The sequence below is a fragment of the Paenibacillus sp. FSL R10-2734 genome, assembly GCF_037963865.1.
Taxonomy (GTDB): domain Bacteria; phylum Bacillota; class Bacilli; order Paenibacillales; family Paenibacillaceae; genus Paenibacillus_AQ.
In genome coordinates, this window is the sequence record NZ_CP150170.1 from 922,743 (window position 1) to 980,413 (window position 57,671).

Sequence of the window (57,671 nt, forward strand, 5' to 3'; positions counted from 1 at the left end):
GCTCAAGCCGCTTTTGCCACCGATGACCGCGGCTTCTGCGAATAGTGGTCTTTTTAAAGCGTCATGAATGGTTAATACAAGCTCCCAATCCATAGTTATTCCCCCTCGCTCTCTGTACTCTGCCCGCTGTTTACGCCTTGTCATTCTCAGCCTATTCTCACACGTAAAAAATACAGTTTTGAAATTAGACAAAGTGTCTAATGCAACGAAAATTCAAAATGACTATAGTTTGATTAATGGATGTCAGTATATATAACCTGAATGGGGAGAAAGTGGAGAGAAAATTTCTATTAATGCTTATTTTACTACAATAATTCAAAGATGTAAGCAAAATAATTAGAAACAAACTGAAATAATGTTATGTTATATAACGTTAATATGAAAAATTACCCATAAGGAGGAACTATTGATGAATCATTCTCCGCTAACAGCATTTACACCAGATATGTTCATGCGTAACTTCGCCGAGGCTGAGCCGCCTTTGACCCATAAGGGTGCCATTGATGAGTCCAATCGCTGTCTATATTGCTATGATGCCCCTTGTATAAAAGCCTGTCCGACCAGCATTAATATTCCCTCCTTTATCAAACGGATCGCTACTGACAATTTGAAAGGCTCGGCACAGACGATCATGGATTCCAATCCTGTGGGTGCCAGCTGTGCCCGTGTCTGTCCTACAGATGAACTGTGCGAGGGAGCCTGTGTGCTAAATGATGCCTCGGCGCCGATCCAAATCGGACTGCTGCAGCGGTATGCCACAGATTGGGCGATGAACAGCGGCGTTCAATTATTTCAAGCTGGTGCCCCTAATGGGAAAAAGGTAGCCGTAATCGGTGGCGGTCCTGCGGGATTGTCAGCGGCAAGGGAGCTTGCCCGTGAAGGCTTTTCTGTTGTGATCTACGAAGCGAAGGAGCTGGCTGGTGGACTGGATACACATGGGATTGTGTCGTTTCGGCTTCCGCAGTCTATATCCCTTTGGGAAGTAGAGCAGGTAGAACAGCTCGGTGTGGAGATACGTACAGGTACGAAAGTCGGAGTAGATGTCTCTGTAGAAGAGCTAAAGCTGAACTATGATGCCATCGTTTTGGCAGCGGGTATGGGCTATGTGCCTCCGATAGGGATTGAAGGCGAAAAACTAGCTGGCGTATATGATGCCATTGCGCTCGTAGAATCCACTAAGACAGGTATTCCTCTGCTAGAGCTGATGGGTCAGCGAGTTGCTGTCATTGGCGCAGGAAATACGGCTATTGATGCGGCTACTTGCTCGGTGCGACTGGGAGCCACCAATGTAAAAATGGTCTACCGCCGGACCCGCGAGGAGATGACGGCTTATGACTTTGAATATGAATTTGCGAAGCAGGAAGGTGTGGAGTTCAGTTGGCTAACCTTACCGAAACGTATCGTGGGTGATGAGCTTGGGAATGTAACCGCGCTGGAATGTGTGCAGATGAAGCTGACAGAGGAGCTGGGCAAAGATGGACGTCCAGTGCCTATACCGATAGAGGGTTCTGAGTTCTTGATTCCTGTAGATGCGGTTGTAGTAGCTATTGGTCAAAAGCGTCGCCTAGATCTAATAGATTCCTTAGGTCTTGCGCATGATCGCGGGGTTGTGAGGGTGGATGAGGCCACTTGCCGGACTTCCGATCCACAAATCTATGCTGCTGGGGATATCATATTTGGTTCAGGTAAAGGTGAGGCCATGGTTGTATCGGCGGCACAGCAGGGAAAAGATGCGGCCCATGCGATTGTAAAACAGTTCTCCGACCAGCAGGAGGTCGTCGTTAGATCTGCAGGTTGAGCGTAGAAATCAAATTGGATTTTACATGACAGGGAGGGAACATCAATGGCAGATTTAAGTATTAATCTCGCAGGAATCAAATCACCGAATCCGTTCTGGCTGGCCTCCGCGCCGCCTACGAATACAGGCTATCAAGTACAGCGGGCCTTTGAAGCAGGTTGGGGTGGTGCGGTGTGGAAGACGCTCGGCGATCCGATCATTAATACCTCATCACGTTTTGCGGCAGTGAATTTCAATGGGCAACGGGTTGCAGGCTTCAACAATATTGAACTGATCACCGACCGTCCACTTGAGGTCAATCTGAAGGAAATCTATGAAACGAAGAAAAGATTCCCGAATCATGCGATTATAGCCTCCCTGATGGTAGAACCTTCGCAGCAAAAATGGCATGAGATTGTTAAGCGGGTAGAGGATGTCGGCGTAGACGGTCTGGAGCTTAACTTTGGTTGTCCGCATGGGATGGCTGAGCGCGGGATGGGCGCTGCTTCGGGGCAACAGCCTGATCTGGTGCAAGCACAGACCACTTGGGTAAAAGAAGTAGCGACGACCCCGGTGATTGTGAAGCTGACGCCCAACATTACGGATATTACCGTCGTTGCCCGTCATGCGGTTAAGGGTGGGGCGGATGCGATTAGTATGATCAACACGATCAACAGTCTTGCAGGGGTAGATATTCATAGCTGGAATACGATTCCGAATGTTGGAGGACAGGGCGCGCATGGCGGTTACTGCGGTCCGGCTGTGAAGCCTATTGCGCTTAGTATGGTAGCGGAATGTGCTCGTGACCGAGGTGTGGGTATTCCTATCTCCGGCATCGGTGGTATTTCTACTTGGCAGGATGTTGTTGAGTTTATGCTAATGGGCGCTACAGGCATTCAAGTATGTACAGCAGTCATGCATCATGGCTTCCGGATTGTGGAGGAAATGATCGATGGTCTGAATAACTATTTGGATGACAAAGGTCTGGCTTCCGTAACTGAGCTCATTGGTAAATCGGTATCCAGATACTCTAACTGGGGTGATCTGGATCTCAACTATAAAGTCGTTGCCCGTATAAATGAGGAGAACTGCATTAACTGTAATAAGTGCCATATCGCCTGCGAAGATGCATCGCATCAATGTATTGATATGTTAACTAACGCAGATGGGAAAGCTATTCTACAGGTGCGCGAGGAAGATTGTGTAGGCTGTAATCTTTGTTCTATTGTTTGTCCAGCAGATGGTGCGATTGATATGGTTCCATTGGACACTGGGGCAGCCCCTCTGACCTGGAATGAACGGCAGAAGGTGATCAGCAGCTTGAATAGCTCCTATTCAGAAGTGGAGGTGGTGTAAGGATGAAGAAGATTATTAAGAATGGAATCATCGTTACCGCAGCAGATACTTATACAGGCGATGTGGCTATTGAAAATGGGGTTATTACGGCGATTGGCTTTCATTTGGAGACCTCGGGTGCGGAGGTTATCGATGCCTCTGGTTGTTATGTTTTTCCTGGGGGCATTGATCCGCATACGCATCTGGATATGCCTTTTGGCGGCACGGTTACAGCGGATGATTTCGAGACGGGGACGATTGCTGCTGCATATGGTGGCACGACCACAGTCATTGATTTTTGCCTAACCACCAAAGGACAACCGCTCCAGCAAGCCGTAGATACATGGCATCATAAATCGCAGGATAAAGCGGTGATTGATTACAGCTTTCATCTTATGGTATCGGAGCTGAACGATAAGGTGCTTGGCGAGCTTCCGGAGATTATTGAGAAGGAAGGCATTACCTCGCTCAAAGTATTTATGGCGTATAAGAATACTTTCCAGGCGGATGACGGTACACTTTTTAAGACGCTGCAAGCTGCGAAAAAAGAAGGTGCGCTCGTGATGGTGCATGCGGAGAATGGGGATGTCATTGAATATCTGGTGGAGCAGGCCTTGGCCGCAGGCAACACCGATCCGATCTTTCATGCACTGACCCGTCCGCCAGAGCTGGAGGGTGAAGCCACGGGACGCGCTGCTTACTTGACGGAACTAACAGATTCACAGCTGTACGTTGTACATGTGACCTGTGCGAAAGCCGCTTGGAAGATTGCTGAAGCGCGTAAAAAAGGACTGCGTGTCTACGGAGAAACTTGTCCGCAGTACTTAGTGCTGGATCAGACGGCGTTGGAAAAGCCCAACTTCGAAGGTGCGAAATACGTATGGTCTCCGCCACTGCGTGAGCAGTGGAATCAGGATGTGCTATGGGATGCGCTTTGGAGCGGCAGCTTGCAGACGATAGGCTCGGATCAATGCTCCTTTGATTTCAAAGGACAAAAGGATCTGGGACTTGGCGATTTCTCCAAAATCCCGAACGGTGGGCCGACCATCGAGGATCGATTTACGATTCTATATTCGGAAGGTGTGCAGAAAGGCCGGATCTCGTTGAACAAATTCGTAGACATTATTGCTACCTCCAGTGCTAAGCTGTTTGGATTGTATCCGCAAAAAGGCACAGTAGCAGTAGGGAGTGACGCTGATCTGGTCATTTTTGATCCTTCTGTGGAGAGAGTTCTCTCCGCTGATACGCACCATATGAACGTCGATTATAATGCGTTTGAGGGCTTTGAAGTGAAAGGTGAGCCTGTTTCTGTCCTTAGTCGAGGCGAGTTTGTGATTCGAGACAAGCAATTTGTTGGCAAGGCTGGCTCGGGAAAATATTTAAAACGTAAGCGTTTTGCAGCAGAGGCGCCTCTTCCATCCAAAGCGGAAATTAGCGGAGGTGTAATCTAATGTCTGCTTTTGCGGAATATGCCAAAGAACAGCAAGAGATCGACGGGCTGCTCTTTAAAGGATATACGATCACCAGTATCCTAGAGGATTTGGATGGTGCTCGGGTCACGTTCGTTAGAGGGGAACCGGCCAAGAGCTCAATGGAGTTATTATTGCTGACAGCGGATGCCCGTAAGTATGTGACGACCGTTGTGATTGCTGGGTTGATGGCGGCAGATGAGCAGACAGGTTGTTACAGTGGAGAGGTTTAAGGTGAGCGAATTGAAAGCTGAGTAGTAAGCTCCTGGGAGATCATGGGCTTGGTGCTCGGCTTTTTATTGTGCCTATGAAAGGGTGCGAGGAGATAACCTCCCTGAAAATAGCCGATTATCGTCTCGGAGTATACTTTTTGGGGAAATCCTCCCCAAAAGGTAGCTGATTATGGTCCCGAAATAGACGTTTTAGGGAAAACCTCCCTAAAAATCACTGAAATGCGCCGATTTTGCTCAAATTCGCTAAATATTAGGGAAGCTTTCCCTAATTTGCAGTTATAGGCACCTGAAGACCAACAATCAGGGAGGATTTCCCTAATCTATCTCTTCTGCTGCTGCTCGCGCTCCATATACTCATGCCGTAATATGGACATGATATGCAGAGATTCGAAGCGTTCCCCTACTTTTATGCAATCACGCAGAGTGCCTTCCAGTGTAAAGCCACAGCTTTCGTAGACATGGCGAGCTCTATGGTTGTGATCCCTAACATCTAACCATAGGCGATGTGTTTCGGTGTGTCGGAAGATCCAGTCGGTCACGAGATGAAGTGATAGCTTGCCATACCCAAGCCCTTTGGAATGGATGACAACTCTTTTAATGCAGACGGTAAGGTGTGTCTTGAAGTCCTGTTACGATGATATAGCCGACTCTTTTTCCTGAGCTTTCTCTAATTGTAAGGTGTAGAATATCTGGATCTTGGATGGCCGCAGTATGCTCCTCTTTGCTCCATTGTCCGATATAGGCACGATTTCCTTCGTTTTGTTCTGTTGCTAATACGAATGCTAAATCCTGAACGGTTGTACGTTGTAGATCCAAGGCTTCTGAATGGATGATCATAACCATGCGCCCCTGTCTCATATGTATTTTCTAAACCATGGTAACTGACGGTTTACTTGCTGTCATTCATGGAGTTCTAGCTTGTTTTCTTTATATTGGAAGAGCTCTAGGAATGATCACAACTTCGTGTATAATTGAGACCAGGTGTTAAGAATTCCAATCGGATGAGGAGATCAGCTGGTTATGTACTTTCTTGATATTATGTCTTGGCTGACAGAGGATAATCTGCGGCATTTGCTTGAACAATATCGTTCGTTTGGGCCCTTTCCGGGCATTGCGTTAACGTTTATGAAATCATTTATACCACCACTACCAACTATTGCGATCGTCGGATTAAACGGGGCTGTATATGGTTTATGGTTAGGTTTTTTGTATTCTTGGATCGGCTTGGTTGCGGGCTGTGTGACCACATTTTGGATTATTCGCAAAGTAGCCTCTCATCGTTATCTACGAAAATGGGCAGAACGGCCAAAGGTAGCCAAAAGCATGACATGGGTGCGGCAAAGTGGGTTCAGCTATGTATTTCTGCTAAGTATATTCCCGGTAGGCCCCTTCGTTGTAGTTAATATGGCTGCTGGTCTTGCCGGAATGAGGTTTCGTTCATACATCCTTGCGCTCACTGTGGGCAAGGCGATTATGGTATTCGCGGTATCATATATTGGAAATGATCTTGAACGATTCATCCGCCAGCCGTGGGAGATCATCTATGTCTTGGTGTTTATTGGACTGTCACTATGGGGAGTCAAAGCCATTGAGGCGCGGTTCGCTAGAACGGTGCAGGATGGAAATAAGGTCGCTTAGTCCTGTGAATGAACTCACTTGAATATCTGAATCTAAACAGATCGAAGGAGGAAATGATGATGAAATATCGTAAGCTTGGTAGTACAGGAATGAATGTATCGGTGATCGGCTTAGGTACTTGGCAGTTCGGTGGAGAGTGGGGCAAGGATTTCACTCAAGCAGAAGTGGATGCCATGCTAGATAAGGCTGGAGAGCTGGGTATTAATTTGATTGATACGGCTGAGTGTTATGGAGATCACTTATCAGAGAAGTTCATCGGGGGCTATCTGGCTCGCCGGAAACGTGAGGACTGGATTGTGGCTACGAAATTTGGACATCATTTTCAGGGGCATCTGCAGCGGGAACAGCTGTGGCGTGCTGAGGATGTACTGAAGCAGCTAGACGATTCACTGCGTGCACTCCAGACAGAGTATATCGACCTCTATCAATTCCACTCTGGAACCGACGAGCAATTCGATAATGATAAGCTGTGGAGTATGCTCGACAGACAGAAGCAGGCAGGGAAAATCCGTCATTTAGGCGTCTCGATCAGTGCATCGGGCTCAGGTGTGCATCAGACCTCTGCAGCAGCAGATGTGCAGGCAGAGGCCATACAAGTGGTATATAATCGGCTGGATCGTAAACCTGAGGAAGAGATTTTTCCGATTTGCATCGAGAATCAATTAGGCGTATTGGCTCGCGTTCCGTTGGCGAGTGGTTATTTGAGCGGCAAGTATAAGCCGGATGCGGTTTTTGGACAGGGTGATGTCCGAGCGAACCATAACGAGGATGTAAGACAGAAACAGCTACGGGCTGTAGCTGAAATTGCTGCCAACGAAGTGCCTTCTGGTCTTGATATGGCGCAGTGGGCTTTGGCCTGGTGCCTTCAGCATTCCGCAGTAACCAGCGTAATTCCGGGCTGTAAGAATGTAGAACAAGTTATCTCCAACGCCAGTGCTGCCGATTTGGACATGGTGAAGGGTAACACGAAATAAGTTGGAAGCTACATTGAAAAAAGCTCTTTGACCTTCGCGTCGGCTGGATCCTTATCGTAGATATGGGTCCAACTGTTCGTGGAGGCGTCGTAAAGATAGTCCTGTTTCCACCACTGGAAATGGATTACGATGTTTCGCACAGCGGATACAATTCTCTCTACTTCCTGATTGGTCATAATAGGGTGTAGAGAGATGCGGATCCAACCCGGTCTAAGCGACTGGTCCCCTACCGTAATAGCCTCAGCGATCTGCGCAGATTGCGCCCACCCTACTCCAAGCAGGTAATGTCCATATGGACCCGCACAAGAGCAACCCCCTCGGGCTTGTATACCGAAGCGATCATTCAGCAGCTGAACAGCTAGGTTGTAATGAATATCGCGCAATGTAAAAGAGACGATGCCATGACGTTCTGTATGATGTCCAGCTAGCAGTGAACATTCAGGTATGCAACGGAGCCCGTTCATTAATTTCTGGCACAGTTCGAGCTCTCTAGTCACCATATAATGACCGCTTCCATTCATTTGGTCTTTTAGCTTCACACATAGTGCCGTCCGAAAAGCTTGCAGAAATCCCGGCGTTCCCCCGTCTTCCCGCATCTCTATTTCATTTGTGTAACGGCGTCCTCCCCAAGGATTGACCCAAGCCACTGTCCCTCCGCCCGGTTCGTCAGGAATACGTCCATTACTTAATGCCTCATCAAAGATTAGAACTCCGTTCGCGCCCGGCCCACCCAGAAATTTATGCGGAGAGAAAAAGATCGCATCCAGCTTCTCCAGTGGTGAGATAGGATGCATATCGATTGGCTCATAGGGAGCGCTGGCAGCGAAATCTACAAAACACAGGCCACCATGACGGTGCATCATCGCGGCAAGCTTCTGGTAGGGGGTCTGAATTCCTGTCACATTCGAGCAAGCTGTAAATGATCCAATCTTCCAGCGGCGATGCTGATACAATCCTAACAGAGCTTCAAGCTGCTGGAGATCTATATTTCCGTTCTTTCCGGGAGGAACGGTTACAACGTCACCAATCCCCTCCTGCCAAGGAAGAATATTTGAATGATGCTCCATATGGCTGGTGAAGATCACGGGACGCTCCTCCATCGAATGGATATTATTTTCCTGGAGCCATTCGGGGAGTCTTAAGCCCATAATACGCTGTAGCTTGTTCACGGCTCCGGTTGTTCCATTTCCGCAGAAGAGCAGGATGTCCTGAGGGCCGGCATTTACATGCTTTTTAATGATTTGTCGTGCTTCATTATAAGCCAGTGTCATAGTTAATCCTGTTGTGTTGGAATCTGTATGCGGATTGCTAACATATGGACCGAAGGCTTCCTGCAGCTTCCGTTCGATCGGTTCATATAAGCGTCCGCTTGCTGTCCAATCGGCATACAGCAGTGGCTGTTTACCATAGGGCGTGGTGATCTGATGCCGAATCCCAATGGTGTGCTCACGAAAGGTCTCAAAATGGTTTTGTAGTGAAGCGGGCGTCTCTGCAGAAGAGGCGTGGATGATGTTTAGCACGGATTTCCCTCCAGCCCGTACACCGTCTGTTCTAAAGTTATGCTGTGTTCTCGGCGTACCAGTAGTTTCTATGGCACCAGTATATGCTTGCTTGGGGAATTGGGTTAAAGCCTAGTTGAATCATTTATATAAATAATTGGACATCGCTTTCTAGTGCATCTTTTAAATAAGCCGCAGCATCGATAATCTCGACCTCTGGCAGCAGCTCTTCTGTTTTAAAGCCCATGATCTCGACAGAGAGCTTGCAGGCATAGAACTTGATGTTTTTTTTGCGAGCCCCTTTTAGAAAATGAATCAGCTTCGGTGCGCCTTGCTCCTCCATCATTTCCTCTAGCATCATTCGGCCCAGTCCGCTGAAGTTCAGATGGGAGAGCGGTAGCTGACCAGGGCCCTTTGGTGTAATGACATCCATCAGCTTCTCATAAATACTCTTATCCTCAAGTGTCATTTTCTCCGGATCACGCACCAGAAATAGGCCCCAGAAAGAGAAGAACATCGTAACCTCGACATCAATATCTCTCGCAGCATTCGCTAGGATCAGTCCTGCCATGGCTTTGTCGTATTCTCCGCTGAACATCAGTAAATTGATTTTTTTACTCACCTACATAGCCCTCCCGTTACTTATTTGGAATGTCATTAGTATGGTGCTGGAGGGGAGAAGTATGCGAAAGGACCTTCTGAATGTAAAAAAAAGCCCCCTTACGGGAGCTCAATCACCTTTATTCTGTTGCCTAGCTTCTACTAATGTACTTCAGAATCTTTAGATTCCGGATCTAAGGTGCTACGGATATCATAGTAACGGGCGGAAAGCCAAATGCTTCCAGTAAATAATACGATGAGTCCAAGAACGATAGAAAATCGCCAGTCGCCTGCCTTGAAGTTCAGTTGAAGTACCGTTAGTACTAGCGAAACCTGGGTCCAGACCAGTGTTCTTTTGCGAAAAGCCGCAATATCTCCAATCATCTTTGGGATATTCCGAATGATCAAATAGGCAATAACTGCGAGGATAAGTGCAAATATAGCAGTTACAGCTAATTCAGAAGAGGATAGGACATGCATTGTCTCAGGCATCCTTTCGGCTTGCAAAAGTATAGGATATAAAAGGTGAATTACTATTTCTTGAAGATACCTAGTGGAGCTCCAGTCGGTAAGAAGGTGCGTCCGAAATGAGCGTTTAGCACAGAAGCGCCACAACCGTATAGAGACACTATACCAATTCCTAGCTCTGCACAGGCAGCAAGCTTGTGGAAGAACTCAGGAGCGATACCGAAGGAATCAAAAGTTAGTCCAAGAAAGAGGAAATCTATCAATACAAAGATGATAAGCAAAACTCTATTAGCCTCAACTGCGCCAATGGTCATAAAGATTGTGAAGATCAAGTAGCCCAGAAATACAAAACCGAGCTGCTTAGGATCTACAGCCTCCGCAAGCGTTGGGCCGAATACGCCGAGCTTGATCAGCCAGCTGCTAGCCATACCGAACCAAAAGAAAGCGTAGGCGCCAAAGGCAGTCATACCAAAGGTGTTATTGTGCTTAGCATCTTGAATTGCGGCGAATAGTTGAGCGAATGCTCCCAGGAAGATAGCCCAAGGAATGACGTAGCTAAGTCCTGTTGTAAGTTCAAGCTTCTGGGAAGAAGCGACCAATGTGACAATAGCCAGTCCGAATAGCCCGATGGCGCTTGGGTCTGCGGTGACGATTTTGACAGATTGGGTGTTAGGGGATTGCGCTGACATAACAGTAAAAGCCTCCATTATTATATATAGTTTTACGCTCTTAAAAACAGCACTCAAGGAGCGCTGTTCATAGGCCTGCCTATCATATCATATCGGTATGTGCTTGCCTATAAAACAACACTCATTTTTTGTCGTGAATTGATGGTCCTATGTCCAATAAGAGGTTATTTAGCTAAGCAAACGAAAATATTATGTCAAGAATAGACATTATATGCAGTGATAATCTTCACAATCTGTTGAAAATTGATGTATAATAGTCAGTGATAATTATTATCAAGTCATAATGAAAAGGCGGTAAGCTTGAAGTGAACAAATGGACATTATTTACGAAGGCGACCCGGTTTTGGAGTTTTTCTGTTATGCTCATCCCGATTGTCTTAGGTACGGTTGGGGCATATGTATGGGAAAGGTCATTCCATCCGGTCTTATTTATTCTAACCTTAATAGGGGCGATTTCGGCGCATCTGTTTTCCAATATGGTCAATGATCTGTGGGATTATCGCAACGGAACAGATACAAAGGCGAAGAATTCCGCTGGTGAAATCAGCACAAACTCCGGGCTGCTGACAGGTGGAATCCTCTCGGAGTCTTTTTATGCAAGGATGACTTGGAGTATGCTGGCGATTGCCATCATATGTGGTGGTGTGCTTAGTATATATAGCGGTTGGAATATCCTCTGGTTTGTACTTGTGGGTGTTTTAATTGCTTATTTCTATGTAGCCCCGCCACTGCGTTATGGATATCGCGGCAAAGGATACAGTGAGTTGGCTATCTTTATAGCTTTTGGGATTATGCCAGTGTTAGGCTCCTTTTTCGTACAAACGGGTCATTTTAGCATGAAGCCAGTAATTCTTTCGTTGCCGGTTGGATTCTTGACTACATTATTGTTGTTTAATCACCATTTCTTACACTGGAAAGCGGATGAGCAGGCAGGTAAACTTACGCTGGTTGTGGTGTGGGGTGAGCAAAAAGCACTTGTATTCTCGCGTGTGCTTCTCTTCACTGGATACGCTTCTGTGGTGGTCTGTGTACTGATGGGCGTACTTCCAGTTTATGCACTATTGGCGCTGGTTACAGCCTTCTGGCCGATTCGTATTTATCGTGGACTGAAGTCGCAAAACGCTTCGCCAGCCTATATCCCGCTCATGGGTGCTTCACAAAAAGCCTCCGTTCGATGCGGAGTAGTGATGGCCACAGCATTATTAATTCAAGGATTATTCTGATACTAATAGTCAACATACAGAAGGAGTGAGCTTTCATGGAAAAGAAGGACAAAGAATTGATGAAGGAAGAACAAAACACTAAAGGCAATCGTATGGTGCTTGGCGATTTTCACTCCATTTTAGAAGAAGGAAAGGTCTGGAAGACGGGTGGATTTACATTGCCAGATGGATCCTTCTGGGCTTATCGTGAACCGGAAGCGGTAGTTATCGTTCGTAATGATACGCTTTATGTACGTGCGAAATTATCTCGCGAGAATCATCAAGTGCAAATTCTAGACAATGCTAAGCATATGTATTACTCTGCGGAGCCAGTGGTCATTCCTGAGGCCGGAGAGATTAGCTTTGAGCTACAAATTCGTTGCCGTACACAAGGCACAGCACCTGGAGATTTGTACGATGGTTATGTATCGCTGAACTTGCTTGATTTTACGACAGGCGCGGCGCTTGACTTTTTTGCGGGAAATGATAAATATGCTAGTGTATATGGTATTTTGCCGTTCCCAGGGGTACAAGTACCAGAGAGTAAAGGAACGAAATATTTCTGCATTTTTAAAGAAGATACGGATTTCAAACCACGTGAATTTAATACCTACCGCATAACTTACCACCGTGGCAATGATGAGGCTGTATTTTATTTGAATGGCAAAGAAGTTCGTCGTGAGAAAAATATACCGATCAAATTCAACAACTTTACAGTGGCGCTCGGAATTATGACGGAGAAGGATCTGAGTCCTGAGGGCAGCGTATCTGTACATGGACAAACTGTTATTGCAGAATGGTCCCCAGTGACGATCACAACGACTGAACAGTAATGCCAAGTAGGCTCAATTGATAAATAAGGGTGTATGGTGTGAATATTAAAAGCTTTCTAAGATTTGTTGAGCTGCCGACGAAAGTAGCCAGTATGATTCCATTTCTAATGGGAACGCTGTATGCCCTGTATCGGTTTGAGGATTTTTATGTGCTGCGGTTTGGATTGATGTTCGTTTCCTTGCTTAGTTTTGATATGGCAACGACGGCGATTAACAACTATTACGATTTCAAAAAAGCTTCCAAAACCCACGGCTATGGCTATGAAACACATAATGCGATTGTGCATTTTAAGCTAAAAGAGAGCACCGTCGTGGCGACGATTGTTATCTTACTAGCTCTGGCTGCAGGGGGCGGGATTGCGCTTGTTACTCAGACGGGGCTGCTGGTCTTTTTACTTGGTGGACTGTCGTTCTTAATAGGTATCCTTTATTCGTTCGGGCCGATCCCGATCTCGCGGATGCCATTAGGTGAGCTGTTTTCGGGTTTATTTATGGGCTTTGTGATTATTTTTATCTCTGCCTATATTCATACGGACGAGCATGTGGTATCGCTGCTGTTTCAGAACGGCTGGGTCAGCCTGAATATCAACATCATGGAAGTGCTGTATCTGTTCTGGTTCTCCGTGCCGGCTATTCTGGGGATTGCAGGGATTATGCTCGCTAATAATATTTGTGATATTGATGAAGATGTGGAGAACCGCAGGTATACGCTTCCGGTGTACATAGGCCGCCGCAATGCGCTCGTGCTGTTTAAATATCTCTACTATGTCTCTTATCTGGATCTTGTAGTGCTGCTGATATTAGGGATTAACCCTATTTTAGTCCTGTTAATTCTACTCACGCTGATTCCGCTTCATCGAAATATCGCATTGTTCACACAAAAGCAGGAGAAGGCGAGCACCTTTATTCTTGCCGTCAAAAATTTCGTGTTGATGAACGCGGCGCGTATTGTTGTGCTGGGTGTGGCTGTGTTATTAAATGCGATAATGTAACTTCTCTTCATTTGAATTAAAAAGCAGTATCTATCGGAGATGAAGCTCCTTTAGGTGCTGCTTTTTTGCGTTCGGATTACTCTTTTCTATTAGTGATGGGTTTCATTCTATGATAAGGTGTCTTAAAGTATAGTAACTAATCCAAGGGAAGAGGTGTAGCCATTATGGTACAGAAGCTTCGCTGGGGAATCATAGGCTGTGCGCAGATTGCGACAGGTTCAGTGATGCCAGCTATCATGAATTCAGATTCGGGAGTGATTACAGCGGTGGCAAGTCGTGGCTTGGAAAAAAGCAGCGCTGTAGCCGCAGAGTTCGGAATAGAGAAAGCATATGGCAGTTATGAAGAGTTACTTGCGGATAAAGAAATTGATGCGGTGTATGTTCCGCTCCCTAATCATCTCCATCGTGAATGGGTGATCCGAGCGGCGGAAGCCGGTAAGCATGTGTTATGTGAGAAACCGATCGCACTGAACAGCCAGGAGGCTGCAGAGATGGTAAAAGCGTGTAACGATGCAGGGGTTCACTTAGCAGAAGCGTATATGTATCGGCATCATCCTCGAATTGCCGAAGTACAAGCGATTATCGCTAGCGGTGAAATCGGAGAATTACGCTCGATTCGAGGCACGTTTACTTACAATGATGCTACGGACACTTCAAATATTCGTTTTAAATCGGCTTGGGGTGGCGGCTCGCTTTATGATGTAGGCTGTTATCCGTTAAGCGCGGCACGATTGTTGTTTGGGACGGAGCCGGATGCTGTGACCGTGCATGCGAAGTTCTCCCCTGAACATGATAATGTAGATATGATGGCTTCAGGCCTGGTAGAATTTCCGAATGATCTAAGCTTGATCTTTGATTGCGGAATGTGGGCATACAACCGCCAGCTGTTAGAGATTCTTGGGACCGATGGGATGATTGAAGTGCCTATGCCTTTTAATGCTAGAGATGAGGATGCGGAATTCTTTGTGCATTCTGGTGACGGGGTAAGACGGGTTGAGGCTACTGGGGCTAATCCGTACATTCGACAGGTGGATGATTTTGCAGCTGCTGTGTTCACTGGCGAGAGATTCATTGCGCCGGAGGACCCCGTGCTGAGTATGCGGCTGATCGAGACTTGTCTTGCTTCGGCTAAACAGCGGCAAAGAATTAGTATGCTGTAAAAGCTGTTTCTAATATAGATCTACGCAAAAAAACCTCCGGCTTTCTGCTATGAGCAGATGCCGAAGGTTTTTTTTGTGTGTTTGGCTTTTACACTGTGCCCAAGAGAATATCATCTTCGTCATCATTGCTATTAAACGCTGCGCGGTCAAATTCACCTTCTGAATCGGCAACTAGCAGAGCGGTTACAGCTGTTCCAGTTGCATTTACAGCGGTACGCCCCATATCGATGAGCGCTTCCACACCCGCAACGATAGCGATTCCTTCAAGCGGTAGACCGAGAGCGGTTAGCACTACAGTGGTGGAGATTACCGCAGGGCCAGGAACCCCGGCTACACCAATGGAAGAGATGATACTTACTAATACGAGTGTGGCGTAGTCGGTCCAGTTCAGATCAATGCCGAATACTTGAGCGGTAAACACAGCCACAATGGCCGGCCAAATCCCGCCGCACGCGTTAAAGTTCACGGTTGCACCTAATGGGGCAATAAAGCTCGCGATCCGTGGGGAGACATGAAGCCGCTTCGTAATCACCTCGAGATTAACAGGAAGTGTTGCGTAGCTGCTTCTGGTTGTGAAGGCGACAGTAATGGTTGGATAAATTTTGCGGAAGAAACGAATTGGATTCACCTTCGCTACTAATAGAACCAGCCCACCGAAGATCAGTACGAAATGTATAATCATTGCGACATAGGAGGTTATTATTACGCTACCTAACTCCTGCAACGTCTCCCAGCCATAACGTGCGGTAATTCCGGCAATCAGCGCGAATACGCCGTAAGGCGTCAGGCGAATAATGAATTTCACGACCTGATGCAGCACCAGTGTCAGTGATTCAATTAGATCTCGTACAGGTTTCACGGCTTCTGGCTTCTTGGAACCGATCTTGATTATAGCTACGGCTAGGAATATTGCGAAAATGAGTAAAGGCACAACCTTACCCGTCGCCGCTTCGTTCACAGGGTTAGATGGAACAAGATCCAGTATTACCTGAGAGAAGGTCGGGATTTCCCGCGCGGCAAAATCTGCGGGTACATCTTGTTGTATGCCTTGACCAGGATTGAAGAGCAGGGCAATCGAAAGGCCAATAATAGAAGCAACACCTGTTGTCCCGAGGAACCAGGCAAAGGTCTTGATTCCTATTTTGCGTAAATATTCTAGGTTGGTTAAGGAAGAGATGCTGTTCAATACAAGAATGAATACTAATGGAATAACGAGCATGCGAATCAGGCTGACATAGATGCTGCCGAATGTACTAATGGCTTTCGTCTCTAAGTCGAAATACTGAAAGAATATACCTGCTATAAGTCCGATCCCGAGTCCGATAAGTACCCGTGCGCCAAACCCAATTCTTTTACGTGCCAGCAGAAACAAAATTCCAAACACAACAATGGAAACGACAAATCCATACCAGTTAGTTTCAATAGCGGACAACAAATTGTTGTCTATGTTCATTAACAACCCCCCTTAAACCTAGTTGTTCAATATGTAAAATCCTGATGATCAATCTATATACAATTTATAGTAAAGTCGATGTGATAATATGTTAAAAATAAATAATTCCGATAAAAACCATGTGAAAAATAAAAAAATGATTGACAAGGGAGTAAAGCATGAATAATATGGGAATCAATCATTAAGCCATTGGAATCGACTGGACAGCCGGAGATTCAACGAATGACGCGTAGTAAGCGTCTCGTTGAGTCTCTTTTTTACCTGCAAAAATACATTTTTTAATGATACGCGGAGGGCTAAAACAAGAATACCTGCAAATCTGCAGGTATCCTTACTTCAGGTGAAGTCTCCGAGCTGTAAGTGAGGATATACCTGTAAATTTGCAGGTTTAGGATTTAATGAAGAGAATATCTGCTCAAAAAACTGTACTCATGCAGGTTTTCTTTAGTCCAGCGAAAGGTACGGATGAATAAGAGGAAATAACATTTTTATAGTGGGATGTGAGCGAGGGCTCATGAAAGTTTTTTATTATAGCCCTTACAGGATCAAATCTAAAGTTAAAATGTAATGCAAATTTTTCCGAAGTACGACCCCTTAGCCAAGTGATGCAATGCTTCAACAGTATGTTCAAATAGGAACACAGAGTCAATGATCGGGCGAAGTCCATTTTGTTCGACTGCACGGTTCATCGTCTCGAACATGTCACGACTACCAACATTGATGGCTTGAAGGCGCGCTTTTCTCAGAATGGCAGGGATGATTTCAAAGCCTTCCACTTGGAAGCCCGACAGACCGCCTACCAGGCTGATTCTTCCACCCACCCGCAGCGCCCGGATAGACTTATTTAATGTAGATGATCCACCGAGATCAACAATATGGTCTGCTCCGCGTCCCCCTGTCAGCTCAAGGACAGCCTTATCCCATTCAGGATTTTTTAAATAATTGACACCAAAATCGGCTCCTAATCCTTTGGCCCGCTTAAGCTTCTCATCGCTGCTTGATGTGATGATTACCTGTGCGCCGTGAAGCTTGGTAAATTGAAGCGCGAATAGAGAAACTCCACCCGTTCCTTGGATCACTACAGTCTCTCCAGCTTTAACCTTACCTTCTTCAACAATAGCATGCCATGCTGTAACGCCTGCGCAAGGAAGTGTTGCCGCCTCTTCATCTGTCAATAGATCGGGCACACGAACCAATCCCTCCTCGGGAAGCACAACATATTCCGCAAGCAGCCCATTCAAGGGACTTCCTAACGAGCTCACCCAATTTTCTTGTGTCGGTTCTCCCGAAATCCAGCTTTGAGTAAAAATACCGCTCACCCGGTCACCAATCTTGAATTTGGACGTATGTTCACCTAAGGCGACAACTTCACCAACACCGTCCGATACCGGAATTAATGGAGAGTTCAAAATCGGGTTATAAAAACCATCAATTACACCAAGATCCCTAGCGTTAAGGGAAACCGCCCGCATTTTTATACGAACTTCACCAGAACTAGGATTAGGAATTGGACGTTCAGCTACCTTCAGTTGATCGAGGCCAAATTCACTTTGAATTTCGTATACTTTCATGAGCAATCTCTCCTTTTTTTGAAGTGCATATACTTACAATAATCCATACACTACACTTAAGTAAGGAGGCACTTTATAGTGTCCAGGGAACCCAAAAGTGCATAGGAGGACTTTATATGAACCATCCATTTTCGACGAATGCCGTAGAGCCTGATATCTCGTTATCAATTTGTGGGTACAGTAAGGTCCTTGATATTATTTCTAATAAATGGACAGCTTTGGTCATCTATGCTATGGAAGATGGAATCATTCGTTACAGTGATATAAGAAGACGAATCGAAGGCATCTCTAAAAAAATGCTAACCCAAACTTTGCGGCAATTGGAACGAGATGGGTTGGTAAAGCGTGAGATTACACCATCTGTTCCACCCATCGTAGAGTATTCTCTAACTCCTTTAGGGGTATCTTTACTTGAGCCGATGAGAGCGTTAAATCAGTGGACGAGTGAAAATTATGTATGGGTTGAAAAGGCCAGAGCTTCATATGATCAAGTGGGTCAAGAGGAATAATTCGCGGGGGGATGACCTTTACGCTCTCAGGGAGAACCAATGGTTCTCCCTTTTGTTATGAAATAGGCATTAGCGTTCATAGCTATAAGATAAGTGAGTTAAATTATGGAGTGGGATTCAGTTGAATGATACAATTATTGTTATTTCACGAAATAGTAATTTTTAACATCTTCAATTAGTCGCTAGAGAGGGGATTAGGATATGGGACTTGCTGATGATCCAGTCATTGCGATTTCTGGTTTATGGATGAACTACACGGACCGAATGGTGTTAAGGGGCATTGACCTTAAGGTATACAGAGGACAAATTATTGGCTATATCGGCCCTAATGGAGCAGGCAAGAGTACAACCGTCAAAATTATGCTCGGTCTGGTAGAAGGTTATAACGGTAAAGTAGAGATTTTTGGTAGGGATATTGCTGATGGAGATGTTTCTTACAAGAAAAGAATAGGTTACGTGCCAGAGGTAGCTGAATTATATGATAGCCTCACCGCTAGAGAGTATCTAACCTTTGTAGGTGAATTGTACGGCATTAAGCGTAGTGATGTGGATTATAAAGCTGGAAAGTTAATGGCCTTGCTAGGTCTTGAGAAAGCATATGATTCGCGGATTTCAACCTTCTCCAAGGGGATGAAACAAAAGGTGCTGCTGATCTCCAGCATGCTTCATGATCCCGATATTCTATTCCTAGATGAACCGCTGAGTGGTCTGGATGCTAATAGCGTAATGGTGGTAAAGGAGATTTTTGCATCTTTGGCGGCACGGGGCAAGACCATTTTCTATTCTTCACACATCATGGATGTGGTTGAGAAGATCAGCAGCCGGATTGTTTTGATAGATGGTGGAGATATCGTAGCGGATGGGAGCTTTGCGGAGCTTAAAGAGAAGGGTAGTGAAGGATCGCTTGAGGATATTTTTAATCAATTAACTGGCTTTGATAAATACCGTGATATTGCGGGGGAATTTGTTGCGATCATGCAAGAGGTATCTTCTCATGACTGATTTCTATGTGCTGAAGCTTCTGGATAAGCTGCGAGGTGGATTTAGCCGTATCGGAGTTGATTATGACGTGATGCGGAGTATTCTGCAGGTCAAGCTGACGATGGACGGCAGAAGAACACCGACAGTGCTTGCTGGCATGCAGAAAAAGGAGGAGAAGGAGCAGAAGAAAGAGGGCTCGCCGCTGCGTGTGCAGTGGATCTATTTACTTTTTGGAGTCATGTTAATTCCTCTTATGATGTTAATGGGTAATTATATGCTGCAAATGAGCCTTGTATTTGGTGTAGTGATGTTTATGATTACGACCACATTGATCTCTGATTTCTCTTCCGTAATGCTGGATCTGCGGGACAAAAACATACTAGCTTCAAAGCCAGTGAACCGCCTTACCTTGAACATGGCGAAGAGCATCCACATTCTCATTTATTTATTAACGGTGACGCTGACACTGACCGGTCCTTCGCTGATTTTTTGCTTGTTCAAACAAGGGATACTGTTTTTTCTGTTATATGCTGCTGAGATTATTCTGATGGACTGCTTTATCCTCGTCATTACGGCGCTGCTTTATTTATTGATTATGAAGTTTTTTGATGGGGAGAAGCTCAAGGATATTATAAATTATGTGCAGATCATTTTGACTATAGGGATTACAGTAGGGTATCAGCTCATTACTAGGCTGTTCGATATTGTTGAACTGAGTACGTCTTTTAAACCGGAATGGTGGCAATATTTGATTTCTCCTATATGGTTTGCGGCTCCATTTGAGATGTTTTTTGGCGGGAAGAGGGATACACATTTCGTGGTGCTTTCAGTGCTAGCTTTAGTAATTCCGCTTCTGCTGATTGGGGCTTATATTAAGCTGATGCCTTTATTCGAAAAGAGCTTACAGAAACTATCAGAGCAAGGGAACGAGGAGAGAGGTAATGCCCGACTGGTGGACTGGATATCGAAAATAACTTGTAAGAACCCAGTAGAAGGAATGTTCTTTCGTTTTAGCTGGTCGATGATGAAGAATGAGCGTGATTTCAAGCTAAAGGTATATCCGGCCATCGGCTATTCCATCGTCTTCCCGTTCATTTTTATATTCGGGATTATCTGGGATGGTAATTTATCGTCCATTAAGGATTCAAACATGTACCTGATGATTTATTTCGGTGCGATGTTACTTCAGACGGTAATTCTAATGCTTCGATACTCTGCGAGTTATAAGGGTTCTTGGATTTATAATCTGATTCCTCTCCCGGACGCCGCACCCATATATCGGGGAATGCTTAAGGCAGCGATAGTTCGTTTACTATTACCTTTATTCGCTGTAGAAGCGATATTATATCTTTGGCTGTTTGGGTTGCGAATTGTGCCGGACTTAGTAGTAGTGCTGGTCGCAATGCTGCTTTATTCGGTCATCTGCTTCCGCTCCTATCCCCGGGTATTACCGTTCTCAGAGCGTTATGAGGCCGCTAAACAGAAGGATTACACGGCAAACTCCTTTGGGTTGTTATTCTTATTGATGGGGATGGCAGGTATACATTATGTTTTCACTTTGTTTACGGGCGGAGTGTATATTTACTTGTTGGTTCTGGTGGGTTTGAATTTATGGATATGGCGAATGACCTTTCCAAAAAACGTATCGCCAACAGGTCATGCTTCAAACTTTCCAGGTTGAGTGATTGTGTCTAATATGGACAATTTTTGCGTAATAAAAAAGGGTATGAATTATCTGATATTCGTGTACTGATTTTTTACTAGAGAAATACGCTGAAACGATTACGGGATTCAAAACCGGTGAAGAGGTTAACTTATGGATAAAATGGGCATCCACTACAATGTTTGGATTGTGTTACTATCATTTGCGCTAGCGGCAACGGCTGCTTATTCCGCACTAAATTTGATTTCGCAAGTTTCTGGTTCTTCCGGCAAAGTTCGACGCTTGTGGCTGATTTCGGGGGCTTGTGTGCTTGGCAGCGGAATTTGGGCGTTACATTATGTAGGAATCATGGCGAGTTGTTTACCCTTTGAGGTCAATTACTATATAGGCAGATCTATATTGTCGCTATTGGTCGGTGTGTTGTTCTGCTATTTGGCATTCCAGATAACGTCTGTGTCACGTTTGGGAGTATGGCGTTTAATAGTAGGCGGAATTCTTTTGGGTAGCGGAATTTCGGCTATGCATTATATCGGGATGTCCTCAATGAGGATAGAGGCGGAAATTCATTATGATGTGTGGATTCAAGGCTTTGCTATAATACTTGTTCTGGTATCGGCTTATATCGGATTATTGATGTTCTATAAGTTCAAAGAATGCGCGGGATTTCACCGATGGAAGCTGTACTCAGCATTGTTTATCGGATTTTCAGTTACCGGAATGCATTATACAAGTGTAAGGGCGAGTCATTTTGAATATAATAGCCTTCTCGAAGTCAGACCCCTTTTGATGGACAATGACGTTGTTCTGTTAATGGGGGTTTCGCTGATAACGTTACTTATGCTCGCAGTTTCTAGTGGCGCTGTATTTCTGGAGCACCATGTGCTTGAAAAGATGGCCTATCAAGATTCATTAACAGAGCTGCCGAACCGGCATGGATTGGAACGCTATTTTAAAAATGAATTTTTCGGAAGTAGATCTGGTGCCGTTTTTTTTATGGATCTGGATCGTTTTAAGTCGATTAATGATACGCTTGGACATGATATAGGTGATATGTTATTGCAGGAGGTTGCTGTAAGATTAATTCGTTCTGTAAAAGATAAAGGGAAAGTCTTTCGTTTAGGTGGTGACGAATTCCTGATTGCACTTCCGGATTGCACGCTAGAGGATGCAAAGTTAGAGGCAGAGCGTATTTTGCAGGAGCTTAAGAAATTCTATCGTATTCAGGACAACGAGCTATATGTTACTGCAAGCGTTGGAATCAGTATGACTCCTTTGCATGGGACTGATCGCTCAGCGCTAATGAAAGCCGCAGATACGGCTCTTTATACATCTAAGGATTCGGGTAAGAACAAATGCAGTGTGTTCGACCAGGAAGCCAATCGCCAGCAGTTGCGACGGATGTCGCTGGAGAAGGATCTTCGCAAAGCATTGGCACGTTCTGAGTTTATGGTTGTGTATCAGCCTAAATGGGATTCATATATGAATGTTATGGTAGGTCTTGAAGCACTGCTACGCTGGAGACACCCAGAGCATGGGATCATTTCGCCAGCTGAATTCATTCCGATTGCAGAGGAGACTGGACTGATCGTTCCGATTACCTATTGGATGCTGCATGAGGTATGCAGCCAGAACAGGTTCTGGCATAAGGAAGAGATAGCTAACGTACCCGTCTCTATTAATATGTCAGCACGGATGTTTGAGGACGGAAGCTTATACGATGTTGTAGCGGAAGCACTCACATGTTCGGAATTAGAGCCACACTTCCTTGAACTGGAGATTACAGAGTCCATTGCGATGCATAACATGAAAGAGACGGTCGCGCAGCTGTCCAGACTTCGGATGCTTGGGGTAAGAGTATCGCTGGATGACTTTGGGACAGGCTTCTCCTCTCTTGGTAATTTGGATGAGATTCCAGTCAATACACTCAAGATTGACCAAGTATTTATTCGTAACAGTAAGATGCATTCTAAGAAAGCTATTATCAGCAATATTATTGCGATTGCGACCCATCTAAATATGGAAGTCGTGGCGGAAGGTGTGGAGACACCAGAGCAGATCGAATTGCTGAAATCACTGGGTTGTAGAGTCATGCAGGGTTATTATTACGGCCGGCCGATGCCCGTTCAAGAACTGGGTGAGTGGTTTATAGCGAATACAGCAGCGTCGTGATCTATATGCATAGAAGAGGGGCTAGCGACCAAGCAGAATTTCTCTGCTTGGTCGCTAGCCCCTTTACGTTTAAGACAAAGACTATTAAGAAGGATTATACTTTGAAACGTTCAATAAGAATTTGTAGCTTCTCAGCTAGCGAGGACAGGAAGCCTGCCGCTGATTCCACTTCTTCCATTGCTGCAAGCTGTTCTTGTGAGGAGGCGGATAATGTTTCCGCACCGCTTGCTGTTTGATTAGCAATATCTACGATACTCTGAAGAGCAGCAACGAGACCATCGGAGATTAACGCTAGTTCGCGGACTGTCCCGGAAATCTGCTGACTTTGCGAAGCCATCCCAGAGACAGACATCTCAATCTCAGAGAAGGATTGGCCTGCCGTTACGATCATTTCCCGGCCTTGGTCCATCTCTTCCGTAGAGCGCTTCATGGTTTCTCCAGCTTGGTCCATCTGGTTCACGATGATGCTTACCAGTTGGCCGATTTGAGCAGCGGAGTGGGCGGATCGCTCGGCAAGCTTGCGTACGGAATGAGCAACTACCGCAAATCCTCTTCCCTCTTCTCCGGCTCTTGCAGCTTCAATTGCAGCATTTAGTGACAGTAGATTGGTTTCTTCTGCGATGCTCGCAATCGTACCCACAATATTTTCGATTTCCTTGGAATAGCCACCCAAGGTTTCAATTATGACAGCTAGATCAGTGATACTGTCACTGACGATACTCATCTGTTGCGTAGTGGAATCCATTGCTTCTCGGCCTGAGCGTGCTTTGTTCGCATTATTGGCAGCATTATTCATAGCATGATCGGCATTGCCTGCAATTTCTGTAATGAAGCGTGACAAGTCTTGTACAGACTTATAACCACCCTCCAGATTCTGTAGCTGTGTATTGGCTCCATCGGCAAGTTCGATCGTAACGTTAACGCTATGCTCGCCCGCTCGATTGGTTTCTTGTGCACTGGCAGAGAGCTCTTCGGATGAAGACGCCACCTGCATGGAGGTTTCATTGACCTCTGTAATGAGCATGCGTAGACTCTGTGTCATGCCATTGAAATTACGGGCTAGTGTACCAATCTCATCTTTGCTATTGAATGTAATAGGATCATGAGTAAGATCACCCTGTGCAACAAGATTTACACCTCTGGACAGCTTTGTTAATGGACTTACCATTCGGCGGATTAATAGATAGGCTGCCACGATAGCGATAACTAGAATGGAAGCACCGATAATAAAAGGCTGAACAATGATGTCCCGGGTCCGTTCTTGAATTAATGGACCGTCGAAATTAATAGCCATTAGAGCGACTATAGGCTTGGTAGGATCATGATCCTGATAGATGGGACCGTAGCCTGTCTTAAGAGAAGTACCTTCGTATGTATAAACCTTGGAGTAGGCGGAATGCTTATACTTAGTGATCATCTGTTTCTCTTCATCAGAGAAATAAAAAGTATCGCCTGCTTTATAACCTCTTGCTTTAAAACTCGAATCTGCGGCAAGTACTTTTCCATCTAGAGATAGAATGAATGCCTCTTTAAAAATAGCCTTATGTGCCACAATCCAACCGATCCGGTCCTCGATAGCCTCCAGTTTACTTTGATCTCCTGCAATCAATGCGGAAATGTCTGATGGGTCAATCAGCCCGGTTGTAATATTGGCACATCCTACCAATTCGATACCTGCTGCTTCGTCTACTTGCTTATACGCAGTCCGGTATCCGAAGAACCCAATGGATGATCCAACAAGTAATAACACGCTGAACATCATCCAAGTTAATTTTGTTGCCAATTTCATTTTTTGCACCAACCTTGACAAATTATGTTTTCGGAGACAATCACTCTCACTGTACGATTATAGCGTATCGTTAAGCTTAGAACCTTACATAGAATATAGTATTTTTGTGTCGGATATTGTAAATTAGTGGAATAATTATGGAAAAAAACGTGATTATGAAATCTTTAGTAGACAAAAGCATTGAATCATAACCAGCTCTAGTGGTACGCTTGAGTTATAAAAAACGGATTGGGAGTTGAAAAAAGAATGCCACATCAAGTAGATCCGTTAATAGAGCGTCTTGGATTATCCATGTGGAGGGTACAGCGTAAGATATTGTCTCAAATGTCTTTGCATAAAGAACTCGGACTTACTGTACCTCAGATGGGTCTGTTAAATATAGTAGCGAAAGAGAAGAAGTCGCGGGTGGTACAGCTGGCGGAGTCTATGGAGGTCAAATCCAGCGCTATTACAGTGATGTTAGATCGTCTGGAAGGGCTAGGTTTTATTAAGCGTGAGACCGATGGAAACGATCGGAGAGCGGTAGTGGTGACTATCACCGAGAAAGGTCAGCAAACACTTGAAGAAGGGCATTCCCGTTCAAAACAACTGCTTGCTGAGCATTTATCCATACTGAAGCCGGAAGAGCTGCGAAATTTCGCGGAGTACTACCGTATGATCGAGAATCAGGAACGGTAAATCTCTAGTTTTTTGCATTTAGATTCAGAAAGAAGGCCACCTTCTCCGGAGAGAAGGTGGCCTTCTTTGAATGGTTTATGGTTCAATTGGTTTGTCTGGCAGTTGCGTAATATAGCTATGGGAAAGCTGAAGAAGTCTCAATGCTCGGTTGTATTCATCTTCAGTAGCAGCCGGTGTTTTTCCATTATAAACAGGATATTGGGTATTATCTTCAAAGCTGTTACCCGGAATAAGTAGTCCTGAGCTGGAAATGAATGAACCAGAAGGTAAATAATATCGCTCTGGCAGCAAATTATAAGTCTGACTGAGTAGATCTTGACCGAAAACTAGGTGGTTGTCTAATGAAATTCCAAGTAGACCGGCAGCAGTTGGCATGATATCCACTTCGCCACCGACTTGCTCTAAGGTCTGTGGTGCTGTGCTGTCTCCTGCATGAATGAGCAGAGGAATGTTTAACATATCTGCATAGGTATATTCATGGCCGTAAATTTCAGTCATTAATTGTTTATCATCATGATCGAGCGAATAAATTGGCAATCCCATATGATCTCCGTAAATCATGATCACGCTGTTGTCCCATACGCCATTAGCTTTAAGCTCTTCTACGAAATGTCCGAAAGCATCATCTGCATAGTTCTGGGAACGGATATAGTCACCAACAAAAGTGCCTTCGTAACGCTCTGGCAGCTTCATGCGGTATTTTTCCTCAGGGATCGTGAATGGATGATGGGCTGACATCGAAATAACCTGAGCGTAGAAAGGCTGACCTTCTTTGTTCATGTCTTTTAGTTTAGCGGCTGTCTTACTATAGAGCGTATCATCAGAAGCGCCGAAGAAGAAGACATCATCTTCACCGAAAAATTTCCGATCATAATAATGATCAAAGCCGAGCGATTCATACAGCTCACCACGGTTCCAGAACTCAACGACATTGGTATGGAATGTTGCGGTCTGATAACCATTTTCTTTAAGCAAACGTGGCAGACTTGGAAGCACCTTATCCACATAAGACATGGTTGCCGCTCCACGTGGAGGGATGTAGGCAGAAGTGTTCACTACGAACTCTGCATCCGACGTATTCCCTTGACCGACCATTTGATAAAAATTAGGGAAGTAGAGACTATCCTTCATTACCTTGTTCAGGTTCGGTGTAATCTCTTGCCCGTCTAGCTTAAGTCCCAGCAAAAAGTTCTGGAAGGATTCCAATTGAATGATAATTAGATTCTTGCCTTTAGCCGTGCCGTGAAGTGGGGAACTAGCTGTAGTATTTATCCCCTTCAGTTCGTTGATGGTATCTTGTGTGATGTCTTTTGATTGCACAAGCTCTGGTTCTTCTTTTGCAAAGATCGTATAGGCTTCATAATTAAGGATACCCATTTCCTGAGCTTTCTTAATTTCGTTCATACTAGCCTTATTAGGCAAAATATTGAACAAGCATAGACCAAGTGAAACTGCGAATAGAACGCTATATTTTATTGTTCCGCCACGACGGTTGATATTTTCTTTCTTGTAGACCCGGCCTTTCTTGTTAAAGAAGAAATAGCCTCCTAGGACAATGATATCTGTAAAGATTAACAAGTAGTATGGATCCATTAGTGAGAATACACTGTTGCTGACGGCTGTGACTTGATTCACCTGCTCCGCTGCATGGTAAGTTACAATGACTCCATAATATTTAAAATACATAATGGCTGCGAAAAAGATGGCTGTCACTAATAAATTTACGGTCATGTAATATCCAAGCTTTCGCTTGGAGGCGAACCGCTCAATAATACAAAAGAGCGCCCAGGCAAAAGGGATTTCTGTCAGTAATGACTTCCAAGGTAGCACATCGTCAAAAATCACGCCCCAGGCCAAGAAGGCTTTTAGAATAAAAAGTATTGTAAAAAACACAAAAGGTTTAACGATCCACTGTTTAATGTTAAAGGATGACACAGCTTCCCCCTCTTTCTACATGATAAAACGCTATTTCCTAGCAATGAAGAAACAGCGTTTAAGACAAAATGATTCCATGGTAATAAAATTTATTATGCAGGGCTGGCTATAGAATGTCAAAAATCGAAAACGTAAGTATAAGCTTTGTGGAGCGCGTAAAGTTAAATACACATAGGTGAAAGATGATGTTTCTGCTGTCATATGGGGTTATACAGCGATTAAAGGACCAAAATAGACATTGGGAACAAAAAGGATATATGGCTAATTAAGGGAGGTGAGAATAGATGAATCATACAGTAGCTCTATCGGTTAGAAATCTCGTTGAGTATGTTTTTCGCAGCGGTAGTATTGAGCCTGGGTTTCATGGAACGGGTTCTATGGTTGAAGGAACAAGAATTCATCAGAAGATCCAAAAGCAATATAAGGAAAGCGACCGCAAGGAGGTATATCTGAAAACAGAGATCTCTTATGGTAGCTTACTCTATATTGTCGATGGGCGCTGTGACGGACTGCTTGTCTCAGAAGATGGAAAGGTTACGGTCGAAGAAATCAAGTCAACCTCCGGATTGCTGGATTTATTGGAAGTAGGACATGAGGTTCATTGGGCTCAAGCAATGATGTACGCATATATGGTATCGCTGGAGCAGGAGCTTACCTCTATTCAGGTTAAGCTTACCTATGTCCACCGGGCTACTGATGAGCAGAAAAGCTTGTACCGAACGTTGTCTTTAGAAGAACTGATTGCATTTGTTAATGATACCGTAGCCAAATATGCTCCATACGCTGAGATGATGGTTCATCATGATACTAAAAAGGAGAAGAGTCTTCGGGAGTTGAGCTTTCCGTTTCCCTCTTATCGAAAGGGACAACGACATTTCGCAGGTGCAGTGTACAAATCCATCGTGGAAAAGGTCAGTCTGTTCGCTCAGGCGCCCACAGGTATTGGAAAAACAATGTCGACGTTGTTTCCTGTCCTTAAAGCTATGGGCGAAGGACAAGCCAAAGGATTGTTCTACTTAACGGCTAAGACGGTTACCCGGATTGCTGCGCAGGAAGCGATCTCGCTGCTACTGACGCAGGGAATTCAGATTCATGTCATCACACTTACCGCTAAAGAGAAGGCATGTTTTCGAGAAGAGGGAATTTGCGGTAAGGATTCCTGTTCCTATGCGGATGGTTATTATGATCGGATTAACGAAGCGGTAATGGATCTGCTTAAGCATGAGACGCTGATGAGCAGAGACACCATAGCACTGTATGCTCATAAGCATAAAGTGTGCCCGTTTGAGTTCTCACTGGATGCAGCTTATGCCTGTGATGCCGTGATCTGTGATTACAATTATATATATGATCCTCGTATCAGTCTGAAACGGCTAACGGAGGAAAGGAAGAGAGAAACGGTCCTTCTGGTAGATGAAGCGCATAATCTGGTAGATCGGGGACGGGAAATGTTCTCCGCCTCTTTGCTGAAAGCCCCTTTTCTGGAAATTCAGCGCCAGTATAAAGAAATGAACCGGAATTTGAGTGTTGCAGCGAAATCGGTGAATGCTTTTTTCATCTCCCTTCGCAAAATTTGCAATGAAGAGGGGCAAGGGCAGTGGGCATCGTTCCCGGAGGAGCTGCCAGCCTTGCTTGAGACGTTTGCCTTGGAAGCAGAACAGGAGCTTATTCATCCAAGCTCAAGCATTGTTTCACTGAATGGAGAAGGAGAGAATGTTCTCCTGGATACATATTTTGCAGTCCAAGGAATGCTCCGGACATTTAAGACCTATGATGAACGTTACATTACCTATGCTGAGGTTCGTAGAGGTGATGTGTATATCAAGCTATTTAATTTGGATCCCTCGTATCTGCTTCGGCAAATGTCTAAGAGCTTTCGAAGCCAGATTCTGTTCTCTGCAACGCTTTCGCCATTATCTTACTATCGGGATATGATTGGTGCGGTGGAGGAAGATTATAGCTTAACGGTCTCCTCTCCTTTTCAGAAGGAGCAGTGGGAGGTAACCGTGCTGCCTATCTCCACACGTTATCATGATCGGGAAGCCTCCCTAATTCCACTGACTAAAGCGCTAAGCCAAATGGTTTCCAAGAAGGGCAATTATCTGGTGTTTTTTCCTTCATACCTTTATTTGCAAAACGTATATCAAGCCTTTACGGACAATTACCCAGAAATACGTACATTGATGCAGGATACGGGCATGAGTGAGCAAGCTAGGGAAAGTTTTTTAGCTTCATTCAGTCCAGACAATAACGAGACATTGTTAGGATTTGCTGTACTGGGTGGGATTTTTTCGGAAGGTGTGGATCTGCCGGGGGATCGTCTCAATGGGGTAATGGTGGTCGGCGTTGGTCTACCGCAGCTTGGTCTTGAGCGTAATCTATTGCGTCAGTATTTTAATGCCAAAGGTAAAAATGGCTTTGATTATGCCTATGTCTACCCAGGAATGTGCAAGGTATTGCAAGCTGGAGGCAGGTTGATTCGTAGTGAGACAGATACGGGCATTATTGTGCTTGCGGATGATCGCTTTTTGCAGAGTCCTTATATGCATTTGCTTCCCGAAGAATGGAGAGATTATCTTATCCACGAATAAGAGGGTATAATCTATGAAAAGGCATTCATTATCAACGGGCAGGGGGAAAATAGAATGACATTAAAAGTGGGTATTGTGGGTACGGGTTGGTTCTCTAAAGTACATGCTGATTTGCTGGCAGGAATGGAGGATGTTCATTTGCAGGCGGTCTGCGGAAGCAGTAAAGCCAAAGGTGAGGATATGGCACGTCCATACGGTGCTGCTGGATATGGTGATATTACGGAGATGCTGGATGCAGAGATGCTTGATGCTGTTTATATTTGTGTACCTCCACAATCTCATGGTGCAATCGAACGTTCATTAATTAAGAGGGATATTCCTTTTTTTATAGAAAAGCCGCTTAGTATGACTACTGAAATTCCTGCGAGCCTGTTGCAAGATATTAAAGAACATAACTTATTAACCTCGGTGGGGTACCATTTACGCTATCAAGAGAACATTAGACGTCTGAAAGAAACTTTGCGTGGTGACAAAGTCGGTATGATTATGGGCCAATGGATGGGCGGCATGCCGGGCGTAGCTTGGTGGCGTGATCAGAAGCAGTCGGGAGGGCAATTCACAGAGCAGACTACGCATATTGTTGATTTGGTGCGCTATCTGGCTGGAGAAGTGAAGGAAGTATATGGCATGTTCGGAAACCGAATTATGCATGAGCAGCATGAAGGTGTAAGCGTCGCAGATGTGGGTACTGTATCCCTAAAGCTTGAGAATGGAATTATTGCTAATATTTCAAATACATGCGTTTTGCCTGATCAGGTGGGTAGTGTAGGTCTTAGCTTCTATAATGATCGGGGATTACTGGACTGGAACCCGGAGCGTCTCTTGGAAGTGCGAAGCGGAAATAGTACCGAATTTGAGAATACAGGGAACCCATATTTAGTAGAAAGTGAGGCCTTCCTACATGCTGTACGGACGGGAGACCGCTCACGTATTCTAAGTGACTATGAGGATGGATATAAGACGCTCAAAGTAACCTGCGCCGCCTACGATTCAGCACAAAGCGGATTGCCTGTTAAGCTCTGAGATTGGATTCATAGAAAAAAGGACATGCTACTTTAGATGTACTAAAGAGATATGTCCTTGGCTCATGCTGAGCTAGTCTAATGGATGAATATCGCGAGTAGAGCTGGTGCCACACCTATAGTCAACAGCGCAGACAGAATCATTGCAATACTGGAGATAGTTCCGGTCAGTGAACTAAGCTCGAAGGCTTTGGATGTTCCTGTACCATGCGCAGCGGTTCCCAGCGATACCCCGCGTGCAATTTCATTCTCAATGCGGAAGATACGGAGAACTGTAGGGCCCATCATTGTACCAAGTATCCCGGTAATTATGACGAAGACAGCCGTAATACTCGGTATGCCGCCGATACTTTCCGAGACGCTCATGGCGATCGGTGTAGTCACCGAACGTGGTATCAGACTGGTTGCAAGATTACCGCTGAGATGTAGCCATTTGGATAGCAGAATGGAAGAGATCACCGCAACTATCGTCCCGGAAAGCACGCCTGCCGCAATTTCGGCGGCGTGCTTTTTGAGCACCTTGAAGTTTTTATGCAAAGGGATGGCAAAGGCCATAGTTGCTGGCTGTAACAAATCCGTCAGCCACTTTCCTCCTGTATTGTAAGAATCATAAGCAATCCCTGTTATAAGCAGGAAGATGATCATGACTACTGGTGTGATGATTAATGGAGAGGTGTAGACTTTTCCAGTAGAAGCATAGATGCGTTTCGCCAGTAAATATACAGCAATTGTGAGGGCAAAGAACAGCAGAGCGTTTAACATGATCCTTTCCGCTCCTTCGCTTTATAAATTCTACTCGTAAGTAATCCGGAACTGGCCATCACAACAAATGTGCCCAGGACGACAACGGCAAGAATGCGTAATCCATCCGCTTCCAGAATACTAGCGTATTTCATTACACCTATTGCAGATGGAATGAAGAACAATAATAGCTCGGCGAGTAGCCAAGAAGCTCCAACCTCTACCCAATTCAGACGAATGACACCAAACTCAAGCAAGAGAAACAATATAATCATTCCGAGTATGCTTCCGGGAATAGGGATATGCAATAATGGGGTCACAGCATTGATAAGTATTGAGAATAACGTAAGTCCAGCTACCTGTAGCAGGCCTATAACGATCTTTTTCATAAGGCTCCGCTCCTTTCATGATAATGAAAGTTTACATCAATTGTTTTCATAGGTAAAATGAATAGATAGAATAAATGACATTCCTTTTGTCTATGGATTGAGGAGTTGGAAAATGGATATCCGACAATTAGAATATTTCGTTCAAGCGGCACGAATGAAAAGCTTTACTAGAGCTGCTGAATCATTATATATAACACAGCCTACGATCAGTAAAATGATCCGGAATATGGAGATTGAGCTGGAGGCAGACTTGTTCTACCGTGAAGGGAAGAGTATCCGACTTACAGATGCGGGGGAAATTCTGTTCACCAAAGCACAAAATATCGTGGAGTCGTTCGCCAGCTTGTCGTCCGAGCTGGATAGCTTACGAAATCTGGAGCAGGGTCTTATTCACATCGGTCTGCCTCCTATGGTAGGCGCGAGTTTTTTTCCTTCGGTGATTGGTCAATTTCATAAACGATATCCGCAGGTTACGATTCGTCTGCATGAGGATGGGGCCAAAAAAGTAGAGGAAGATGTAGAGGCGGGACTGCTGGACATTGGGATGGTCGTGCTGCCCGTAAATACAGCCAAGTTTCATTGCTTCACTTTTGTCGAAGAGAACCTTGAGCTTATTTTACCAATTGGGCATCGATTAGCTGGAGCAGACTTTGTATCCTTAAGTGAGCTAGCGGAGGAGGAGTTCGTTCTGTTCCGCGAAGACTTCACATTACATGATCGGATTATTACGGAATGTGTAAAGGCTGGATTTCAGCCGAAGGTCATTTATGAGAGCTCACAATGGGACTTAATCAGTAAAATGGTAGCCGCGGGAATGGGAATCGCATTATTGCCGGAAACCATTTGCCGCGACATGGATCGCTCACGCTTGGTCGTCGTTCCTTTAACAGATCCGGTAATTCCTTGGGAGATTGCTATGGCATGGCGTAGAGATCGTTATTTATCTTTTGCTGCACGCGAATGGATTTCTTTTGCTAAGAGGCTATTGAGAGGACAGGACCCAAATGAATTACCCGACGATCCGATGAATCATACTGAATAAATAGCGATTTTATTTTTGTGGATAGGCTGCATTTTTTTCTTTTTTTTTGAAAATATGTTTTTTGGTATCATGGATTATGATAGGAGGAGATGTTGATAGAGAGAAGGAGAGAGTTGTGACACTATATCAAGGTTCTTCCGAGAATGTTTATAGAAGAGACTACAGAGAAGATGAGCTGTTTGTGACTATAGAGAGCCTTAGATGCGAATTGCTGGAAGTCGCGGAGCAGCGGAGTCTTAGTGACCATGCTGTCTTAGAGCTAAGCGAACGACTGGACAGCTATATTTTGCTGGCACAACATAAGATGATGGAGAATTTGCGCAGCCGCAAGTCAGGTGCAACAGCCTACGGCAGAAGCTCAAAAGCTGCAATTACAATAAGTTAAACTTCGATTCATCCATAGAATTACACTATTATGATGATACAACCGATAAAGAGGAGAGAAATACGCTCCTCTTTTTGTCGTACAATCTACTTGTTGTACAATCCATAACTTTCACCTATAATGTCAATTAATAGAATCTTTTCAAGTCGAACTTTGGGGGTGCCGTGTGGAGGGAAAGTTAACAACTATACGCTCAGAAATTGAGAAAAATCTGTCCCGCTCCGGCCATAATCTCGCCTCATTTTCAAAAATTTGTGGCCTGAATCGTGGAAGTCTCAGCGCAATTCTGCATGGGAATCCACCGAAGCCTATGTCCTTGGGACAAATAGATGCAATCATTAAAGCCTTTGGCTTTCCGGACGGTTGGCTGTATCCACTTTATGTTGATGAATGCTTCAATGAGGAGAAGGTCTCACGCCGCAGGGTGGAGCCTTTTTTAATACGCTGCGCTGAATTGGGTAAGCAGCAATGCATAGATGATACATTAAATAGATTATTGGAATATCCGAAATCGCTAGATATTGTTTATTCGATAGCTGATAAATTGTTTAATAAAGGTAAATTAGAAGAATCTATGTATTTTTATAAAATCATAACTGAGAATGAGTCTGATAGCTACTCAGAGCGGCTCGCGACAAGTCATTTTCGCATTTTTATGTCGGTTAACGCTATTGTGGATACAGATGAGAAGTTACGTGCAGTTATCACCTTCGCACCTTTTAGAGGTCGTCTGCCAGAAAACATGCAATTGGATGGTCTGTTAAGACTGACACAATTATGCTTCGATCTACGCAGATGGAAACAGATGGAGGGATTTGCGGATGAACTGAGAGCATTGGCTAATGCTGTTTACCGTGAACAACTACGAACGCATGGAGACAGACGAAGCGAAGAGTTTAAAACACAACGTCCACTCGTCGTCTATTATGGACATGGATATCTACTCAAAGCAATTTCACTGACCAAGCAAGGACAATATGAGGACGCCAAGAAGTATACCGCAGGTTACGCAGAACTTGGCTGGTTTGAAATGTTGGACGAGCATGGTTATGAAGCTGTAGAACATTTTCGATTATTTGCAAAGGCCAATAGTTTTACATTGGAGATGCTGGTAGGGAATGTGGATGTTCTACCCGCGTATACTGCCTTTTTGGCTGATCATCCAGGCGAAATATTAGCGGGACTTATCACTATAATGGATGCAGCTAATCGTTATGGTTTCTCTGCTGATAGTGTACTCACACGGTTCTCGCGGGAAATGCAGAGATTTGAGCAGTATCAGGAGCCTAATAATGTAGATCGTTTATATCGGCTGTATTACCAAGTGGCTATGTATCGTATAAACCTTGAACAATATAGTGTAGGTGTCGACTATATTATACATTGTCTGGAGTTATCAATTAGGCAGAACAACGGAAAAGATTTTATAAATTGTGTTACTTTGTTTGAGACAAACAGAGACTATGCCACTGTTATTCAACAGGATAAATATAGAAACTTGATAAGGGAGGTGAGAAAGAATGAAAAAATCACTATTGATGATGGTCAGCGTGTTAGCATTGTTTAGCTTCATCATTATCGGACCTGTAGGCTCTGGAAGCAAAGGCGGCATTACGACTTATGAACACGGAGCACTTTACTAAGAATGAAGAAATCTATTCATTATTCTTATAATACAGAGTAATACATATACGAAAATGTACTCCCTAGCCCTTGTGCTTGGGAGTTTTCTTTTTCGTAATAATTGATAGCGTATTCAAAATTTGACAAAGCATTACGCCGAAAATATAATTAGGTAGCCTAAATAATATAGAGTTTAATAATTAGTCGACCTAACTAAATTAGAGGTGAAGAAAATTGGGATAAACGGAGGAAATAGAGAAAATACTGAAAATTCAGTCGCGCACAAGCTTCTTGCGGCGATGAAACGGCTGCATAAAGCACAATGGCAAAAGGGCGTTGATGGCCACAAGCCGAGTGAGATGACTTTAATGATATGCATTGAAAAATGGAATCATTCTGATGAAGAGGGTCTAAAGGTATCTGAAATCAGCCGCCATCTCGGATTCACACCTCCAACGATTACGCAGTTGATTAATAGTCTTGAGGCGAAACAGATGGTGGAAAGACACGCAGATCCTTCGGACCGAAGAGTTGTACGCGTGAAACTGACAGAGAGTGGAAAGGAACTCACACGAAGAGCAGAACAATATAGGGATGCGTTGCTTGATGAGCTCGTACGGCACTTAGGTGAAAAGGAGACTAAGCAGCTCACAGAACTACTGCTGAAAGTACATGCTTTCGTTGAGGATAATCCGCCACCTAATTGGGATAGGCTACAAATGAACGGAGATGAGAAGCTTGATTAAATTATTTAAACAACTGAAGCCATTTCGAGTAGCTATTGGTGCTGTGTTAATTCTTGTGTTCTTACAGTCCATAGGCGACTTATACCTCCCTACACTGATGTCCGACATCGTCGACAAAGGAATTGTACAGGGAGATCGTCAATATATTTGGAAAATAGGTAGCTTCATGCTCCTAGTTGCAGCAGGCGGGGCCTTATGTTCGGTCATTGCCAGCTATTTATCGGCAAAAGTGGCAGCGGGGTTCGGTAAACTTACCCGTGCCCGTGTGTTTAATCATGTAGAGAATTTTACGCTGCATGAATTCGATAAGCTCGGTACTGCATCCTTAATTACGCGTACAACGAATGATATTACGCAGGTACAGACTGTACTTACTATGATGCTCCGCATGATGATTGGAGCGCCGATGATGATGATTGGTGGTATCATCATGGCGGTGTCTGAAGATGCGAAATTATCATTGATCTTTGTAGTAGTTATTCCTGTACTCGTAGGCGCGATTTTCTTCATCGGAATGAAGGGATTGCCGCTGTTTAAAGCGATACAGATCAAGCTGGATAAATTAAATCTGGTGCTGCGTGAACATTTGACGGGTATTCGTGTTATCCGTTCATTTAACAGAATTGATCATGAGAATAAACGCTTCTCCGAAGCTAACCGTGATCTGACAGACACAGCTATTAAGGTAAATAAAATTATGGCCGGTTTGATGCCGCTCATGATGATTGTTATGAACTTTTCCATGATCGCTATTCTTTACTTTGGTGGGATCCGGATTGGCGATGGCGATTTGCAAGTCGGCTCACTGATGGCATTTATTCAATATGCGATGCAAATTATGTTCTCCCTGATTATGGTGTCGATGATGTTCGTGCTGATTCCTCGTGCTTCAGCTTCAGCCTTGCGTATCAATGAAGTACTCGATATGCGGCCAGAGTTCACAGATCCATCAGAGAGTGAATTGCAAACAACGGCTCAAGCTACTAAAAAAGACGGCCGAGATCATATGCGTGGTTTTGTTGAATTCGATAATGTATCCTTCTCCTATCCTGGCGCGGAACAACCTGCACTTTTGAACATTAGCTTCAGTGCTCGTCCAGGTGAAGTTACTGCAATTATCGGTGGTACAGGTTCAGGTAAATCTACACTGCTTAGCTTAATTCCAAGGTTCTATGATGTTAACGAAGGTTCTGTACGTGTTAACGGCGTAGATGTTCGTGAGATGACACAGGAAGAGCTACGGAGCAAAATTGGTTACATCCCTCAGAAAGCGGTATTGTTCTCAGGTACGATTAACGAAAACATCCGTTACGGTAAAGAGGATGCTACCGATGAAGAAATTATTCATGCAGCTAAGGTGGCACAAGCCTACGATTTCGTATCCGCAATGAAAGATGGATTTGAGTCGGAAATTGCTCAGGGCGGTAGTAATGTCTCCGGTGGTCAGAAGCAGCGGTTATCCATTGCACGTGCGCTTGTGAGAAAACCTCAAGTTTATCTGTTCGACGACAGCTTCTCAGCACTTGATTTCAAAACAGACGCTAAGCTTCGCGCGGCACTCAAAGATGAAACCACGGAATCCACCGTTCTGATCGTAGCTCAGCGGGTTAGTACTGTTATGGATGCTGACCGGATTATTGTTATTGATGAGGGTGAAATCGCCGGAATGGGCACTCACCGTGAACTGCTCGCGAGCAGTGATGTGTACCGCGAGATCGTATCCTCGCAGCTGTCAGAGGAGGAAATAGCATGAGCGAACAAAACAGAAAACCTTCCGCTCCGAGCGGTCATAGAGGTCCGGGACCAGGTGGACCAGGTGGCGGTCCTGGAATGCGGATGCCTGCAGAAAAGGCTAAAGACTTTAAGGGTACACTTCGTCGTCTGATTAAGTATTTGAGACCTCGTATGGTTCAATTAATCATCGTTCTAGTTATGGCAATTGCCAGTACGGTATTCAGTATCTTCAGTCCTAAAGTTATGGGTAAAGCAACAACCAAACTGTTCGAAGGTGCTTACGGTAAAATGATGGGCGTAGAGGGAGCTTCCATTGATTTTGGATACATTAATGATATCCTGATCATACTTGCGGCTCTGTATCTGCTTAGTGCTCTGTTTAGCTATATTCAGCAGTATGTAATGGCTGGTGTAGCTCAGAAGGTCGTTTATGACATGCGTGAGCAAATTAACAGTAAGCTGGAACGTTTGCCTTTGAAATATTTTGACTCTCGTACCCATGGGGAAATTCTAAGCCGTGCTACGAATGATGTGGATAACATCAGTACTACACTGCAACAGAGCTTAACTCAACTGATTACTTCGATCGTCACCATTATCGGTGTCATTGTGATGATGCTCACCATCAGTCCATGGCTGACTTTAATTACGATTACAACATTGCCACTCAGCTTTATTGTGATTATGGCCATTTCCAAACGCTCGCAGACTTATTTTGTGGGACAGCAGAAATCACTCGGTCAGTTGAATGGTCACGTAGAGGAAATGTATACAGGTCACCGTATTATAAAAGCATTTGGTCGCGAACCGCAGTCCCTTAAGGATTTCGATCAAATTAACGATAAGCTATACGACTCTGGCTGGCGTGCCCAATTCATGTCCGGTATGATTATGCCGCTCATGATGTTTATTGGTAACTTGGGTTATGTGCTTATCTGTGTAGTTGGTGGTATCTTTGTTACTAAAAAAATGATTGATGTCGGGGATATTCAAGCCTTCATTCAGTATTCACGTCAATTCACCCAGCCGATTGCACAAACAGCTAATATTGCTAACATTATTCAATCCACCATTGCTTCCGCAGAACGGGTATTTGAACTTCTGGATGAAGAAGAGGAAGTTAAGGAAGTTAATACTACGCTTGCGAAGCTTGATGAAGGTACTCCGGAAGGTTCCGTTGAGTTCCGTCATGTGAAATTCGGATATAAAGAAGATGCTATTCTGATTGAGGATATGAATATTGAGGTTAGTCCAGGTCAGACTATAGCAATTGTGGGTCCTACTGGTGCTGGTAAAACCACTCTGATTAACCTGTTGATGCGCTTCTACGAGCTTAACGATGGGGAAATTATCATTGATGGAGTCAATATTACCGACATGAAACGGAGCGACCTACGCAGTAAATTTGGTATGGTGCTTCAGGATACCTGGCTGTTCAATGGTACGATCCGTGATAACATTGCTTACGGACGTGAAGGTGCATCGGAAGCCGATGTAGTGCGGGCTGCCAAGGCTGCTCATGCTGATCACTTTATCCGTACACTACCACTTGGTTATAACACGGTGTTAAATGAAGAAGCTTCTAATATCTCTCAAGGACAGAAGCAGCTGATTACTATTGCTCGTGCGATTCTGGCCGACCCATCGATCCTCATTCTTGATGAAGCAACGAGCAGTGTCGATACACGGACAGAATTGTTGATTCAAAAAGCAATGAAGGCACTGATGCAAAACAGAACCAGCTTCGTTATTGCCCACCGTCTATCGACGATTCGAGATGCAGACCTTATCCTTGTTATGAATCAAGGTAGTGTAATCGAGAAGGGCAACCATGAGGAGCTGCTTGCACAAGGCGGATTCTATGCGGATCTTTACAATAGTCAGTTCTCTGAAGAAGATTTGGACGCAGGCTAAATTGAAATAAATCAAAGTAAAATAAGCTGAATAAACCCCTCTTTTCACATCTTGCTGAGTCTTTATGTGAAGGGAGGGGTATTTTATTTGTGAACCAGACTATCAGGTTTAAAGATAAACAACAATAAATGTTTGATTAAAAATTAAAGGATATATATGATAGAATAAAAATGACCCGCGGCTCATTTTTGAAGCTGTTGGGATAAAAGAAAGGATGAAGAGAATGTCAGGCTACGGTAAATGGGTGGCAGGAAGAAAGACGAAATGGATTACCCTTCTTGTATGGATTGTACTGGTAGGTGCACTTACCCTGTTATGGCCTGCAGTAAATTCTCAAGTTGCTAATAATGCGCCTAACCTCCCAGATGATGCACAATCGATACAGGCAGCAGCAATTGCAGAACAAGAATTCCCGACAGGTAGCGGCGTACCTGCACTGCTCGTATGGCATAGAGAAGGTGGGCTTTCGCAAGATGATTTAGTACATATCACTGCTGTATACAACAAGCTAGAACAGCAACCTTTACCTCATCAGGACTTTGTTCCCCCACTAGGAAAGCTGCCGCCACAGGCATTGCAAGCCTCGTTATCTGAGGATCGGAGTACGCTGGTAACCCCGGTGCTCTTCGATAAAACGGCAGATAGTGATCAACTGGGTGAAGCTGTGACAGAAATGAAGCAGATTATAAGCACTGAGACTGGTGGAGACCCGTCCGCTGCCAAGGTGGATGGAGACGATCTGAGTTTGCGTGTTACAGGTCCTGTGGGCATATCCATAGATGCTACTGGTCTATTTAAGAACGCTGACGTGTCCTTGCTAATTGCTACGGTTATGCTTGTATTAGTGTTCTTATTGGTGATCTATCGTTCGCCTATCTTGTCATTTATTCCACTCATTGCTGTTGGATTCGCATATGGAGTAACGAGTCCGATTCTTGGGAAAATGGCGCAAGAGGGCTGGATCACTGTGGATTCGCAGGCAGTCTCGATAATGACCGTTCTCTTGTTCGGGGCCGGCACAGATTATTGCCTGTTCCTGATCTCGCGGTTCCGGCAGTTGCTGAAAATAGAAGAGAGCAAGAGCCGAGCGCTTCTTCGCTCCATTACCGAATCCTCAGGTGCTATAGCAATGAGTGGCTTTACAGTCGTGCTTGCGCTGTTCGCGCTATTACTTGCTAAGTATGGCGCTTACCATCGTTTTGCAATCCCATTCAGCTTGTCGATTTTCATTATGGGGATTGCTAGCTTAACGCTTGTACCTGCACTGCTGGCGATCTTCGGACGCACCTCGTTCTACCCGTTCATTCCGCGTACCCCGCAAATGGAGGTTGAACGGGCCAAGGCGAAAGGCAAACCAGCGCCAGAGCCAAAAGTCTCCCGCAAGAAGGAGATTGGTGGGCTTGTAGTTTCCCGGCCTTGGGCTATCGTAGGAGTGACCGTTATTGGGCTGGGGATTCTAGCTTCATTCTCCAGTGGAATTAAATTCACGTATGATATCCTTTCTTCTTTTCCTAAAAATATGGAGTCCCGCGAAGGGTTCGATATCATTGGTAAGCAGTTTTCTCCGGGAGAACTGGCTCCTGCTAAGCTGATTATTGATACTAAGGGGAAAGCGAGTGGAGAGGACCTTAAAGTCATTCTCGGAGGGCTCACGTATGTGGACACGGTTTCCGATCCGCAGCCGGGCGCTGTGAATAAGGGTATTCAGGGTTTTGATATTGAATTTAAGAACAATCCTTATTCACTTGAAGCAATGGGGCATATTCCAGCCCTTCTAGCAACGGCAGAACAGGCGCTGATTGATGTGGGCGTTGAGAATCCTGCGGATAATGTATGGGTAAGCGGCCAGACGGCGACACAGTATGATACCAAAAAGATTGGAGATCGTGACACTGATCTGATTATCCCTGTTGTCATCGGGTTGATCACCTTACTGTTATTGATATATCTGCGATCTGTAGTGGCAACCATTTATCTGGTCGGAACGGTCATTCTCTCTTTCTTCTCTGCACTTGGCTTAGGCTGGATTATCATTCACTATGTGCTGGGGGCAGATGCGATTCAAGGCGCGATCCCGCTCTATTCCTTTGTATTCCTGGTGGCACTTGGAGAAGATTACAACATCTTTATGATCTCGAATATTTGGAAAAAGCGTAAGACCATGCCGCTTAAGCAGGCGATTGCGGAAGGTGTAAATGAGACCAGTTCGGTAATTACCTCTGCAGGACTCATTCTGGCAGGTACTTTTGCTGTATTGGCTAGCTTGCCTATACAGGTGCTTGTGCAATTTGGTATCATCACCGCTCTTGGTATCCTACTCGATACTTTCGTAGTTCGTCCGTTCCTGGTACCAGCCATAACGACGCTTTTTGGTCGGTGGGCTTTCTGGCCAGGGAAACATCAAGAGGTGGAGCAAACTCTGACTCATGGTAGTGAGCAATAAGCGATACACTGTAAAACAAACAGGGATGTCCCGAAGCCATACTGGCTCAGGACATCCCTGTGTTATTATCTTGGACGAATATCACCGCTCAGTGGTGATAGCGGTAATTGTCCGATTTGTTAACTGTGCGAATCGTGTGAAGCAGTCTTCTAGATGCTAGTTGTCCAAATAGCTTACGCGACCAATTGGTCAGTCACTATACTTAGTTGCTGTTGCCGGGTGTTCGGCTGATCATAAGCTCGTATTTGTCGATCGAAGCGCCAAGAATAGCTTCATTTCCACCAGCACCGCGGTGTGATTGACGGAAGGAGTCGCTGGAGGTCCAGCCTTTGAACGCTTCTTCATTCTCCCACACGGTACAGATCTTTAATTCCTCAACACCTTCTTTGGCACTTCCGTGCCAAACTTCCATGCGGACGAATCCTTGCATATCCTGTACACCATTATTTCCTCCAAAACGTTGAGCAATAGCTTCGGCATGACCTTCTTTAACCTTAATGGTATTTGTTACTACCAGCATGATAGATAAACCTCCGATCAGCAGCATTATAATATCCATACATAAACATCCGGTTGAGCATATAATTGCACTATTCTCTGCAACTATATTCTATGAATCTGGCGCAAGGTCAAGAATTGCCTACTTTTAGTTGCACAGAGTGCAATTAAAGTGTGACGGTTCCTTTAATTTCGTTGAATAAATGTACAAAGTGCAACTATTGTCTATTCAAACGCTAAGTAGTCCAAAGCTCGAAGTAGCTAGCGGAACTACAAGCATCTACAGAAACTATAAGCACCTATCGTAACTATAAGCATCTACAGAAACTACAAGTAACCACCAACCACAATACTTCACGTACTACAGGTATTACAAGCACTCAACATATTATTAGTACCAACGAATAAATAAGTACCCAAACTCCAATTGTCTACTCTGGTCCTGAAAGTGGAGTTTGATTGCAGAAGGTGCAACAGAATAGCCAGAAAATAGTCTGGATAAGGTATTCTGTTGCATTCTGTACAATTGGATCGAGGCTAAATCGCCCGAAAGCAGGGGTTTCCTCTAGTTTGATTGCACAAAGTGCAATCAGAGCCTGAAGTAGAACAGCCAGCTCTCTTTTATTGCGGATTGGTGGTCCAGAGACCTGCTGTTTTTAAGAAGACACGATCCGGCAGCTTCAATGCTGTTAACGCTAATTCAGCTACATCCTCAGGCTGCATCATACGATCCTCGTCACCGATCTTGAGACCAGCGTTGGAAGCTAGTTCGGTGTTTACCGTGCTTGGAGTCAAGGCAACGACGCGGATATTGTGCTTACGCACTTCCTGTGCGAGGGCTTCGGTCATACCCATCAGTGCGAACTTAGATGCGCAGTAAGCAGAGCCTGTTGCGAAGCCGCGTTCTCCGGCTGTAGAAGAAATATTGATGATATTTCCACCATTCTTTTCAATCATAGCTGGCAGCGCAGCGCGAGTTACATAATAGGTACCGTAAAGATTGACTTGGATGTGACGTTCCCAATCTGAAGGGTCCATTTCTACTAAAGTGCCGAATTTTGCAATTCCGGCATTGTTAATTAATGCATCAAATGTTCCTAACTCATTTTGCAGGTAAGCAACCGCACGTTCAGCTTCTTCGCGTACAGCGATATCCGCTACAGCAATGCTGACTTTCACGTCGTAGACTTCCGTTAAGGCTGATTTTAACGCTTCGAGATCACCTGAAGTTCTGGAGATCAGGCCTAAATTAGCACCTTCCTTAGCCAGTGCCATAGCCAAGGCTTTGCCGATCCCTTTGCCTGCACCAGTAATTACAACACTCTTTCCTCTCAAATCCATCTCTGTCGCCACTCTCCCTTAAACATTTTCGAAGCTAATGCTTCATTCACGTCCTATTATACCTGAATGCGATAGGGCAATTACAATCGCCCCTTTCATTAATATAGAGTTTTTCATGAATCTGAACTTTATTTTCATGAAGAGCTTATTCATAGAGCTTTGTCAGCGGCACCGATGCGGGCCCCTCTAAGACTTCTCCATCGTAGGAGAAACGGGAGCCGTGGCAAGGGCAATCCCAAGAACGGTCGCCATCGTTCCAGTCGCATTCACAGCCCATATGGGTACACGTTCTGTCCACCAGATGTAGCTTCCCTTCTGGATCTTTGTATGCGCCGACTCGTTTGCCATCATGGAAGACAACAGCCCCTTCGTCTGCCTTCAAATCACTTGTCTTTTTGTGGACGATTTCAACTTTGCCTGCTACTAGCTCTTTTACCACATTGGCGTTTTGAACGATGAAGCTTTTTATGCTGGCGCCAGCTTTGAAGCGGGATGGATCGTACAGTTCCGTATAAGGATTATCTTTGCGCTGAATCTGATCCGAGATGATCTGAGCGGCCAAGGTACCGCTTGACATGCCCCATTTTCCGTATCCAGTAGCGATATAAATTTCTTCGTTATCCGAGATCTTGCCAATGTAGGGTACCCTGTCCAGCGTAATTAAATCTTGTGCTGACCAGCGGTAAGGGATAGCTTTGATGCCGAGCAAGTGGCCTGCGAATAGTTCTAGATTCTCATAATGACCTATCGTGCAGATGCCTTGGCCTGTCTTATGATTCTCGCCCCCGACGATAACCAGATTCCGGCCTTCCCACTCAACAGCACGTAGAGAACGGGTTGGTTCGCTGGCACTTAAATACATTCCGCCCTCAAAATCCGTTTCAGGCTGGATCGCCAGACAATAGGAACGTTCAGCATGCAGTCGCGAGAAATATAACACACCACCATCATAGAAAGGGAAATGAGAAGCCGACACGGCGTAACGGCAGGTAATCCGATAGTCGTTTTTTTCCGTGAAAAGCGTAAGCTTATCGTTCTTCTCCACCTTGTCCGCCATCATCGTATGCTCGTAGATCACGCCACCTTTTTCCACAATAACCTTTAACAATGCCTTCAGATATTGCAGGGGGTGAAAGCGAGCTTGTTCTGGTAATTTAATAGCACCACTTGCCATCAGAGGGATAGGGACGTTATCCAGCCATTCCCCGGGCAGACCCAATTGTTCATAGGCTTTATACTCTTCCTCTAACTGTTTAAGCGTTTGAGGGTCTTCAGCATCTGCGTATAGATAGGCTGCCTCACGTTTTATGCCGCAAGAGACTTCAAGCTCTTCAGCCGTATTTAAGATCCAATTCATAGCCTCATTGTTCGATTGATAATAGAGCCGGGCATTCTCTTCCCCGAAATGCTTCAGCAAATGATGATAGATTAGACCATGCTGAGCGGAGATTTTGGCACTGGTAAAACCCGTAGTACCACTGAGAATTTCCCCTGCCTCCAGGAGCGTGACTTTATATCCTGCTTTGCTTAGAAGGTAGGCTGTAGTAATGCCTGTAATACCGCCGCCTACCACTGCGACATCTGTAGAAATATCTTCAGTCAGCTTTGGAAAAGCCGGTAAATCCGTAGTGTCTCTCCATAGTGATTCTGGAAATTGCGGAAGACCTTGCGTTATTTTACGGTGTGGATCCATTTAATACCCCTCCATCTATCTGTACAATCCTCATCTCATTTATTACCACAGTCTCGTCAAAAGAAACTCCATATTCACACATGCAGTGCATGAATTCAGAGAAACAGTGCCAAAATAAGGTGACATTCGGGAAGCGCAGGATAAATAGGAGGGATGATCCATGTCAGTTCAACAGGATAAGTCTAATGTTTCTCTGGAATGGATCAAGGGTGAGTTGAACGGATTTGCCGATTTAATCGACAGGACGCTCGTTGCACCTTTTGGGCAGATTACTCTGCTTTATATAAAAAGCGTTACAGATTCGCAGACTCTCAGTAGTCATGTGATTGCGCCATTTTATGAGATGGGAAATACTAACGCTTACCGCGATTATATTACGACGTATCCGGGCAGTGAAGGTGAGACTTCTGGGGAAACAGCGATCGAGCTTTTACTTAGCGGCTATGTCCTTCTGAGCATAAATGATGTGATCTGTTTCTTTGATGCTATGAGTATGGAGAGCAGCGGTGTCAGTGAAACGTCTGCTGAAAGCATTTCACAGGGGCCTTCTGATGCACTAACGGAGGATCTTGCGGTGAATCTGAACATGATTCGTCGGCGCTATCAATCCACTAATCTCAAAATGGAAACTATGGTCATCGGCGAAGTCTCCAAAACAAAGGTGGCGATTCTATACGACATCAATCGTGTTGATCATAATGTATTAGAGGAATTAAGGGAGAAGATGAATACACTAAAGGTTGATATTTTACAGGCTACGGGAGAACTTGAGAAGTTTATAAGCAGTGACAGTCTGAGAATATTGCCCAAGTCCATCGTGACCGAAAGACCAGATAGAGTTGTGTTTAACTTGTCTGAAGGAAAAGTAGCGATACTGCTGGATACAACGGGATATGCGATAGTGTTGCCTTCCATATTTAATGATTTCTTTACATCTATGGATGATAAAATACAATTTCCTATCGTGGGCCGTTTCTTAAAGCTACTCCGAATTATCGGTGTGTGCATGACATTGTGGCTGCCTGCAGTCTATGTAACACTCACCTCTTATAACCCGGAAATTATTCGTGTGCAGGTTGCACTGCTCATTTCGGGTAGTCGTGCGACCGTGCCTTATCCATCTTTTGTGGAAGTGCTCTTAATGCTTATGATGATGGAATTTCTGACCGAAGCGAGTTTACGACTTCCCAAGGCGATTGGTCCTACGGCCACGACGGTCGGAGGTTTAATCTTAGGACAGGCAGCGACGGCGGCAGGGCTTGTAGGTAATATTATGATTATATTGGTCTCTGCCGTTGCGATATCCAATTTTTTGATACCTCTGAATATGATGAGCTTGTCGATACGCGTGCTGAAGTATATTTTCCTTATTGCTGCCGCTGTTCTAGGAATGGTTGGTGTAGTGGTCTGTGTGGTGGGATTCGCGATGTATTTATGCAAGCAGCGCAGCTTTGGACAACCCTATTTCAGATTGTTTTTTCTTGATAACCTTGGTAAAAAGAAGGGCGGGGAACATTGATGGCCAAAAGCCGTTATTTCTACTGTCTTTTTCTGATGAATAGCTTGATCAACATCATTAATTTTGTTCCTAGGGAATTAATAGATAGACGCTTTGACGGTGCATTAATCTCCATACTAATCGCAACGATCCTAGGCACATTATTTGTCTATATTTTTACTACATTGATTGCTAAATTCCCTGGAAAGGGTTTTCCAGAAATATTTAATCCTCTACTTCCTAAGCTGTTTGTTAAACTCTTACTAGTGTTTTTTGCTGGTTTATGGTGTGTGGCTGGGGGGATTACATTGCTTTCTTTTGTAGATATTACACTGCGGTATATCAGTCCGGATTCAAGTCCATTTACAGTCGTGATCAGCTTTCTGATATTGGTTTGCATCTGCTGTCGTTTTGATTCTCTATCACTTTTGTATGGACTTGAAATCATTCTAACCGTGACGTTACCGTTAATACTCTATGGCATCGTAAAAGCGCTGGTAAATCCGGATTTCAATTGGGATTCTGTTCTACAGGTCACTACATATATCTGGCATAAGCCGGATCTAATGAGCCTTGCGGCAGCCACCTTTTCGTTTAGTGGTTATATTAATCTGGCCATATTTAATCGGGTATTTCATGGTTTAAAGCTAAAGCATGTCTGGATTTTAGGGGTGGAAGGACTACTCGTACTTCTCATAACCTTCTTTGTGCCTATCGGTTATTTCGGAACCGTTGCGATCGAAAGACATGTGTATACGTGGTTCTCGACGGCAGACAGTATCCGGATTGAATCCTTTATTATTGAACGGATGCTGTTTATTTTTTATTTTGCCTACATGACTTTATCTCTGGTAAGTGCAATTGTTCATTGGCATGTGGGCCTAGAACTATTTAAAAGTGCCATCTCATCTGTCAAAAAACAATCCCCAAAGGTAGAGCGGTGGAAAGAGTGGAGCATCCTGTGCTTGTTCAGCGGAGTGGTCCTTTCCTTAATCTGGCTGGATCAATATCAACTTAATTTAATGGGCGCTTGGTTTCTACAAATCCGCTGGTTTGGTGAGATGTTCTTAATCGCCCTGCTGTTTTATTGTTATCGCAAAGCAAGGAGGCAGGGCTTGTGAGAAAAGCGCTTAGTGCAATAGGAATTGTGTTACTACTACTCCTTCCTGGCTGTGACTTCAAGGAGATTGATCTGCGGATATTTGTACTGGCGATCGGTGTTGACCCTGGTGAAGCAGAAGGGAATTTCAAGATTAGTTTGAAGCTTGCCATCCCTCAGGGGGATGTTACCAAGATTGATGAGAAGATGCAGATATTGACCGAAGAGTCCCCAAGTATCTCGGAAGCGCTTCGTAGAATGAAATCTAGGGTATCGAAGGAGCTGGATTATACACATTGTAAATCGCTTATTTTGGGGGAAGGGATTGCACGCAAGGATATTCAGCATGTGATGGATTGGGCGGTGCGGCGCAGAGATATTCAGCTTATTCTCAATTTTGGAGTGGGGCGTCCGGATGCACTTCGAGTGTTGAAGGTAAGACCCCAATCGGAGCATATCCCATCGAATTCTCTTATTCTGGCTATGAGTGGTCAGGGAACGGAGTCTCCTTTTATTTCCAGTGTGTATTCCTTTCAACTGATGAGAAATATTTACGAGAAGGGTATTGATCCGATTCTACCGATTATCGAGACTGAAGGGGAAAATGAGTTCATCATTAACAAAATCGCTCTGCTGGATAGCCAGAAAATCAAGATGGTTCTTACCCCGGATGAAACTCGACTGTACAATCTGCTGTCGCGCTCGAACCTGCGGACTAATTTACCCGCCCATTTGGAGGGAATCATGTATCAGTATTATACAGAGAGATCATCTTCGAACTACAAGATATTAAATCCGGAGAGCGGGAAAGCTACTATTCGATATCATATTAAGATTAAAGGGATCCTCGAAGAAAGCAGCAGTCCGGATTTGGTGACTCATGGTATGTTGGAGGAAATTGCGATAGCAGGGGGAAAGGAACTTGAGAAGGATGTATTGTCATTGTTAACTAAAATACAAGCTAGTGGTCTGGATCCTTTTGGATGGGGTCTGCATTATGGAGCTAGACATTTTAATAATGATACAGAAATGGAAGTGTGGAAGGGGCTCTATACTGGGCTCGATTTTCAGGTCAAAGCAGACATTGATATCAAATATTCTGGATTAATCAAGTAACTGAGAAAGTAATGAGTGGATAAAAGTGGGATTGACGTTCTTACATTCACGATTTATACTTGATCTAAAAACAAGTTAGAGGATGATAGCAATGAAAAGTCTAAATTTGACTTCCCAACGTCAAGCCGTTTACGATATCGTCCTTAATTCACATGACCATCCCACTGCTGCGGAAGTAATGAACCGGCTAGTAGAACAGGGTCATAGCTTAGCATACGGTACTGTATATAACTCCCTGCGTTATCTTTCAGATAAACAAATGATTAGAGAGCTCAAGCTTGGTGAGGCTGCCAGCAGATATGATGCCCGCATGGATGATCACCAGCATATCATTTGTGAGGTGTGCGGTGCGGTTGACGAAGTGATGAACCAAGTTCCACGAGATTGGATGAACACAGTGGCCAAGGATACAGGTTATACCATTGGTCATGCCCATGTCGTATTTGGGGGCGTCTGCCCGAACTGTAAGAATAAGAACGTGAACTAGGATGAAAGAACCGACCTTTTGCTGCGGTAATGATAAGTAAATAGGTATATTTGAGCAGACCGCTTCCTTTAAAGCGGTCTTTTTGTTGCGTTTATATGACAATTCTTAAGAATGATGAGAAAAATGAAGAAAGATAGGAGGAAAATCGGTTCCAAAGGAGGATATATAATTATATATTAAGTTTGGCAAATATGTCCTTCTTTAAGACTTGAAGAGAGAGAGTGTGATGACATCTATGAACAAAAAAGCGGGTATGACTATCCGAACCAAGTTAATTCTTACATACCTACTAGTTCTGCTGCTGCCCAGTATCATTATAGGTTGGCGAACCTATCAATCTGCTAGCCATGAAGTGGAAGATCAGCTGGTGAGCAATGCTACTGAAAGTGTTGTGGCAGTAAACGAAATCATCAACTCGAATATTCAATCCAAAATTGATGCTGTTTCTTATTTTGCCGCTGAATTCACTGCTGAGGGAACCAATAGTGAGGCAACTGGAAATACAGCTTCTGTGAAAGCCAGATTGAAGGAATATGCTGTGCTACATCCTGATGTGTTGGACATTTATGTTAGTACAAGTAGGGGGCAATCCATTCATGGTTCGGACGCCAAGCTACCTGGAGACTACGATCCAAGGCAGGAAAGTGCCTATGTTAATTCTCTGAAGCACGGAAAAGGTGTTGTGATCTCTCCCGCCTTTCAAACCGTAAATCAGGAAACGGCGATTGCGATATCAACGGTTCTAAAGAGTGGAGACGGGGTGGTTACCTTGAATCTCAACCTATCTGCATTAGGAGCTTTGACTTCGACTAAGGTTGGCAAGGAAGGATATATTACAATCCTTGATAATAGCAAGAAGTATCTTGTTCATCCAACAGAGGTTATTGGGCAAGAAACATCCGATGATTTTATAAAGAAAATGTTCGAGGAAGATCAAGGTTCTTTTGATTATCTCTACAAGGATACGCACAAAAAGATGACATTTATGGTGAATGAGCTTACGGGCTGGAGAATCGGAGGTACGATAAGCATAGACGAAGTGACTTCTGCCACGAGTGGAATTCGCAATACAGCGCTGCTTGTTATCGTAGTTTCCGTTTTGGTTGCACTGATCGTTATCTATTTTAATATTCAATCTATTTTGCGGCCGCTTCTCCGGCTGCGGAAAGCAACTGCGGTGATAGCGAAGGGTGATCTCTCCGTGGACATGGGGGTTTTCCGCAGAGATGAAATTGGTATGCTTGCCGAGAACTTTCAATTAATGGTGCTCAACCTGCGGGAGATGATCATAGGTGTGCAGGACATGACGAGCAATGTCTCCTCTTCAGCTGAAGAACTGACAGCTAGTGCTGATCAGAATGCCCAAACGATTGAACAGATGACGATAGCAATTCAGGAGGTAGCGGCAGGTACAGAACGGCAAGTGATCAGTGTGCGAAAAGGAATGGAAAGTACTGCGGCGACGACAAGCGAAGTGGATCATATTTCCGTATATATGGAGCAGGTATCTGCGATGATGGATAAGACTTCGCTCTCTGCTTCAGAAGGAAATGATTCAGTCATCAGCGTGGTGGATAAGATCAATGGTATCCAGGAAACGGTGGGAGAGCTTGGCAGTGTAATCGACAAGCTGAATGACAGGGCTAGTCAAATTGAGGGTATTGTCGGGGTCATCACAGGTATTGCCCGTCAGACGAACCTGCTGGCGCTCAATGCTTCCATTGAGGCAGCTAGAGCCGGGGAGCATGGCAGTGGATTTGCGGTTGTTGCTGCCGAAGTGCGCAAGCTGGCAGTGGAATCAGAGAGATCGGCGCATCTGATTGCAGAACAGATTACCGCTATTAATAGTGAAATGACACTTGTGACCCATACAATGGAAGATACAAAACAGCGCGTATCCGAAGGGATTGAGGCCGTAGATACTTCCGGACGCTCTTTCTCCCGTATCCGTAGAGCGGTTAAGAGTGCCGCGGAGAAGATTGAGGCAATGGGCGGGGCTGTACAGACCTTATTGGTGGAGTCAGATCATATGGAGAAGGCTATTGGAGAAATTCGCGGCATCACTGAAGAAGCGGCTGTGAATACAGAGACTATCGCAACTGCAGCACAAGAGCAGCTTGCTTCCGTTGAAGAGATGGCGTCTTCATCTACCGATCTTAGCCGTCTTGCGGAGGAACTGCAAAAGCTTGTGAGCAGCTTTAAAATACACTCTTCCTAGCAATAATATATATTTCAGATAGGAGAACGATGCTTTTATCTTTCCTTTTGCACTCCTTTGCAAGTATACTGATTAACAATAATGTTGGGTTAGGCAACGGAGAGAGGAGAGATAATAGTACATGGCAGAGCAATTGAAAGGGTTCACGGTCGCCTTGGCTGGTCCACGTAAATCGGAAGAAATGACCAAGCTGGTCCAAAATATGGGGGGGACGGCGTTATGCCGACCTGCCCAGGGTACTGTATTTCTTGATGATGAGGCATTGGAGGAAGGATTGAATGCATGGATTAGCCATCCTCCTTACTTGGTGATCCTTACTACAGGCATGGGACTGGATGCTCTCTTCGAAACGGCTGAACGCCTAAATATTGCCGATCGTTTCTTAGAAGTTCTATCTGGTTCTATTATTGCCGCACGGGGTTATAAGACAGTGAATGCTTTGAAAAAAAGAGGGCTTACGCCAGAGGTTCGCGACGACGACGGAAGTACGATTGGACTGATTCGTGGGCTTCAATCCTTAGATTTGCAAGGTAAGGATGTCGTTCTGCAGCTGCACGGCGATCCAGCTCCTCGTATGCTCGCGTGGCTGCAGGAGGCTGGGGCGAATACCCGTCAAGTGTTGCCGTATCGCCATACTCCACCAGAATCAGGTGAGCTTGAAAGACTGCTTATGGAAATCACAGAAGCCAAGATTGATGCTGTGGCTTTTACAAGTGCTCCACAATTTCGTTTTCTCGCTCAATTTGCTCGGGAACAGGGCAAGCTGGAGGAGATGCTGAAGTCTTTCGAGGATAAAGTGCTTGCTGTTTCTGTAGGGCGTATTACCTCTGAGGCCCTTAAGGAAGAGGGCGTACAGCGTATCATCATGCCCGAGCATGAACGGATGGGGAGTATGATTGTAGAATTGGGCAAATATGTGGCGGCGAACCGCTAGACCATAGTGTGCGGCAGTCTTACAAGATTGTCGTTACCACACAAAGCATTCCTGCCGGGTACACTGGTTGGGGATGCTTTTTTACCCGGAATTAGATACCTTAAGAGTAGTAAACCTGCCATCTGCATGGACATTCGCAGCAGTTTTCCTTAGAATATAGGCAACATGTGACGAATAATAACAAAGAATAAGGAGGAGGATCCCCATGGACAAAAGAAAGTGTCTTTTACTTGGTGATTACACCCATCCCCGTTTCCATCCACTTCAAGGAGTGGACCAACAAATTAGCGAAATCTTAAATGATTTATTAACTGTGCAGTGTTCGGAAAATAAAAAATTGATGCGCATTGAGCATTTGGCAAGTTATGACTTATGTATTGCCTACAACGAATTGTGGAACGAAACCGTATCCCCTCAGCAAACAGCTGGCTTACTTAGCTATGTGAGCGGTGGTGGAGGACTGATTGTTCTTCATACAGGAGCTTCATTGACGAAGCGTAACGAATTGGCTCAGTTGATCGGTGGCCGGTTTAATGGTCATTCGGCTTACGAGCCGATGAACTTTAAGGTGCTAGAGCATGACATTACAGAGGGTATCGAAGATTTCCAATTGGATGAGGAGCCTTTTCACTTCGAATTTGATCCGTTTACAGAACGGACTATTCTACTTCAGTATGAATCTAATGGTGAATGGTTGCCTGCGGCATGGTGCCACAGCTATGGTTTAGGACGAGTAGTCTTCCTTATGCCTGGTCATCATGAGCCATCCTTCCGCCACCCTGCGCTTCGGAAGCTAATCTTGCAAGCCGCTACTTGGGCTGCACGTATTCCGATAAATAATTAAGGGATGTTGCGTTTTTTTGAAATATGTACACAGTGGGGTATACTTTAATCATAAACTCCGTTTGTAATGAAACGGAATCATTGGGAGGAAAGTACTATGAGTGATTTGTTTAAAAAAGCGATCTCCTTAGGAGTGGGCCTCACCATTGTTAGTAAAGAAAAAGTAGAAAAGGTTGTTGAAGAACTAGTGAAGCGCGGGGAGCTTGCTCCATCGGAGTCTAAGGCTCTCGTTGATCGGCTGATTGAACGCGGTGAGGATGAGCGAGGCATGTTCAAGTCTGTTGTACAGGAGCAAGTACAACGTGTGCTGAAGGAAATGAAGATTCCTGTACAAAATGATATTGACGAGCTGGAAGAGCGAATTGCTGTATTGGAGCGTCGATTGGCCGAGCTGGACGGGATTTCCCATCTAGAAGGAACATCGGCGGAAACGCGTACGGACTAAATGGCAGTACGCATTAGACATGCCGGACGATACCGGTCTATTGCCATGGCGCTTATGCACCATGGTTTTGGCTATATGGTGGAGGAGCTGGGGCTCTATCATTTACTATCCCTTCCACGCCGTCTTGTAACACATGAAGCACATACAAGTCTTACGCTCGGGGAGCGGATTCGGCTGGTGTTGGAGGATTTGGGGCCGACCTTTATTAAGCTCGGACAACTCGCTAGTACCCGTTCGGATCTGCTGCCTGATTCTATTATTCAAGAATTGGTAAAACTACAGGATAATGTGCCCCCGTTCCCTGTGGAGCGCGTACGCACTATTGTGGAGCATGAACTGGATCAACGTATGGATGAAATCTTCAATTCCTTTGAGGATACTCCTCTTGCCGCTGCATCGATCGGTCAAGTCCATAGAGCTGTTCTTCACAGTGGGCAGGTCGTGGCTGTTAAAGTTCAGCGCCCTGGCATTCTGCGAACGATGAGCAGAGATTTGGAAATTCTCAAGGATTTAAGCGCCCTTGCTGAGAAGCAGCTAGGCTGGGCAAAGCAATATCAGTTGTCCCGTATGGTAGAGGAATTCTCGAAATCTCTGCTCGGCGAGCTGGATTACAGCCAAGAAGGGCGTAATGCAGAGAAAATTGCCCAGCAGATGGATTATGACGGAGTGTACATCCCAGATATCTATTGGGATCATACGTCAGCACGGGTGCTGACGATGGAATATGTGGTAGGGATTACCCTGAGTCGTCGTGAAGAATTACTGAGTAACGGTGTTAAGCTTAAGACTATTGCTCAACAGCTCGTGGAAATGATGCTAAGACAAATCTTCATCCATGGTTTTTTTCATGCAGATCCTCATCCAGGGAATGTTATACGGATGGCTGATGGGAAGCTGGCTTTGATTGATTTTGGCATGATGGGGCGATTGAACGAGGAAATGAAGGAGCAGTTATCTGCGCTTATCATCGCGCTGATGCGCAAAAATACGGATGCTATGGTCCGGGCAATACTGCGTCTTGGAGTTATCCCTGAGGATGCGGATCGAGCTGCGCTCCATAATGATATGGATCGACTGCGAGATGAGTATTATGATGTTCCATTCAGTAAGATGAGCATAGGCAAAGCACTGAATGATCTGTTTGGAATCGCTCGAAAGCATCGATTAGTCCTTCCCCCGGATCTAACGATGCTGGGCAAGACCATGCTGACGCTTGAGGGTGTCATTAGCAACTTAGACCCCACGCTTAGCATTTTAGAAATGGCAGAACCTTTTGGACGCGAACTTGTGAAGCAGCGATTTAGTGGTCCCCGATTGCAACGCAAGATCCTCGGAGGCGTAGCCGATTTAACGGAGAGTCTTCTGGAGCTTCCTGGGCAGGCTAAGCAGCTATCCGCGCTAATTACTAAGGGAAAGCTAAAGGTAGAGATTGTGGCACCTGAGCTACAGCATCTGGAGCGAAAGCTGGACCGGGTAGGGAACCGCTTAGCCTTTAGTATTGTGATGCTTGCGTTCAGTATCATCATGGTTGGACTTATTATTGGCACTGCGATGCGCGGTCAGCCTTCAGTGTTATGGAATTTCCCTACAGTGGAGATTGGTGGCGTAGTTGCGCTTCTGATGTTCCTGTGGTTGATCTTTGCGATTTTTAAATCGGGAAGGTTCTAACTTAGAGCTACAGGATAGAATAATTATTATTCTGCAGTTTCACACAAATGCCGTTCTATCAAGTACAATATAAAGGATAACTTTCTAAGCTTAACTTTACTTCTATTGTATAAAGTGGAATGGAACGCAAATGGAGTGCCGTCTAAACGTCCGGTGGATCGCTGCTGCCCAGAAACCGAACTTTGACCGCACTCTTTTAACGGGTCAAGGGATACAAGGGACGGAAGGATGCCGGTGACGGGGTTCTTCCGCTTTTGTTTGAATATAGCTGAATCGGAAGCATACGCCCCTAAAAGGACAGTCGATATCGGCTGCCTGAATAGGGCTTTGGAAGACGGAAGTTAAGAAAGAGATGGAATCAAATTAAACTGAGAAAATAGTGAGGTGGAGAATTTGCCGGGATTTAAAGAATTAGGTGTTTCAGAATTACTGTGTACATTGCTTCAAGGTCAAGGCATCGTTAAGCCAACACCAGTACAACAGGAAGCAATTCCGCCATTGGTGCAAGGACTTGATGTGATTGCCAGAGCAAAGACAGGAACAGGGAAGACATTGGCCTTCTTGCTGCCGATTATGGACAAGATCCATACTGAGCGAGCTTATCCACAGGCGCTGATTTTGGCTCCGACACGTGAGTTGGCGTTGCAGATTACAGAAGAGGCTCGGAAGCTGGCTCGTCATACAGACATCAAAATATTGGCGGTTTATGGTGGTCAGGATGTGGAGAAACAGCTGCGTAAGCTAGAAGGTGGAAGACATCTTATTATCGGTACACCAGGCAGACTGTTAGATCATATGCGCCGGGAAACACTCGACCTTAGTGGCGTTAAGATGCTCGTTCTGGACGAAGCGGATCAAATGCTGCATATGGGATTCTTGGAGGATGTTGAGACCATTATTACGGCTGTTCCTTATCGTCGCCAAACGATGTTGTTCTCTGCAACTATGCCAGATCCGATTAAGCGCCTCGCTGCTAATTACATGAAAGAGCCACTGGATATCGTTATTAAGAGTGGTTCACCGATTCCGCTAGATAATATCAAGCAGCAAGTAGTTGAAGTCTCGGATCGTAATAAAGAAGAGGCACTTAAAGCATTGATTGAACGGGATCGTCCTTACTTGGCTATTATTTTCTGCCGGACCAAACGGCGGGTGTCCAAGCTGAATGAAGCTCTTCAAGCAGCAGGTTATGATTGTGATGAGTTGCACGGCGATTTGTCTCAAGGTAAGCGTGAGGGTGTGATGAAAAGATTCCGTGATGCGAAGCTGCAGCTTCTTGTAGCCACAGATGTAGCGGCTCGGGGTCTAGACGTCGAAGGTATTACTCATATCTTTAACTATGATATGCCACTTGATGTGGATAGCTATATTCACCGGATTGGCCGGACAGGCCGTGCCGGAGGTAAAGGGCTTGCAATTACGTTCACTTCTCCGCGTGAGCAAGATGGTCTGGACTTGATCGAGCACGGCATCTCGCAGCGCCTGGATCGTCGCCGTTACGACAAGGATGAATTCGGCGTTGGCGAATTCATCGCGGTGCAAGGCGGCGGACGCCACGGCGGTCGCCAAAGCGGCGGCGCTGAA

Annotated in this window: 51 protein-coding genes (2 of these 51 cut by a window edge); 35 read left to right on the forward strand and 16 right to left on the reverse strand. The window is 44.9% G+C overall.

Translation table 11 applies throughout. The features are described 5' to 3' along the window. Positions 1-93, reverse strand: the start of a protein-coding gene (locus NSS67_RS04210; protein ID WP_339318456.1) for a PucR family transcriptional regulator ligand-binding domain-containing protein. 1,596 nt of this gene lie to the left of the window's left edge; 93 of the gene's 1,689 nt are visible here — the first part of the coding sequence; it begins with the start codon at positions 91-93; the stop codon falls past the left edge of the window. A 316-nt stretch (positions 94-409) separates the two neighbouring features. Between NSS67_RS04210 and NSS67_RS04215 the strand changes: the two genes are divergently transcribed. From NSS67_RS04215 to NSS67_RS04230, 4 genes are read left to right on the forward strand one after another with little or no spacing between them, the layout of a single operon-like run. Further along, the gene (locus NSS67_RS04215; RefSeq protein ID WP_339318457.1) at positions 410-1,798 is read left to right on the forward strand and encodes an NAD(P)-dependent oxidoreductase; all 1,389 of its coding nucleotides are present in this window, start codon (positions 410-412) and stop codon (positions 1,796-1,798) included. Positions 1,799-1,843: 45 nt separating this feature from the next. Then, on the forward strand, positions 1,844-3,133 hold the full coding sequence (gene preA / locus NSS67_RS04220; protein ID WP_339318458.1) for an NAD-dependent dihydropyrimidine dehydrogenase subunit PreA: 1,290 nt from the start codon (positions 1,844-1,846) through the stop codon (positions 3,131-3,133). Positions 3,134-3,135: 2 nt separating this feature from the next. Next, on the forward strand, positions 3,136-4,563 hold the full coding sequence (gene hydA / locus NSS67_RS04225) for a dihydropyrimidinase (RefSeq protein WP_339318459.1): 1,428 nt from the start codon (positions 3,136-3,138) through the stop codon (positions 4,561-4,563). Beyond that, positions 4,563-4,814 (forward strand): hypothetical protein, encoded by a 252-nt coding sequence (locus NSS67_RS04230; RefSeq protein ID WP_339318460.1) that lies wholly within the window; start codon positions 4,563-4,565, stop codon positions 4,812-4,814. The genes hydA and NSS67_RS04230 overlap by 1 nt, the downstream gene beginning before the upstream one ends. A 320-nt stretch (positions 4,815-5,134) precedes the next feature. Here NSS67_RS04230 and NSS67_RS04235 read toward each other — a convergent pair whose 3' ends face one another. Further along, positions 5,135-5,353: a GNAT family protein gene (locus NSS67_RS04235; protein ID WP_339318461.1), complete on the reverse strand. Its 219-nt coding sequence runs from the start codon at positions 5,351-5,353 to the stop codon at positions 5,135-5,137. Between the two features lie 55 nt (positions 5,354-5,408). Then, positions 5,409-5,651, reverse strand: a complete 243-nt coding sequence (locus NSS67_RS04240; RefSeq protein ID WP_339318462.1) for a hypothetical protein — start codon at positions 5,649-5,651, stop codon at positions 5,409-5,411. 183 nt (positions 5,652-5,834) lie between these two features. Here NSS67_RS04240 and NSS67_RS04245 point away from each other — a divergent pair, with 183 nt between their 5' ends. Further along, on the forward strand, positions 5,835-6,452 hold the full coding sequence (locus NSS67_RS04245; RefSeq protein WP_339318463.1) for a TVP38/TMEM64 family protein: 618 nt from the start codon (positions 5,835-5,837) through the stop codon (positions 6,450-6,452). Between the two features lie 59 nt (positions 6,453-6,511). Next, a complete protein-coding gene (locus tag NSS67_RS04250; RefSeq protein WP_339320498.1) occupies positions 6,512-7,426 on the forward strand; it encodes an aldo/keto reductase in 915 nt (304 codons plus the stop codon). Between the two features lie 8 nt (positions 7,427-7,434). On the opposite strand, the gene NSS67_RS04255 is transcribed toward NSS67_RS04250, so the two are convergent. The 4 genes from NSS67_RS04255 to NSS67_RS04270 all read right to left on the reverse strand — a co-directional run bounded on the left by NSS67_RS04255 (position 7,435) and on the right by NSS67_RS04270 (position 10,682). Continuing rightward, complete coding sequence (locus NSS67_RS04255; RefSeq protein WP_339318464.1) at positions 7,435-8,946, reverse strand: aminotransferase class V-fold PLP-dependent enzyme; 1,512 nt, start codon at positions 8,944-8,946, stop codon at positions 7,435-7,437. Positions 8,947-9,070: 124 nt separating this feature from the next. Continuing rightward, positions 9,071-9,547 (reverse strand): DsrE/DsrF/DrsH-like family protein, encoded by a 477-nt coding sequence (locus NSS67_RS04260; RefSeq protein ID WP_042131456.1) that lies wholly within the window; start codon positions 9,545-9,547, stop codon positions 9,071-9,073. Positions 9,548-9,687: 140 nt separating this feature from the next. Further along, entirely contained in the window at positions 9,688-10,005 is a 318-nt protein-coding gene (locus NSS67_RS04265) for a hypothetical protein (protein WP_339318465.1), read from the reverse strand. A gap of 53 nt (positions 10,006-10,058) precedes the next feature. Continuing rightward, a complete protein-coding gene (locus NSS67_RS04270; RefSeq protein ID WP_339318466.1) occupies positions 10,059-10,682 on the reverse strand; it encodes an acetate uptake transporter in 624 nt (207 codons plus the stop codon). Positions 10,683-10,987: 305 nt separating this feature from the next. On the opposite strand from NSS67_RS04270, the gene NSS67_RS04275 reads away from it, so the two are divergent. The 4 genes from NSS67_RS04275 (at position 10,988) to NSS67_RS04290 (ending at position 14,869) form a co-directional block, all read left to right on the forward strand. Then, the gene (locus NSS67_RS04275; protein ID WP_339318467.1) at positions 10,988-11,905 is read left to right on the forward strand and encodes a prenyltransferase; all 918 of its coding nucleotides are present in this window, start codon (positions 10,988-10,990) and stop codon (positions 11,903-11,905) included. A gap of 35 nt (positions 11,906-11,940) precedes the next feature. Continuing rightward, the gene (locus NSS67_RS04280; RefSeq protein WP_339318468.1) at positions 11,941-12,717 is read left to right on the forward strand and encodes a DUF6081 family protein; all 777 of its coding nucleotides are present in this window, start codon (positions 11,941-11,943) and stop codon (positions 12,715-12,717) included. A 38-nt stretch (positions 12,718-12,755) separates the two neighbouring features. Further along, positions 12,756-13,709, forward strand: coding sequence for a 1,4-dihydroxy-2-naphthoate polyprenyltransferase (gene menA / locus NSS67_RS04285; RefSeq protein WP_339318469.1), 954 nt, complete (start codon positions 12,756-12,758; stop codon positions 13,707-13,709). A 164-nt stretch (positions 13,710-13,873) separates the two neighbouring features. Then, positions 13,874-14,869 (forward strand): Gfo/Idh/MocA family oxidoreductase, encoded by a 996-nt coding sequence (locus NSS67_RS04290; protein ID WP_339318470.1) that lies wholly within the window; start codon positions 13,874-13,876, stop codon positions 14,867-14,869. A gap of 88 nt (positions 14,870-14,957) precedes the next feature. Here the strand turns inward: NSS67_RS04290 and NSS67_RS04295 are convergent, their stop codons facing one another. Both NSS67_RS04295 and NSS67_RS04300 read right to left on the reverse strand, forming a co-directional pair. Continuing rightward, on the reverse strand, positions 14,958-16,322 hold the full coding sequence (locus tag NSS67_RS04295; protein ID WP_339318471.1) for a dicarboxylate/amino acid:cation symporter: 1,365 nt from the start codon (positions 16,320-16,322) through the stop codon (positions 14,958-14,960). A gap of 557 nt (positions 16,323-16,879) precedes the next feature. After that, the gene (locus tag NSS67_RS04300; protein ID WP_339318472.1) at positions 16,880-17,893 is read right to left on the reverse strand and encodes an NAD(P)-dependent alcohol dehydrogenase; all 1,014 of its coding nucleotides are present in this window, start codon (positions 17,891-17,893) and stop codon (positions 16,880-16,882) included. A gap of 116 nt (positions 17,894-18,009) precedes the next feature. On the opposite strand from NSS67_RS04300, the gene NSS67_RS04305 reads away from it, so the two are divergent. The 4 genes from NSS67_RS04305 to NSS67_RS04320 all read left to right on the forward strand — a co-directional run bounded on the left by NSS67_RS04305 (position 18,010) and on the right by NSS67_RS04320 (position 23,215). Then, positions 18,010-18,402, forward strand: coding sequence for a helix-turn-helix domain-containing protein (locus NSS67_RS04305; protein WP_339318473.1), 393 nt, complete (start codon positions 18,010-18,012; stop codon positions 18,400-18,402). A gap of 201 nt (positions 18,403-18,603) precedes the next feature. Further along, entirely contained in the window at positions 18,604-19,404 is an 801-nt protein-coding gene (locus NSS67_RS04310; protein ID WP_339318474.1) for an ABC transporter ATP-binding protein, read from the forward strand. Then, positions 19,397-21,064, forward strand: coding sequence for a hypothetical protein (locus NSS67_RS04315; protein ID WP_339318475.1), 1,668 nt, complete (start codon positions 19,397-19,399; stop codon positions 21,062-21,064). The genes NSS67_RS04310 and NSS67_RS04315 overlap by 8 nt, the downstream gene beginning before the upstream one ends. 135 nt (positions 21,065-21,199) lie before the next feature. Next, complete coding sequence (locus NSS67_RS04320; protein ID WP_339318476.1) at positions 21,200-23,215, forward strand: EAL domain-containing protein; 2,016 nt, start codon at positions 21,200-21,202, stop codon at positions 23,213-23,215. Positions 23,216-23,309: 94 nt separating this feature from the next. On the opposite strand, the gene NSS67_RS04325 is transcribed toward NSS67_RS04320, so the two are convergent. Beyond that, a complete protein-coding gene (locus NSS67_RS04325) occupies positions 23,310-25,004 on the reverse strand; it encodes a methyl-accepting chemotaxis protein (RefSeq protein WP_339318477.1) in 1,695 nt (564 codons plus the stop codon). Between the two features lie 246 nt (positions 25,005-25,250). Between NSS67_RS04325 and NSS67_RS04330 the strand changes: the two genes are divergently transcribed. Beyond that, on the forward strand, positions 25,251-25,682 hold the full coding sequence (locus NSS67_RS04330; RefSeq protein ID WP_339318478.1) for a MarR family transcriptional regulator: 432 nt from the start codon (positions 25,251-25,253) through the stop codon (positions 25,680-25,682). A 75-nt stretch (positions 25,683-25,757) separates the two neighbouring features. Here NSS67_RS04330 and NSS67_RS04335 read toward each other — a convergent pair whose 3' ends face one another. Next, complete coding sequence (locus tag NSS67_RS04335) at positions 25,758-27,617, reverse strand: LTA synthase family protein (protein WP_339318479.1); 1,860 nt, start codon at positions 27,615-27,617, stop codon at positions 25,758-25,760. Positions 27,618-27,901: 284 nt separating this feature from the next. On the opposite strand from NSS67_RS04335, the gene NSS67_RS04340 reads away from it, so the two are divergent. Both NSS67_RS04340 and NSS67_RS04345 read left to right on the forward strand, forming a co-directional pair. Then, positions 27,902-30,208 carry an ATP-dependent DNA helicase gene (locus NSS67_RS04340; protein WP_339318480.1) on the forward strand — a complete coding sequence of 769 codons (2,307 nt, stop codon included), beginning with the start codon at positions 27,902-27,904 and terminating at the stop codon, positions 30,206-30,208. Positions 30,209-30,262: 54 nt separating this feature from the next. After that, positions 30,263-31,231 carry a Gfo/Idh/MocA family oxidoreductase gene (locus tag NSS67_RS04345; RefSeq protein ID WP_339318481.1) on the forward strand — a complete coding sequence of 323 codons (969 nt, stop codon included), beginning with the start codon at positions 30,263-30,265 and terminating at the stop codon, positions 31,229-31,231. A gap of 77 nt (positions 31,232-31,308) precedes the next feature. On the opposite strand, the gene NSS67_RS04350 is transcribed toward NSS67_RS04345, so the two are convergent. After that, a complete protein-coding gene (locus tag NSS67_RS04350; protein ID WP_339318482.1) occupies positions 31,309-31,992 on the reverse strand; it encodes a CidB/LrgB family autolysis modulator in 684 nt (227 codons plus the stop codon). Further along, entirely contained in the window at positions 31,986-32,360 is a 375-nt protein-coding gene (locus tag NSS67_RS04355; RefSeq protein WP_339318483.1) for a CidA/LrgA family holin-like protein, read from the reverse strand. The genes NSS67_RS04350 and NSS67_RS04355 overlap by 7 nt, the downstream gene beginning before the upstream one ends. A 112-nt stretch (positions 32,361-32,472) precedes the next feature. On the opposite strand from NSS67_RS04355, the gene NSS67_RS04360 reads away from it, so the two are divergent. The 8 genes from NSS67_RS04360 to NSS67_RS04395 all read left to right on the forward strand — a co-directional run bounded on the left by NSS67_RS04360 (position 32,473) and on the right by NSS67_RS04395 (position 42,247). After that, a complete protein-coding gene (locus tag NSS67_RS04360; RefSeq protein WP_339318484.1) occupies positions 32,473-33,402 on the forward strand; it encodes a LysR family transcriptional regulator in 930 nt (309 codons plus the stop codon). Positions 33,403-33,517: 115 nt separating this feature from the next. Then, the gene (locus NSS67_RS04365) at positions 33,518-33,787 is read left to right on the forward strand and encodes an aspartyl-phosphate phosphatase Spo0E family protein (protein WP_339318485.1); all 270 of its coding nucleotides are present in this window, start codon (positions 33,518-33,520) and stop codon (positions 33,785-33,787) included. A gap of 166 nt (positions 33,788-33,953) precedes the next feature. Continuing rightward, a complete protein-coding gene (locus NSS67_RS04370; protein ID WP_339318486.1) occupies positions 33,954-35,354 on the forward strand; it encodes a DNA-binding protein in 1,401 nt (466 codons plus the stop codon). Then, on the forward strand, positions 35,308-35,430 hold the full coding sequence (locus NSS67_RS04375) for a hypothetical protein (RefSeq protein WP_339318487.1): 123 nt from the start codon (positions 35,308-35,310) through the stop codon (positions 35,428-35,430). Before NSS67_RS04370 ends, NSS67_RS04375 begins: the two co-directional genes overlap by 47 nt. Positions 35,431-35,634: 204 nt before the next feature. Continuing rightward, a complete protein-coding gene (locus tag NSS67_RS04380; protein ID WP_339318488.1) occupies positions 35,635-36,156 on the forward strand; it encodes a MarR family transcriptional regulator in 522 nt (173 codons plus the stop codon). After that, on the forward strand, positions 36,149-37,909 hold the full coding sequence (locus NSS67_RS04385; protein WP_339318489.1) for an ABC transporter ATP-binding protein: 1,761 nt from the start codon (positions 36,149-36,151) through the stop codon (positions 37,907-37,909). Before NSS67_RS04380 ends, NSS67_RS04385 begins: the two co-directional genes overlap by 8 nt. Continuing rightward, entirely contained in the window at positions 37,906-39,804 is a 1,899-nt protein-coding gene (locus NSS67_RS04390; RefSeq protein WP_339318490.1) for an ABC transporter ATP-binding protein, read from the forward strand. Before NSS67_RS04385 ends, NSS67_RS04390 begins: the two co-directional genes overlap by 4 nt. A 214-nt stretch (positions 39,805-40,018) precedes the next feature. After that, positions 40,019-42,247 carry an MMPL family transporter gene (locus NSS67_RS04395; RefSeq protein ID WP_339318491.1) on the forward strand — a complete coding sequence of 743 codons (2,229 nt, stop codon included), beginning with the start codon at positions 40,019-40,021 and terminating at the stop codon, positions 42,245-42,247. A gap of 202 nt (positions 42,248-42,449) precedes the next feature. On the opposite strand, the gene NSS67_RS04400 is transcribed toward NSS67_RS04395, so the two are convergent. From NSS67_RS04400 to NSS67_RS04410, 3 genes are all read right to left on the reverse strand, one after another. Then, a complete protein-coding gene (locus NSS67_RS04400; RefSeq protein ID WP_339320499.1) occupies positions 42,450-42,767 on the reverse strand; it encodes an antibiotic biosynthesis monooxygenase in 318 nt (105 codons plus the stop codon). 599 nt (positions 42,768-43,366) lie between these two features. After that, complete coding sequence (locus NSS67_RS04405) at positions 43,367-44,086, reverse strand: 3-ketoacyl-ACP reductase (protein WP_339318492.1); 720 nt, start codon at positions 44,084-44,086, stop codon at positions 43,367-43,369. Between the two features lie 145 nt (positions 44,087-44,231). Further along, positions 44,232-45,779 (reverse strand): FAD-dependent oxidoreductase, encoded by a 1,548-nt coding sequence (locus NSS67_RS04410; RefSeq protein ID WP_339318493.1) that lies wholly within the window; start codon positions 45,777-45,779, stop codon positions 44,232-44,234. Between the two features lie 160 nt (positions 45,780-45,939). On the opposite strand from NSS67_RS04410, the gene NSS67_RS04415 reads away from it, so the two are divergent. From NSS67_RS04415 to NSS67_RS04460, 10 genes are all read left to right on the forward strand, one after another. Beyond that, complete coding sequence (locus tag NSS67_RS04415) at positions 45,940-47,298, forward strand: spore germination protein (RefSeq protein WP_339318494.1); 1,359 nt, start codon at positions 45,940-45,942, stop codon at positions 47,296-47,298. Next, positions 47,298-48,398, forward strand: a complete 1,101-nt coding sequence (locus NSS67_RS04420) for a GerAB/ArcD/ProY family transporter (RefSeq protein ID WP_339318495.1) — start codon at positions 47,298-47,300, stop codon at positions 48,396-48,398. Before NSS67_RS04415 ends, NSS67_RS04420 begins: the two co-directional genes overlap by 1 nt. Further along, positions 48,395-49,492 (forward strand): Ger(x)C family spore germination protein, encoded by a 1,098-nt coding sequence (locus NSS67_RS04425; protein WP_339318496.1) that lies wholly within the window; start codon positions 48,395-48,397, stop codon positions 49,490-49,492. The genes NSS67_RS04420 and NSS67_RS04425 overlap by 4 nt, the downstream gene beginning before the upstream one ends. A 91-nt stretch (positions 49,493-49,583) precedes the next feature. Continuing rightward, a complete protein-coding gene (locus NSS67_RS04430) occupies positions 49,584-49,979 on the forward strand; it encodes a transcriptional repressor (protein WP_042131422.1) in 396 nt (131 codons plus the stop codon). Between the two features lie 253 nt (positions 49,980-50,232). Further along, a complete protein-coding gene (locus NSS67_RS04435) occupies positions 50,233-52,197 on the forward strand; it encodes a methyl-accepting chemotaxis protein (RefSeq protein ID WP_339318497.1) in 1,965 nt (654 codons plus the stop codon). Positions 52,198-52,318: 121 nt separating this feature from the next. Next, a complete protein-coding gene (locus NSS67_RS04440; protein WP_339318498.1) occupies positions 52,319-53,131 on the forward strand; it encodes a uroporphyrinogen-III synthase in 813 nt (270 codons plus the stop codon). A 205-nt stretch (positions 53,132-53,336) separates the two neighbouring features. Then, the gene (locus tag NSS67_RS04445; RefSeq protein WP_339318499.1) at positions 53,337-53,975 is read left to right on the forward strand and encodes a ThuA domain-containing protein; all 639 of its coding nucleotides are present in this window, start codon (positions 53,337-53,339) and stop codon (positions 53,973-53,975) included. A gap of 96 nt (positions 53,976-54,071) precedes the next feature. Further along, on the forward strand, positions 54,072-54,419 hold the full coding sequence (locus tag NSS67_RS04450) for a polyhydroxyalkanoate synthesis regulator (RefSeq protein WP_339318500.1): 348 nt from the start codon (positions 54,072-54,074) through the stop codon (positions 54,417-54,419). Then, positions 54,420-56,087: an AarF/UbiB family protein gene (locus tag NSS67_RS04455; protein WP_339318501.1), complete on the forward strand. Its 1,668-nt coding sequence runs from the start codon at positions 54,420-54,422 to the stop codon at positions 56,085-56,087. It abuts the gene before it with no gap. A 393-nt stretch (positions 56,088-56,480) separates the two neighbouring features. Then, positions 56,481-57,671 carry the 5' portion of a DEAD/DEAH box helicase gene (locus NSS67_RS04460; RefSeq protein ID WP_339320500.1) on the forward strand. Its footprint extends 618 nt past the window's final position, so the window shows 1,191 of its 1,809 coding nt (coding positions 1-1,191); it begins with the start codon at positions 56,481-56,483; the stop codon falls past the right edge of the window.

Coding starts and splice junctions, on each gene's coding strand:
- NSS67_RS04230 (WP_339318460.1), top strand. CDS start 4,563: ATGTCTGCTTTTGCGGAATATGCCAAAGAACAGCAAGAGATCGACGGG.
- NSS67_RS04390 (WP_339318490.1), top strand. CDS start 37,906: ATGAGCGAACAAAACAGAAAACCTTCCGCTCCGAGCGGTCATAGAGGT.
- NSS67_RS04300 (WP_339318472.1), bottom strand. CDS start 17,893: ATGAAAGTATACGAAATTCAAAGTGAATTTGGCCTCGATCAACTGAAG.
- NSS67_RS04420 (WP_339318495.1), top strand. CDS start 47,298: ATGGCCAAAAGCCGTTATTTCTACTGTCTTTTTCTGATGAATAGCTTG.
- preA (WP_339318458.1), top strand. CDS start 1,844: ATGGCAGATTTAAGTATTAATCTCGCAGGAATCAAATCACCGAATCCG.
- NSS67_RS04400 (WP_339320499.1), bottom strand. CDS start 42,767: ATGCTGGTAGTAACAAATACCATTAAGGTTAAAGAAGGTCATGCCGAA.
- NSS67_RS04250 (WP_339320498.1), top strand. CDS start 6,512: ATGAAATATCGTAAGCTTGGTAGTACAGGAATGAATGTATCGGTGATC.
- NSS67_RS04435 (WP_339318497.1), top strand. CDS start 50,233: ATGACTATCCGAACCAAGTTAATTCTTACATACCTACTAGTTCTGCTG.
- NSS67_RS04290 (WP_339318470.1), top strand. CDS start 13,874: ATGGTACAGAAGCTTCGCTGGGGAATCATAGGCTGTGCGCAGATTGCG.
- NSS67_RS04355 (WP_339318483.1), bottom strand. CDS start 32,360: ATGAAAAAGATCGTTATAGGCCTGCTACAGGTAGCTGGACTTACGTTA.
- NSS67_RS04315 (WP_339318475.1), top strand. CDS start 19,397: ATGACTGATTTCTATGTGCTGAAGCTTCTGGATAAGCTGCGAGGTGGA.
- NSS67_RS04415 (WP_339318494.1), top strand. CDS start 45,940: ATGTCAGTTCAACAGGATAAGTCTAATGTTTCTCTGGAATGGATCAAG.
- NSS67_RS04305 (WP_339318473.1), top strand. CDS start 18,010: ATGAACCATCCATTTTCGACGAATGCCGTAGAGCCTGATATCTCGTTA.
- NSS67_RS04245 (WP_339318463.1), top strand. CDS start 5,835: ATGTACTTTCTTGATATTATGTCTTGGCTGACAGAGGATAATCTGCGG.
- NSS67_RS04295 (WP_339318471.1), bottom strand. CDS start 16,322: ATGAACATAGACAACAATTTGTTGTCCGCTATTGAAACTAACTGGTAT.
- NSS67_RS04310 (WP_339318474.1), top strand. CDS start 18,604: ATGGGACTTGCTGATGATCCAGTCATTGCGATTTCTGGTTTATGGATG.
- NSS67_RS04450 (WP_339318500.1), top strand. CDS start 54,072: ATGAGTGATTTGTTTAAAAAAGCGATCTCCTTAGGAGTGGGCCTCACC.
- NSS67_RS04320 (WP_339318476.1), top strand. CDS start 21,200: ATGGATAAAATGGGCATCCACTACAATGTTTGGATTGTGTTACTATCA.
- NSS67_RS04440 (WP_339318498.1), top strand. CDS start 52,319: ATGGCAGAGCAATTGAAAGGGTTCACGGTCGCCTTGGCTGGTCCACGT.
- NSS67_RS04360 (WP_339318484.1), top strand. CDS start 32,473: ATGGATATCCGACAATTAGAATATTTCGTTCAAGCGGCACGAATGAAA.
- NSS67_RS04270 (WP_339318466.1), bottom strand. CDS start 10,682: ATGTCAGCGCAATCCCCTAACACCCAATCTGTCAAAATCGTCACCGCA.
- NSS67_RS04395 (WP_339318491.1), top strand. CDS start 40,019: ATGAAGAGAATGTCAGGCTACGGTAAATGGGTGGCAGGAAGAAAGACG.
- NSS67_RS04240 (WP_339318462.1), bottom strand. CDS start 5,651: ATGATCATCCATTCAGAAGCCTTGGATCTACAACGTACAACCGTTCAG.
- NSS67_RS04280 (WP_339318468.1), top strand. CDS start 11,941: ATGGAAAAGAAGGACAAAGAATTGATGAAGGAAGAACAAAACACTAAA.
- NSS67_RS04265 (WP_339318465.1), bottom strand. CDS start 10,005: ATGCATGTCCTATCCTCTTCTGAATTAGCTGTAACTGCTATATTTGCA.
- NSS67_RS04340 (WP_339318480.1), top strand. CDS start 27,902: ATGAATCATACAGTAGCTCTATCGGTTAGAAATCTCGTTGAGTATGTT.
- NSS67_RS04325 (WP_339318477.1), bottom strand. CDS start 25,004: ATGAAATTGGCAACAAAATTAACTTGGATGATGTTCAGCGTGTTATTA.
- NSS67_RS04215 (WP_339318457.1), top strand. CDS start 410: ATGAATCATTCTCCGCTAACAGCATTTACACCAGATATGTTCATGCGT.
- NSS67_RS04375 (WP_339318487.1), top strand. CDS start 35,308: ATGAAAAAATCACTATTGATGATGGTCAGCGTGTTAGCATTGTTTAGC.
- NSS67_RS04455 (WP_339318501.1), top strand. CDS start 54,420: ATGGCAGTACGCATTAGACATGCCGGACGATACCGGTCTATTGCCATG.
- NSS67_RS04430 (WP_042131422.1), top strand. CDS start 49,584: ATGAAAAGTCTAAATTTGACTTCCCAACGTCAAGCCGTTTACGATATC.
- NSS67_RS04330 (WP_339318478.1), top strand. CDS start 25,251: ATGCCACATCAAGTAGATCCGTTAATAGAGCGTCTTGGATTATCCATG.
- NSS67_RS04410 (WP_339318493.1), bottom strand. CDS start 45,779: ATGGATCCACACCGTAAAATAACGCAAGGTCTTCCGCAATTTCCAGAA.
- NSS67_RS04405 (WP_339318492.1), bottom strand. CDS start 44,086: ATGGATTTGAGAGGAAAGAGTGTTGTAATTACTGGTGCAGGCAAAGGG.
- NSS67_RS04345 (WP_339318481.1), top strand. CDS start 30,263: ATGACATTAAAAGTGGGTATTGTGGGTACGGGTTGGTTCTCTAAAGTA.
- hydA (WP_339318459.1), top strand. CDS start 3,136: ATGAAGAAGATTATTAAGAATGGAATCATCGTTACCGCAGCAGATACT.
- NSS67_RS04350 (WP_339318482.1), bottom strand. CDS start 31,992: ATGTTAAACGCTCTGCTGTTCTTTGCCCTCACAATTGCTGTATATTTA.
- NSS67_RS04445 (WP_339318499.1), top strand. CDS start 53,337: ATGGACAAAAGAAAGTGTCTTTTACTTGGTGATTACACCCATCCCCGT.